The organism is Niallia oryzisoli (assembly GCF_043641075.1).
GTDB lineage: Bacteria > Bacillota > Bacilli > Bacillales > Cytobacillaceae > Bacillus_BD > Bacillus_BD oryzisoli_A.
In genome coordinates this window covers 18,712-76,382 of the sequence record NZ_JBHZRC010000007.1, presented here as the reverse complement: position 1 = coordinate 76,382, position 57,671 = coordinate 18,712, and the positions used below count along the sequence as shown (strand labels likewise).

Here is a 57,671-nt window from a genome sequence, read left to right as displayed (position 1 = left end):
TTGAATTGATTAATTCAAAGCGTGCGGATGTAACCGTTAACGATAATATTTCATTTCTTGATTACAAAAAGAAAAAGCCTGATGCTCCTGTAAAAATTGTTGCGGAGAGAGAAGAGGCAAGTCAAAGCGGTCTCATGTTCCGCAAAGGAAACGATACATTGGTGGAAGCTGTGAATAAAGCATTACAGGACATGATTGATGACGGCACCTATGAAAAAATTTCAAAGAAATGGTTTGGTGAAAATGTACTTAAATAATATCATGATGGATCAAGACCGGACTGCCCGCTTAATTGAAATTGCAAAAAGTTCCCTTCAGCCATTGCTGGAGGGAGCGGTGCTTTATACGATTCCGTTAACCATCATCACGTTTATAGTCGGTATTATTTTAGCTGTCTTAACCGCACTTGCCCGGTTATCTTCCATTAAAGTATTGCAAATGATTGCAAGATTCTATGTATCAGCGATAAGAGGAACGCCTTTACTAGTGCAATTATTTATTATCTTCTACGGGCTTCCGACTATTGGAGTGATTATAGATCCGTTTCCATCAGCAGTCATTGGGTTTTCCTTAAGTGTCGGTGCCTATGCGTCAGAAATCATACGCGCTGCAATTGTATCAATTCCGAAGGGGCAATGGGAAGCAGCCTACTCCATAGGCATGTCTTATACACAGGCATTAAAACGAATTATTCTCCCGCAGGCAACAAGGGTATCCATACCGCCGCTTTCTAATTCCTTTATTAGCTTAGTAAAGGATACCTCGCTGGCAGCAATGATTCTTGTAACAGAAATGTTCAGAAGAGCGCAGGAAATAGCCGCTACGAACTATGAATTTTTATTGTTATACTCCGAGGCAGCCCTCATTTATTGGGTGATTTGTTTTCTGTTATCCATTGTACAGGGAAGACTGGAAAGCCGGTTTGACCGGTATGTAGCAAAGTAATATCGCATTGCTGCTGAGGCATGTTGAATAAGGAGAACATTCATGATTAGGATAAAGAATTTACATAAGAGATTTGGTGAACTGGAGGTCCTAAAGGGCATTGATTTAGAGGTAGAGAAAGGCAAGGTAGTCGTCTTAATTGGACCATCGGGTTCGGGAAAAACAACCTTTCTCAGATGCCTGAATGTCCTGGAAGTCCCAACAGCAGGCATGGTTTCAATTGAGAACCAATCACTAGATTTTTCTCAAACTGTACCGAAGAAACAGGTACCTCTTTTTCGTAGTTTAACCGGTATGGTTTTCCAAAATTATAATTTGTTTCCCCATAAAACAGCACTTGAAAATGTCATGGAAGGTCCGATTACGGTAAAAAAAGAGCCCAAAGATGTCGTGAAAAAAAGAGCAGAAGACCTGCTGTCAAAGGTAGGGCTGGGAGATAAGCTGGATTATTACCCCTTTCAGCTTTCTGGCGGCCAACAGCAGCGTGTAGGGATTGCGCGCGCATTAGCAATGGAGCCAAAGGTCATGTTATTTGATGAACCCACCTCCGCGCTTGACCCCGAGCTCGTCGGAGAAGTGTTAAAAGTCATGAAAGACCTTGCTCGAGAAGGGATGACGATGATTGTGGTTACTCATGAAATGCGATTTGCCAGGGAGGTAGCGGATGAAGTCATTTTTATGGATGGGGGTGTGATTGTAGAACGAAGTGTGCCGAAGGAAATGTTTACGCACCCAAAAGAAGAACGGACCAAGCAATTTTTGAGGATGTTACAGGAGTAGTGGGGGTTCGGATTTTGATTGAAGGACAAAGCATGGAGCTCCGCCGCTCGAAAAGTCCTTCAAAGGGGGTGTGAAGGACAAGAACTAAGCAGCAAAGTCTCGAAATGTCCTTCATAGGGGTTGTGAAGGACAAGAACTAGGAAGCAAAGTCTCGAAATGTCCTTCAAAGGGGTTATGAAGGACAAGAACTAAGCAGCAAAGTCTCGAAATGTCCTTCAAAGGGGTTATGAAGGACAAGAACTAAGCAGCTAACGCTCGAAGTGTCCTTCAAAGGGGTTGTGAAGGACAAGAACTAAGCAGCGAACGCCCGAAATGTCCTTCAAAGAGGTTGTGAAGGACAAGAACTAAGCAGTAAAGTCTCGAAATGTCCTTCAAAGAGGTTGTGAAGGACAAGAACTAAGCAGCGAACGCTCGAAATGTCCTTCATAAAGGTTGTGAAGGACAAGAACTAAGCAGCGAACGCTCGAAATGTCCTTCAAAGGGGTCATGAAGGACAAGAACTAAGCAGCAAACGCTCGAAATGTCCTTCATAGGGGTTGTGAAGGACAAGAACTAAGCAGCGAACGCTCGAAATGTCCTTCAAAGGGGTCATGAAGGACAAAAACTAAGCAGCAAACTCCTGGAATGTCCTTCAAAGGGGTCATGAAGGACAAGAACTAAGCAGCAAACGCTCGAAATGTCCTTCAAAGGGGTTATGAAGGACAAGAACTAAGCAGCAAAGTCTCGAAATGTCCTTCAAAGGGGTTATGAAGGACAAGAACTGAGCAGTAAAGTCTCGAAATGTCCTTCAAAGGGGTTATGAAGGACAAGAACTGAGCAGCTAACGCCCGAAATGTCCTTCAAAGGGGTTGTGAAGGACGAGAACTAAGCAGTGAACGCCCGAAATGTCCTTCATATGTAGCAATTGTATAGTATATTACTTATCAAACCTCTTATCGAAAAAGCGACGTATTTGCGTATAAAGCAGGAGAACCTCCGGAATGAACAAATAAAATGGTGTCGTCCTTTTTAAAGTGACCTTTTCGAATTAAATCAATCAGCCCTGCGGCGGCTTTTCCTGTATAGACAGGATCAAGCAAAATCCCCTCTGTTCTGGCCATCAGCTTCACTGCTTCTACCATTTCAGGTGTGGGTATCGCATACCCGGGCCCGACATATTCATCAAAGCATGTAACGGCATCACGAGTGATTGCATTAGGAAGGCCAAGATGTGCTGCCGTTTCAGTTACAAGCTCATATACCTTTTCCTCCTGTGCTGCTTTGCCCCTGCTAACATTTATCCCGATGACAGGGATTCCGCTCTGATTCCCATAAAATCCGGCAATCAATCCAGTCTGCATGCCACCGCTTCCACTTACACACATCACAGCATCAAAATGTAACTCTTGGTCAAACATTTGCGTTAAAATCTCCTGTGCACAGGCTGCATATCCTGTTGCACCGATGACATTGGAGCCTCCTACAGGAATTAAATAGGAATGCCTTCCTTTCGTTGAAAGCTCTTCAGCGACCATCTGCATTTCTTTCATTAAATCCGACCCATTTGGAACAATTTTAATATGCTCCGCACCTAATAAATGATAGAGAAAATAGTTACCGTTAAAATCAGGCTCTGTACTTTCTTCCACTCCATCTTCTAGCACAAGAATACAGTTCAAATTTTCCTTCACAGCAGCTGCCAAAGTTAAGCGGCAATGGTTGGATTGAATACCACCGCATGTAATAATCGTATCTGCACCCTGCTTCAGTGCATCCGCCATAAGAAACTCTAACTTTCTTGTTTTATTTCCTCCGGCAGTCAGACCAAGCAAATCATCTCTCTTCATATAAATGGAAGGTCCTCCGAGAGCTTTAGAGAAATGCTCTAGCTTCTCGATTGGGGTGTAGGATGTGGTGTATCGCTTTCTAGGAAACTGCGCTAAATTCATGATAAATCTCCTTTCCAGAGAAGAATGCTGTCTACTAAAAATAATATAAGTCCATGATAACAAATGCTCCAGTGCAATCAAAACGATAATCGAATAGGCTGATTCGTTATTTCACCGGCTTTTTTCGGTTTCGTGAAACAAACGAATTATCCGTTATCCAAAATCTCCATGGATAGTCCCTTGCTTCACCGGCATTATCAATTCCAATTCGAGGACCAATTGAGATATCCTCCGGACTTTTTCCGGAGGCGATATATAACGGTGGCAGTGTGAAGGGGTGGCCGTAATCCTCCATTGTGATGCCGAGTGCTTTTGTTAATTTGCCGGGTCCATCCGTAAGATTTTTCAAATTCTCTGTATTACGTCGTTCCTTCATTAGCTCAAGTCCGTGGAAGGGCTCGACTGCACGGATTAGAATGGCTTCAGGCTTTCCGACCGGTCCACTCACGACATTCACAAGGGTATGTGTATGCATGGCATATGTATAGACAAAGCCAGCTTCGCCAAACATAATCTCTGTTCGTTTCGTTCGTCGATTCTCAAAGCTGTGTGCGGCCCTGTCTTCAGGACCCATATAGGCCTCTGTTTCAACAATATAGCCGGCAGCAGTACCTTCAGAGGTTTCTTTTACAAGCAGACATCCAAGTAATTCCTTTGCTAGCACAAGTGTAGGCTTTTTGAAAAATTCAGACGGTAATGGTTCCAACGTTTAACACTCCTGTAAAATTTAGTATTTCTTGATTGTAGCAAAGAGGAAAGTTTTTCTCCACCTGCCGTTTTTGCTATGATGTGGTTAGTGAGCGAATGAGAATAGGAAGTGAGATCAATGAACAAGAAAATTGGATTTATTGGCTGCGGTAAAATGGGTAAGGCAATCATGGCAGGAATGCTGAAGGCTGGTGTTGTTCCACCCGAGAATATGATGGTAAGTACAAGCAAAGAATCAACCCTTTTGGAGGTTGAAAGAGATTATAAAGTAAAAGGAAGTCTATATAACCAAGAGGTAGCAGTATGGGCAGATATCCTGTTTCTAGCTGTTCATCCATCTGCTCATGATAAAATCTTGGCTGAAATAAAAGGGAGTTTGAAAGAAGAGGCTGTGATTATTACAATGGCAGCCGGAATTACGATGGAACAAGTCGAAAGAGGAATCGGTCGGGAGATAAAAGTGGTCCGGACGATGCCGAATACACCGTCATTAGTGGGAGAAGGGATGACGGCAATGAGCATCAACAGTTCTTTAACCGAGGAAGATTTAGTTTTTGTTAAAAGCCTATTAAACAGTTTCGGAAAAACTGAGATTATTGATGAAAGTCTAATGGATGCTGTCCCTGCAATTAGCGGCTCTTCACCGGCATATGCCTATATGTTCATTGAAGCACTGGCAGATGGCGGTGTTCGTGATGGAATTCCTCGAGCGCAGGCCTATCGAATGGCTGCCCAGGCGATACTGGGAGCAGCGAAAATGGTATTAGATACAGGTAAGCATCCAGGTGCATTAAAGGATGACGTATGTACACCAGGCGGTTCCACCATTCGTGCAGTTGCAGCATTGGAGGAAAACCAATTTAGGGCAGCCATTTTAGAAGCGATGAAGGCTTGTACGAATAAGACGAAGGGGATAGGAGAGTAACAAGTAAAAGGACAGAGTACAAAAACTCTGTCCTTTTGAAGATGTAAGGCTGTTATTATAAGATACCTACTACATCAGAGACTTGGAATTTATAGACTTTTTTCGTAATAGGTGATTCATGTTTTGCAGCATCGATTAATTTAACTTCAATCGTCACTTCTTCAGAACCGCTGATAAGCCCCCCAACGACTCCATCTACAACACCGCCAACAACATCAACAATTACTCCGTCAACTACTGTAACTAGAACTCCATCAACAAGTTCAACTACACCACTAACAAGTCCGCCTACCTCTAAGCCAAGAAGATCATCAGTGTTTAATAGTCCACCAGTTGTGTCAGTAACGCCGCCAACAACGCCGCCAAGACCTCCGTCTAACAAACCGCCAGCATCAGCGTTGCCGCCAACAACACTACCAACAACACCGCCTACAGTTTTAGTTACTCCACCTAATAACCCATCTAACAATCCCGCACTTGTTACAGTTTGGTCAGTTGAAGCCGCAGAAACGTTTGTGCTAGCCCCTAGTACCCCAGAAAGATCGCCGACAGTACCACCTAATAAACCGCCTAATAGGTTTTGTAAAGCATTAGTTTTAATTACATGTTCAACATAACCTCGATCGATATCTTGTTGAGTTAATGTAACTGATTTTTCAATTGTATCAGAAGCAGATGACACTTTATATGTTAGAGTATCACCTACTTTAGCTCCACTTACATCTTCAGTTGTAAAAGTGTAGCGAGCTGTTAAATCTGTTTTTAAATCTAATAGGTCTACTACATCGCCAACAACACTTTTACCTACGAAAGAGATACCAGGTGCTGCAGGGGCAATTGTATCTGTAATTTCAAATTCTAAATTTTCAATATGTGTACTTCCAACGATAGATACCTTAGCTTCATATTTTCCCGTTTTTAGAACAGATGTTGTATAAGAAAATTCTAGATTAGAAGGTTTAACATCAATATTTACAAGTTGTTTGTTATCAGCTTTTGAATTAATTTTGATATTAACTAATTCTGTTCCATCTAATTTGAAGTCATTGATGGCTCCATAAACGGTTGCTGTCTGATTTTCATTTACTTTTACTTGTACATTTTTTATAGTTTTATCCTTGTGAACAGCAGCTTGAGCATTTGTCAGTAATGTAATAAAATCTGCTCTTGTAATGGTATCGTTAACTCCAAATGAATTGTTACCGATACCGTTTGTTACTTTAGCGTTATATAAAACAGAAACTGCTTCTTCATAGATTGTACCTTTGATATCACCAAATGGAACATCCTTATAGTTTTTGAATGCGCTGAAATCAAATGTGCGATAGATGGCTAAGGCTACTTGACCACGACTAAGTGGCTCAAAAGGTTTAAAAGTTCCATCGCCGTAACCATTAATAATCTTGTCTCTTGCAATTCCGGAAATTTCTTTATATGATCTATGATTCATTGGAACATCTGAAAAATAAACCTTATCAAGGTTATCTGTGTCAGTTTTTAATACGCGGCTAAAAACAAGTGCGCCATGTTCACGAGTTAATGTAACCCCAGGACGGAAATTCCCATCCTCATAACCTAAAACATAACCTTTGCTTGCTGCTTCCTCAACAGCATTATAAGCATAGTGGTCAGATTTTACATCTGGGAATGTTGCTGCACTGGCTGCAATTGCCTGTGTAAAGATTAATACTGCAGCAAACAATGCAAGGAAGATGATGCGTGAGATGGAACATTTTTTACTCTTTTCCATTTTTTCACTCTCTTTCTGCTTTTTTTTACGGATAGAGTATCTCTTAAAGCTTGAAATTACCTGGTTTAATAAGGGTTCATTCGTGATATCTACCTGTACAATTTGAAGTAAACATATAGAATTAATGTGTTTTATAGCGAAACCAGTATAAGCACATCATCATATTATGATTTACAGCGCTAGCCCAAGTACCAAAAATCCACTTCGAACAATGAGACTGAATTCAAATTTTCCTTTTCTAGAATATTGATATCAGCTCCCTTTTTGTATAGGTAACAATCCCTGTATGAATGGAAATTGTCAAACTATATTACTCCCGTTCTACCTTATTAAGATAGGTAACCTTTACCCGCAACCATATTTTACACTCTTAGATTTAATAAACAAGTTGGAATTATCCATCAATTTCAAATGGTGAAACCTCGTATAATTTTTAGTTAAATATACCCATAAGATATTATTTGGTTATAACTATAAAGAACGATAATGTTCTATATTAAGAAATATATAACATATATATATGTTTAGAATAACGTTTACAAACTTTTACAGAAGGAGAGCTAAGTATATATCCTGTTAATACAGTACAATAGCATTTGTACAAAAATACCGATCGGCACTTTGAAACTAGAAGTTCTGTAGTAGGAAACAATATCCTAAAATCCTTTTAATAATCAATTTGATTATTTCCACCAATTGATGTTCCTGAGGTGTCAAAGGAGGAATTAAGAGGATGATGAGGGAAGATGATATAAAAAGAATACTGTCAAAAAATGTTTCATGTGAAACATTTTTCGACCAATAGTTTCTATTCTCTTGGAATGGACAAAAAATTTTGTCAAAAAAAGAGGGAATCCCCCTCGATAGTAAACAAGTATTAACCTACAAATCAACTCCTGTTTGAATATGCTCAAATCGTCCTACGCTGAATAGTCCCTTAACAGTCAGTTTTAAATCAGGAATGACCGGTAAGGCAAGGAATGACAAGGTTAAAAATGGATTAAACTGCTCACTGGCCCCTAGCTTCTTCAAGGCAATGTTCAGCTCCTGCAGCTCCCTATATACCTCTTGATACGTTCCTTGTGAAATCAATCCTGCAATAGGCAGCACTAGAGAGGCAAGAACTTCACCATCTTTTACAACGACTAACCCACCCTGCATGTTTTTCATTTCTTGAGTGGCAAAGAGAATGTCATGGTCATTCGTCCCGCAAACAATAAGATTGTGTGAATCATGTGAAACAGTGGTCGCAATAGCACCTTCCTTTATTCCTAAACCTTTTACAATTCCAACTCCAACATGTCCTGTCAGCTTATGTCTTTCAATAACGGCAAGTTTCAGCTGATCCTTCTCAATCGAAGGCTGGAAGCATCCAGCTGCATCGACTTCAACATCTTCAACAATATGCTTAGTTAAAAGGCTGTTTGGGATAATTTCGATTATGTTCGCTTTTGTTTGTGCAAGAGGGATAGACAGATTCACTTGGTCCAGGCTATGGAAGAAGACCGTTTGCTTTAATTCCTCAGGTGCATCTGGCGCAGCTTCTGCAAAACCGCTTAATGCTCCATATTCCATCACAGTTTGACCGTCCTTAAACACCTGTGTAATGGTAAGACAATCCAAATCTTCAATGAGTAGAAAATCAGCTTTATAGCCTGGGGCAATCGCTCCTTTATCACTTAGGCCGAAGCATTCTGCAGCATTTATCGTTGCCATCTGAATCGCCGTAATTGGCTCGATGCCTTCTTGGATAGCTAAATGCACGTTATAGTCGATGCTTCCTTCCTCGATCAAATCATCTAAATGCTTATCATCCGTGACGAAAAGGCAGCGCCGTGAATTTCGCTCTGTTACAACGCTAATCAGATTGCGTAAATCCTTTGCAACCGTTCCTTCGCGAATCATGACATACATCCCTTTTTGGATCCGTGCTTTTGCCTCTTCGGCTGTTGTACATTCATGATCTGTCCGTATCCCAGCAGACATATAGATGTTTAGGCTTGATGCTGAGAGTCCTGCTGCATGACCGTCAATTTTTTTTCCGGAATTCGTGGTTTCAATTAGTTTATTAATCATGGATTGCTCACAATCCCGGACAGCCGGATAGTTCATAACCTCAGCTAATCCTAGTACTCTAGGATGTTGAAAAAAAGGTCTTAAATCTTCCATATTCAGTACAGCACCAGCATGCTCAAAAGGGGCAGCTGGTACACAGGATGGCAGCATAAATAGAAAATCGACCGGTAGACCTTCGCTTGAATCAAGCATATACTGTATCCCTTTAACCCCAGAGACATTTGCTATTTCATGGGGATCGTTGATAATGGTCGTAACCCCATGTAAAAGAAGAACCTTTGCAAATTCATGAGGAGTAATCATTGAGGATTCTACATGGACATGACCGTCAATAAATCCAGGGGAGATATAGGAGCCTTTTGCATCAATCGTCTCTTTACCTTTAAATGCCCCAATTCCAGCGAAATGCCCATCAATAATGGCTAAATCTCCTTCAATGATTTCTCCGTTAAATACATCAATGATTTTGCCATTTTTAATTACAAGGTCGGCTAGCTCTTCACCTGCAGCTGCTTTAATTCGCCTTATTAACTTTTCGCTGCCCATTATTATCAACCTCATCTCATAAATAGTAAACAGGTAAGAATGATAAACTAATACTCCACTTTATTATTTGATGCTGTCCAAGCTTGGAAGGGCAGCGCTGCACTTTTTAGTGGGATTTGTTTCATCGGGATTGTACGCTGGTCAGGGGGAAGCTCGATCTGTTCATAGATAAACTGATCATCAAAGCCTGCCCTTGCTGCATCCTCCTTTGTGCAGGCGTAGTAGACAGCCTTTGGCCTTGCCCAAAAGATGGCACCCAGGCACATCGGACACGGCTCACAGCTCGTGTATATCTCACAATCATCAAGCTGGAAAGACTGGAGAAATTGACATGCCTCTCTAATTGCCTGAATTTCTGCGTGTGCAGTGGGATCATTTAACGATGTAACCTGATTTCTCCCAACTCCGATAATCTTTCCATTCTTAACAACTACGGCTCCGAAAGGTCCCCCTGTATTTCCATTGGCATTGTCAAGAGCAGCACCTACAGCCATATTCATATATTTATCCATGCTCTATCACCTCTGATTTTTAAAAAGTCATTTTCATATTATATTTTTCCATTTTCTTATAAATGACATGGAAACAGAATCGCTTTGTAAAGTTTCCTGAAGCTCATTTAAGACTAACAGGTTTAGTAGAGTTTTAATTAAGAGATTGAATGGAGTTATGTGTAAGCAGGGAATGAATAGTGTTTAATAACAACTCGTATAGGAAAAAATGAAAAAAAGTGAAACTTTATGACTGATATAGAGGTATATAACAAATGTAAGTCATTGTATTATCCTTTTAATGGAATATGCATGGTAGAATAGATATAAGTCAGAATTTAATCTTGGTCAGGAGGAATCATAATGAATAATCATGAAATTGATTACAAGCTTTACGGCGATGATATGCAGTTTGTTGAGGTTGAGCTTGATCCGGGTGAAACAGTCATTGCCGAAGCGGGCGGCTTAATGATGATGGAAGACGGAATTCAAATGGAAACGATATTTGGTGATGGCTCAGGTGGAGGCGGAGGAGGCTTCATGGGCAAACTGATCAATGCAGGTAAGCGTGTCATAACAGGTGAAAGCTTGTTTATGACGACTTTTACGAATGAAGGCAGCGGGAAAAGGCATGTATCCTTTGCCTCTCCATATCCAGGTAAAATCATCCCAATGGATCTAAGTGAACTTAGTGGGAAAATTATTTGTCAAAAGGATGCTTTTCTTGCAGCAGCCAAAGGCGTAACTGTCGGTGTTGAATTTCAACGAAAAATTGGCGCAGGGTTCTTTGGCGGTGAAGGATTTATTATGCAAAAGCTTGAAGGAGACGGACTAGCGTTTGTTCATGCAGGTGGGACGATCGTTAAAAAGGATTTAGCGCCAGGAGAGACGCTTCGTGTCGATACAGGATGTTTAGTTGCTATGACACGAGAAGTGGATTATAACATTGAAATGGTAAAAGGAATTAAAACCGCATTATTTGGCGGTGAGGGTTTATTCTTTGCCACGTTAAGAGGGCCTGGCTCTGTTTGGATTCAGTCGCTTCCATTCAGCCGATTGGCCAGCCGTGTGTTTGCTGCTGCACCGCAAAGCGGCGGGCAATCAAAGGGAGAAGGAGGAATCGGTGGTCTTTTTAATATGTTTAATGATTAAATAAAAATAAAAAACCGGGTTGTTTGGTTAGATGCCAACTACCCGGTTTTCTTTATGAAAAATAAAATTATTATTCTTCATCAACAGAATCCTCATCTTCATCATCAACAATTTTGTCTAATATATTAATTGTATCGACTAGATGATTGTTAAAAATCTGTTTAGCTACAGCAAGAAGATCAATAATTAAAGGATCACGTAATGAGTAAATGACACGATTTCCATTTTTGGTTCCAACCACGATGTTTTTTGTTCTTAATACCATCAGCTGTTGGGATACCGTTGACCCTTCACTGCCAATAGCATTTTGGATTTCATTTACACCAAAATCTCCTTCAGTTAACACTTCCAAAATTCTGATTCTTAGCGGGTGGGCTAGGGCCTTAAAGAATTCCGCTTTAAATTGTTGCAAATCTAAATTCAATTTATCCAGCTCCTTAAGAGTTGGACGCTGTATTAAACTTAACGTCCTTTTTATTTAGTTAATAGAAGTATATACCTTTTTGGGCTCAACAACCAACTCTTTTGAACTCGAAAGGCTAATACATTCACTGAAGGCGAAATGTTTACACCCCAGACATTTGCTTGTATCTAGATGATTTAGTGCATAATGGATTGCATCACCTGTATGTTTAAAGAAGTGTTCTTCCCCAATCAGATCATATAATCCTGTTTTCTTTAACATTTCTTCAGGCTGATCATTGAGACCTGAAATTAGTATGGTGCCGTGCTTTGAAAAGTTTTTTACTATGCTTGTAAGATTGGCTTCGCCTGTAATATCAATAAAGGGAACCTTCCCCATTCGTAATAACAGGACAGATGGTTTATGGTTGATCGTATTCAATATCGTTTGTTGAAAGGTTTGAGCAACACCGAAGAACAGAGGTCCCTCTACATTGTAAATGGTAATCTGCGGACAGTCATGTCCATCGTAAACCATTTGTGTTTCAACCTTTTTGCTGGCTTTATTCAGGTTCGGCAGTGCCTTGGCAATGACCTGTGCATCGACCATTCTCTTTGTGAACAAGATAACAGCTAATAAAAGGCCAACCTCAACTGCTGTAGTTAAATCAATGAATACGGTTAGAAGAAACGTAACAACTAAAACAAGCGAATCCGAGGTTTTTGTTTTTAATATATGAGAAAATATATGTCTCTCGCTCATATTCCAAGCCACAACCATTAAGACAGGTGCAAGGCTTGCGAGTGGAATATGTGATGCATAAGGAGCAAATATCATTAGAATTACTAATACGACGATACCATGAATCACTCCAGATAAAGGGGACGCAGCACCGTTTTTAATATTGGTCGCCGTTCTGGCAATCGCACCTGTAGCAGGAATCCCACCAAAAAGCGGTGTAACGATATTGGCAATTCCCTGCCCAATCAGTTCCTTGTTGCTGTTATGGCGTGTGTTTGTCATCCCATCTGCTACAACAGCTGATAGAAGGGACTCTATACCTCCGAGAAGGGCAATCACAAGTGCCGGACCGATTAATTGCTGAATGGTACTAAACTCCACTTTCGGGAAGGTGATGCTTGGCAGCGAGTTGGGTATTTCCCCATAAGCGGTACCGATTGTGGCAACTTGACCAGGATAGAGGAGAACTGCCACAATGGTGGACAAAAGAATACCAATTAAAGGACCTGGTACCTTAGGAAACAGCTTTGGTGTGATAAGCATGGTAATTAAACAAATGACAGCCGTAACGATGCTGTATATATTAACGGTAGATAATTGGTGGAATAGTTCCGCCATATTTTCGATAAAGCTTTCCTTTTTCTCTACTCCTGTTAAGCCTAGGAAACTAGCAATCTGGCCGGTGAAAATGGTGACAGCAATCCCTGCAGTAAAACCAATTGTAACAGGGCGGGGAATGTACTTAATCAGTGAGCCTAATTTAAAGACACCCATAAGAACTAAGATAATGCCTGCCATGATTCCGGCCACCAGAAGATTTTCGTAACCATAGGACATGACAATACCGAAAAGAATAGGGATGAAAGCACCTGTTGGTCCGCCAATTTGAAACTTTGACCCTCCAAAAAGTGAAATCAAAATGCCGGCAATAATTGTTGTGTAGATACCATATTCAGGTTTAACCCCAGAAGCGATGGCAAATGCCATTCCGAGTGGGATAGCAATAATCCCAACAATGATCCCCGAGATCAGGTCCTTTTGCAATGTCTGCCAACTGTATGGTTGAAATCTCTCGTCAAAAAGAAATTTTTGATACATTTTCTTGTGTATCTCCCTTTTTAAATATTTGTATATTTGATTATTCAAAGATACTTGCACCAAATATATGATAATTCCTCTTCAATGTCAAAGGAAATTTACTCCCACTAATACAAATAAATAAAGTTACAGGAATATGACAATTTTAGAATGAAAAGCATGAAAAAGATTAAGAATGGTAAGAGTGAAAAATGCGAATAAAAGTCGAATGATATACAATGTAATAGACACCATTTTGAAAAGAGGTTTTATCATGAAGTATTTCTCCCTCTATAGAATATACACCATCGTTTGGTTGGCAGTGAGAATATTTATTGAACTTGTATCCTTTAAAAAAAGGCATAGTAGAAATTGGAATGAAAAAACTGAGAAACAATGGGAGGCTTTGCTTCGGAGACAAGCAAAACGTTATAAAGAGAAAGCATTGTACTTGGAAGGAGTCATGATTAAACTCGGTCAGTATTTAAGTACCCGTAAGGACATTATGCCTGATATCTATATAAGAGAATTAACTGACTTGCTTGACCAGGTTCCGCCGGTACCATGGGAGAAATCGAAAAAAGTACTCGAGGATGAATGGAATAAGCCATATAGTGAAGTGCTTCACGAAATTAGTGCGCAACCCATTGCATCAGCATCGATTGGTGAAGTGTACCGAGCAACATTGCATTCAGGTGAAGAAGTTGCTGTGAAAATTCAACGTCCAAAAATTGGTGACATTATTTATAGCGATTTTAGAGCGGTAAGGATTGTGCTCTGGTTGGCAAGGCATTTTACCAAATTAGAGAACACGATGGATCTTTCCTTATTTTATCGGGAGTTTGTCAGAACAATTGGTGATGAATTAAATTTCCATCTTGAGCTTGAAAACGGACTATATTTCCAGAAAAAGTATGAGGATTTTGAAGGTCTTGAAATTCCAAGCTATTATCCCGAATATTCAACAAAAAGGGTATTGGTTATGGAGTGGATGGAAGGTAACCGGGTTAACGATTTGGCGTACTTAGAAGAGCATCATATTGACAAATATAAAATTTCAAATGTGTTATTAGAAAGTTTTCTTGATCAGCTGCTTAATGAAGGGAAATTTCATGCGGACCCACATCCCGGTAATATTATGGTAAAAGCGGATGGCACAATTGTATTAATTGATTTCGGTATGATTGGGGTTATTCGGAAAAGGGATGCAATGTATATCCGTGATATAGTGATTGGGGTCATGTTAAAAGACTATAAAAAAGTCGTAGAGGGAATTGAGGGCATGCGATTTCTACTGCCGCATGCCGATAAAGAAGAAATTGAGCGTGTGTTAAGAATGTTGATTGAAACATATAGCGATAACGGTTTAAAGGCAAATGACACAAGGGTTGTAGAGGATATCATGAACGATATTGAAAAATTGGTAAACAATCAGCCGATACAATTACCAAGTGAATACGCCTTTTTAGGACGGGCCATTTCAACCTTTATTGGTATCCTTTACAGCCTGGATCCAGAGATGGACCTATTAGAAATGAGCAAACCAATGCTGAAGAAATGGCTGAAGGATAATTCAGAAGGTGCAAAGGCAACCGTTGTAAATTTCGCGAAGTCTTCTTTAAAACCACTCCTTTCGCTGCCAAATCAGCTTGAGCAGGTATTAGAAGAACCTAGAAAGTATCGTGAATGGAAAAGAACCCATGAAATTGTAAGGATGAAACATGAAATGGTCGTATCGAGGAAGCGAGATGCATTTCTACTTTGTCTGTTAAGCTGCATTCTTGTTTATGTAAGTTACTATTTAGATCAACTGTATTTATTGTATGCAAGCTCCAGTCTGCTGCTTTTTAGTATAGTCTATTATGCTAGAATGCTTATGCAGCATCGAAGACTCATGGAAAAATCTTAAAAGAAATATGGTTTTGAAATACACGAAAAAGGTAAGAAGCTGTTCCAAAGGAATAGCTTCTTACCTTTTTCGTGTATTTTTCTTTTTCACCAAAAATAAGTTAATTACATTAAGTAAATTACTTCCCTTTTTGGAAATTTTCTGTTTTAATAGTGTTAGTAAAAATATCCATATACTAGAATATTTTTCTAGAAATATTAGTTTTTACTAAAGATTGATAGACTATTATCTATTCTAGTAATTAATTGGAAGGGTTTTCTTTATTGATTTAGCTTTTTTATAGGGAGGAGAGAAAATCAGTTAGTAAATTAATTGGAAAAAAATACCTTACTAAATTTGTAACAATTACCTTAGGATAATTATGTTGTTATCGTGTTAATATGATTAATGTGAACTACCAAAAAATAAATTCAGTGACAGTGACTAAAATCACAAAAACAGAAAAAAATTAGTCGATAATATGTTATCTGCATTTATTTGAACGGAAGCTTATAAGCATTGCTTAATGTAAGAAAAATATATTAATACTTTCAAAGAAAGGGGTACTCGTATGAAAATTAAATCGGCTTTATTTATGTTTATTATCACTATTGCCACAATACTTACAGGATGTGAGCCGTTGATGGTCCTGGATCCAAAAGGACCTCAAGCTGAAAGGCAAGCAAGGGATATTATGCTTTCCATCGGCATCATGTCATTTATCGTTATCATTGTTTTCGCTATTTTAATTTATGTGTTGATTAAGTATCGAGCGTCAAAGCAGAGTCCTGACTATGAACCGCCTCACATTGAAGGAAATCCATGGGTGGAAGCAATTTGTGTTGGTGTTCCAATTATAATCGTTGCATACTTCTCATTTGTTTCTGTTCAAAGTAACTACATTGTTGAAGCAACACCGCAAAAATATGAAGACAAAGAACCGTTAGTTATTTATGCATCATCATCAGATTGGAAATGGCATTTCAGCTATCCTGAAGAGGATGTTGAAACAGTTAACTACCTATACATTCCAACTGATCGTCCAGTGGAGTTTAAATTATATTCGTTTGGTCCAATTACAAGCTTCTGGATTCCTCAACTTGGCGGACAAAAATATGCGATGTCAGATATGGTGACGACATTGCACTTAGCTGCTGATGAGCCAGGTGAAATGATGGGCCGTAATGCTAACTTCAGTGGTAAAGGAACTGCTGAGAATATATTCAATGTTACAGCAATGTCTCAAAAGGATTTTGATGATTGGGTAGAGGAAGTACATGAAACAGCAGATCCTATTACAGAGGATGAATTTGATAAATTATTAGAACCAGGTCATTTAGGACAAATGACGTTCACTGGTACACACTTAGATTTCTCTCCAGCACCAGAGCATGACCATGAGTCAACTGAAACAACTGATTCTGAAGAATCACATGAGGGTCATACAGAAGGTATGGATATGAACGGAGAACATTCAGAACACAAGTAATAGCCGTTATAAAGCTTTAAGATAGTTACGTAAGAAATTCACATGAAATAGTTTAATTGAGTAGTATAATTCCCGAAAGGAGTCATAAAAGGATGGAATTCTTTGAACGATTTGCCGTGCCACATCCAAGTCCTGCGATTTATGCATCGATGGTTGCCATTGGTCTTACTGTAATTGCTATTATTGCAGGCTTAACCTATTTTAAAAAATGGGGTTATTTATGGCGTGAGTGGTTAACAACAGTTGACCATAAACGTATCGGTATTATGTATATGCTTTCTGCATTATTGATGCTTTTCCGCGGCGGCGTAGACGCAATTATGATGCGTGCACAATTAGCTACACCGGATAGTAAGCTTCTTGATGCACAGCACTATAATGAGGTTTTCTCAACACATGGTGTTGTAATGATTATGTTCATGGCTATGCCATTCATTTTCGCATTCATGAACTATGTTGTACCACTACAAATTGGTGCACGCGACGTTGCATTTCCGCGATTAAATGCAATCAGCTTCTGGTTATTCTTTATGGGAGCCATGTTATTTAACATTTCCTTCGTTGTTGGTGGATCACCTGACGCAGGCTGGACATCTTATTTCCCACTGGCAGGTAATGATTTCAGTACATCTGTCGGAACAAACTATTATATGATTGCGATTCAGATATCTGGTATTGGTTCCTTGATGACGGGTATTAACATGATTACGACCATCATGAAAATGAGAGCACCTGGCATGACATTAATGAAGATGCCAATGTTTACTTGGTCTACATTGGTTGCAAACTTGATCATCGTCACTGTTTTCCCAGTTATCACAGTAGCACTTGCAATGGGAACGATGGACCGTTTATTTGGAACACACTTCTTTACAACAACAAACGGCGGTATGGATATGCTTTGGGCCAACCTGTTCTGGGTATGGGGACACCCTGAGGTATATATCTTGATCCTTCCTGCCTTCGGTATTTATAGTGAAATCATTTCTACTTTCTCAGGTAGAAACCTATATGGTTATAAGTCAATGGTTGCGTCAATGGTTGTTATTTCGGCTCTTTCCTGTGTTGTATGGGCTCACCACTTCTTCACAATGGGTCAAGGAGCACTTTCAAACAGCTTCTTCTCTATTACAACAATGGCGATTGCTGTTCCAACAGGAGTCAAGATTTTTAACTGGTTATTCACGCTTTGGAAAGGGAAAATTCGTTTTACCGTTCCAATGTTATATTCATTAGGATTTATTCCATTATTTACAATTGGTGGGGTTACAGGGGTTATGCTTGCGATGTCAGCAGCTGACTACCAATACCACAATACAATGTTCTTAGTAGCACACTTCCATAATACAATTATCCCTGGTGTTGTTTACGCAATGCTTGCTGGTTTAACGTATTATTGGCCTAAGATGTTCGGATTCATGTTAAATGAAAGAATTGGGAAATGGACATTCTGGTTGATGTCAATCGGTTTCGTTCTTGCATTCTTCCCAATGTATATTACTGGTTTAGACGGCCAAGCTCGTCGTATGTACACATACTCTGAAGCAACTGGCTTCGGTCCATTGAATATGCTTTCCTTCGTTGGTGCAGGAATTATGGCGATTGCGTTCGCTTTAATCGTGTACAACGTATATTACAGTGTTCGTTATGCTTCAAGAAATATCGGATCAGATCCATGGGATGCACGTACTCTAGAATGGGCTACACATACACCAGTTCCTGAATATAACTTTGCTGTTGAACCACAGGTTCATTCATCTCAGCCGTTCTGGGATGCTAAGAAAAACAAGCATGTTTTATTCCCGAATGAAATAGAGAAAATTCACATGCCTAATAACAGCGGATTACCGTTTATTATGTGTTCTATTTTCTTCGTATGGGGCTTCTCATTTGTATTTGCCATCTGGCCATTATTAATTATTGCAACACTTGGTATCTTCGCTTGCATGGCGTACCGTTCATTCGAAAATGATCATGGACGTTACATCTCTGCAGAGGAGATTCATGAGACGGAAGATAAATTAAGGGGGGCTAACTAATGCATGTAGATCACACGCAACCTCTTGAATACAGTTCGGGACAAGGTAGATTAAATATCTATGGCTTCTGGGTTTTCCTTGGAGCCGAGATTATGCTTTTCGCAACACTTTTCACAGTCTTTTTTGTATTAGAAAACAGAACGGGCAGCGGTCCTAATGGGGCAGAGATTTTTGAAATTGCTCCAGTTTTAGCTGAAACCTTTATCCTTTTAACAAGTAGCTTTGTGATTGGTCTTGGTATCCATGCGATGCGTATCGGTAATAAAAAAGCAATGATGACATTCTTTGCTATTACCTTAGTTCTTGGCTTAGCATTCTTAGGACTTGAGATTGATGAGTTTGTAACGTACATTCACGAAGGTGCTACATTACAAACAAGTGCGTTCACTGCGGCTCTAATGACAACATTAGGAACTCACGGGGCACACGTTACGTTTGGTTTATTCTGGGGTATTTCTATCATCATGCAGGTGAAGAAGCGCGGCTTAACTCCTGAAACAGCGAATAAATCATTTATTTTCTCGCTTTACTGGCACTTCCTAGATGTAGTTTGGATCTTTATCTTCAGCTTCATCTACTTGAAAGGAATGATGTAATAATGAGTGAACTATTTCCACGAAAGCAAATAGTGGGCTTTGTCTTCTCGTTAATTCTCACAGCAGCGGCCCTTGCCGTATATTTCTTGGATCTATCTTTTGCAGCTGGAATGACTGTATTGCTTATTACAGCATTTGTTCAAGCGTTGCTGCAGCTAGTTGTATTCATGCACGCTGGTGAAACAGAGGATAAATGGTCTATCTATGGTAATGTTTACTTTATGATGGCTATTGCTTTAGTAACCATTTTCGGTTCATTACTCATTTTCCTTTGGGATATGTAATAGTACAGAAAGAGGGTGTCGGTATCGGCACTCTCTTTCTTGTATTGCTATCTTTTTAAGTAAACGACTTTACTTGATTTAATTGGATTAATTGGGTTTATTTCAATCCCTTTGAAGGTATTCTCTACCATTTCCTCCGTCGCAATGAAGAACATTCCCATAAGAAAAATAAAAATTGCACCAACAATCGTTCCTACCCCAATCCCGATCACTGAGTTGAAGCCGCTTACAATACCATATAAAAGAATCATCATACCTATAAGTAATGTAGAACTGCCAGTAAATTTTGTTGCATTTAATATTTTCAAACGTGTATTCATCAGAACGACCTCCTTTATATGTTTATATTATTCAAAAAATTCACAAAATTGTCAAACTTTTTTTGAAAATATTTCACAGTTTATAGATTGCCTATTTTCTAAAGATATACCGTACATTTTAAATTTGACACTCCCTGTAAAAACTATAAAAAAATATAATGTTATTTTATAAAAACTTTTTTTAGTTTTGTTATTCATTCTATTAAGACTTCACCTATAATAATATAAGTCTTAGGATAGAAGTTGTGATTCGAGCTATATAAATTAGTTTTTATTATAGAAGAATATTTTTAACTGAAAGGAGCATTGGGATGAAAGATCAAACCATTATTCGTTTTGAAAAAGTAACAAAACAATATGAGAATGCCCCCCCTGTTTTACATAATGTAAGTTTTGAAATTGAAAAAGGGAAGTTCTATACCTTATTAGGACCATCGGGTTGCGGGAAAACGACCATTCTACGATTGATAGCAGGCTTCATTGAACCATCAGCGGGCAACATTTATTTTAATAACCAGGTCATTAACGATGTTCCTGCTAATAAACGCCAGGTTAACACTGTGTTTCAGGATTACGCACTATTTCCACATTTAAACGTATTTGAAAATATTGCGTTTGGTTTACGGATTAAAAAAATGAATAACGCCGAGATTACGAATAAGGTAATGGAAGCTTTACGGTTTGTTAATCTTGCTGGTTTTGAGAATAGAGAAATTAATGAAATGTCAGGTGGACAGCGGCAAAGGGTAGCTATTGCAAGAGCGATCGTTAATGAGCCAAAGATTATTCTTCTTGATGAACCATTGTCAGCCCTTGATTTAAAACTACGTACCGAAATGCAATATGAACTGAGGGAATTACAGCGTCGCCTAGGAATCACCTTCATTTTTGTTACACATGATCAAGAAGAGGCCTTGGCCATGTCGGATGAAATCTTTGTCATTAATAACGGGAAAATTGAGCAAAGCGGCACACCTACTGATATTTATGATGAACCAATTAATCGATTTGTTGCTGATTTTATTGGGGAGTCGAATATTGTTTCGGGGACGATGATACGTGATTGTCTTGTGGAGTTTACAGGGAAACGATTTGAATGTGTCGATAAAGGCTTTAATGATAATGAACCAGTTGAGATCGTGATACGACCGGAGGATTTAGAAATCACAACTCCTATGCAAGGACAGTTCCAGGTTCAGGTGGATTCACAGTTATTTCGCGGCGTTCATTATGAAATTTGCTGTTACGATTATGATGGGAATGAATGGCTCGTCCACTCTACAAAAAAAGCAAATGTCGGTGATAAAATTGGACTTTACTTTGAACCGGAGGCAATTCATGTCATGCGTCTAGGTGAAAGTGAAGAAGACTTTGATAAACGCCTTGAGGCATATGGTGAGAATGAAGATGAATAATCAGCATACACGCAATTTTTATATCATTCCATATGTATTTTGGATTGCTTTATTCGTTGTAGCTCCGATTATCCTTGTACTTTACTATTCCTTTGTTGATATTGAAGGTCATATTACGTTAGATAATTATGTAAAGTTTTTTACGCCGGTCTATTTAAAGATGACTGTAAGCTCATTTTGGTATGCTTTTTTAATAACTGCCTTTTCCTTGTTAATCGGATATCCGACAGCTTATTTTTTAACAAAGACAAAGAATAAACAATTATGGCTTTTATTAATTATTTTGCCATCCTGGATCAATTTACTTTTAAAGGCTTATGCTTTTTTGGGTATTTTTGGAGCCTATGGTGTAACAAACAGCATTCTGGAGATCATTGGGATTGGAGCAAAGCAAATATTGTTCACTGATTTTAGCTTTGTCTTTGTATCGGTTTATATTTTTATCCCCTTTATGATTTTACCGATATTCAATGCGTTGGAAAAGCTGAATCCAACCTTACTTGACGCATCAAGGGATTTAGGGGCATCAAAATGGACAACATTTAGACGTGTTATTTTTCCACTGACACTGGACGGGGTTAAATCGGGCTGCCAGGTTGTGTTTATTCCTGCACTATCGTTATTCATGCTTACTAGATTAATTGCAGGAAATCGCGTAATTACACTTGGAACGGCAATTGAACAGCATTTCCTTGTCACGCAGGATTGGGGAATGGGTTCCACTATAGCGGTCTTTCTGATATTAGCGATGTTTATTATTATGATGGTTACGGGCAGGAAAAGGAGGGGGCAGTAAATGAGGAAATTTACTAAGCTGTCACATCTATACTTATTTATTGTCTTTTTCATTTTATATGCCCCGATCTTTTATTTGATTTTTTATTCGTTTAACAGCGGCGGCACGATGCATGATTTTGAAGGCTTTACCTTAGATTGGTATAAAGAGCTTTTCGGCGATACGAGATTATTGATTATTGTATTAAATACGATTATTATCGCACTGCTATCGGCTGCGATATCAACGATTGTTGGCGTGATTGGTGCGCTTGGGATAGCATATGTGAAGAATAGATACATGCAGAATACACTATTATCTTTAAATAATGTATTGATTGTTAGTCCAGATGTTATCATCGGTGCTTCTTTTTTAATTACGTTTACCTTGCTGGGAATTAAGCTTGGTTTTACGTCCGTTCTATTATCACATATTGCCTTTAGTGTTCCGATTGTCGTCATTATGGTTCTGCCAAAGATACAGGAAATGAGTCCAAGCTTAGTGGATGCAGCGCGGGACCTTGGGGCCAGCCGTTTAGATGTTCTGACTAAGGTGACCATTCCTTATATTACTCCAGGGATCTTTGCTGGTTTCTTTATGGCTCTAACCTATTCGCTCGATGACTTTGCTGTTACGTTTTTTGTGACAGGAAATGGATTTACAACATTATCGGTGGAAATTTATTCAATGGCAAGACGAGGTGTGTCATTAAATATTAACGCATTATCAACTTTATTGTTTCTATTTACGATGTTACTCGTGGTGGGATATTACTTTATTAATAAACATTACGGCCGCATCTCACGAATGGGGGTACGAAAATGAAAAAACTCGTTCGTTTATTCATAGCAGTACTGCTTGTATCCTTTCTGCTGATGTTTCTTGTTGCAAAATTAAATGCGACAGAAGGCTATTCTTCAGATCATACACTGACGGTTTTTAACTGGGGTGACTATATCGATGAGGAGCTAATTGCAAAATTTGAAAAGGAAACAGGCATAAAGGTTATCTATGAAACCTTTGATTCCAATGAAGCGATGCTGACTAAAATTCAGCAGGGCGGGACCTCCTATGATGTGGCTGTTCCTTCCGAATATATGATTGAAAAAATGAGGGAAGAGGATTTATTAATTCCGCTCGATCACTCGAAGCTGAAAAATCTTAAATACATAGATCCTCGCTTTATGGATCTTCCTTTTGATCCCGGAAATCGTTATTCTATTCCATATTTCTGGGGGACCGTTGGTATTGTGTATAATCCTGAAATCCTTGGAGATTTTGAGATTAAAGGATGGAATGATCTATGGAATCCTGTGCTAAAGAACGAAATATTAATGGTTGACGGTGCAAGGGAAGCAATGGGGATTGGCTTAAATAGCCTGCACTATTCCTTAAATGATACAAATAAAGAACATCTCCTTGAGGCAAAGGAAAAGCTTGAAACCTTAACCCCGAATATTAAGGCGATTGTCGGGGATGAAATCAAAATTCTGATGGCGAATGAAGAAGCGGCTATCGGAATTGTCTGGTCGGGTGATGCAGCAGATATAATGTGGGAAAATGAGAAGCTCGATTATGTCGTTCCAGAGGAGGGTTCTAATCTTTGGTTTGATAATATGGTTATCCCAAAAACAGCAAAAAATGTAGAGGGTGCACATCAATTTATTAATTTCATGCTTGATCCAAAAAATGCAGCACAAAATACAGACTATGTCAGCTATTCAACGCCAAATAAAGAGGCCCTAAATTATTTGGATGAAGAGGTTGTAAATGATAAACGCTTTTATCCAGATGAAGAGCTGACGGAAAGACTTGAAGTATACGAAAACCTTGGTAAAAAAATGCTCTCGTATTATAACGAGCTCTATCTTGAATTTAAAATGCATACAAAATAGAACCGGGTGTCAGGCACCACTTATGGACATGATGTACATTTTGTCTTTTTGTGGTGCCTGACACCTTTTTAGGATTAATTAAACTCCTTTTGTGACATCTTAAAAAGAAAAAAGGAGTGCTTTTATGCGAATAACGTTCATGTCTTTTATACTTCTTTTTACAATTTTTACAACTACGATTTATGCGGAAACAAAGGTGCAGCAAAAAGAGCTGGCAATCGTTATTGATGACTTTGGCAATAACATGAAAGGCACAGAGGAGATGCTGAATCTTCCAGTCACGCTTACAGCCGCAATTATGCCGTTTTTATCAACAACAGAACGAGATGCGAAATTAGCACATGAGAAGGGGCATGAAGTAATTGTTCATTTGCCGATGGAGCCAAAGAGTGGAAAAAAGAGCTGGCTTGGTCCGGGAGCCATTACTACGGATATGAGTGATGATGAAATTAGAAAACAAGTGGAAAAAGCGATTGAAGCAGTACCATATGCGGTTGGAATGAATCATCATATGGGTTCAAAGGTAACGGAAGATGAACGGGTTATGAGAATTGTATTAGAGGTTTGTAAGGAGAAGGGCCTTTATTATCTTGATAGTCGAACTAGCAGTAAGAGTGTAGTTGGGAAAATTGCAGATGAATTATCAGTACCTCATTTAGAAAATGATTTGTTCTTCGATCATGTTTATACGGAGCAATATATAAACCAGCAGGCCAACAAACTGATGAAGCAATTAAATGAAGAGGATCAATTGATTGCCATCGGACATGTCGGTATCACAGGTGAGCACGTAGTAGATGTATTAAAAACCTTTATTCCAAAATATAAAGAACAAGCAGAAATTGTACCACTTTCGACACTAATTCCTGAGTTAGATATGATAGATAAACGATTGCCTTAGAAGATAAAAAGAGTTTGGTGATTTTTCTCACTGACTCTTTTTTTTATTAGGGATACCATGGAGGTTGGAATGTTCTTCCATACATTTATTAGTAATAAGTTTTAAATTATAATAATTATAATTTAGTATTGATTTTTAAAGTAAACTTGTTATAATAAGAGTATAGAAAAGGAACAAATGAATGAAATCTAAGGAGGAATTATTTTATGACTATCCAATCTGAATTAAATCAACAAATCGCGAACTGGAGTGTACTTTATACAAAGCTTCACCGTTTCCATTGGTATGTTAAAGGACCTTTATTCTTCACCCTCCATGCAAAATTCGAAGAATTATATAATGAATCAGCTCTTGTGGTAGACCAAGTTGCAGAGCGCCTTTTAGCTATTGGCGGTGAACCAATCGCAACAATGAAGGAATTTCTTGAAACAGCAACAATTGAAGAAACAGCTGGTGAAACAAAAGCAGCAGATATGGTTGCTGCACTCGTAAAAGACTACAAAGAAATCAAAGCAGGGTTAGAAAAATTAGCGGTAATTGCCGAAGAGGGTAATGACACAATCACAAATGATCTTGCTGTAGGATTGATTGAAAGCATTGATACACATGTTTGGATGCTTAATGCTTATTTAGGTGAGTAATAAGGAGTTAAAGAGATCCTCCATCATTTTGATGGAGGATTTTTTCTGTCTAGGCAGGGAAATGAAGGTGTTTTATATTTTGTGGAAGTTGTCTAAAGGACATTTTGGATATGTGGAACCAGAATAATGACTTATAGAAGAGCCTAAAGAACATAATCGTTTAGGCACAAAAAAACACCAGTAAGCATTTGCACTGGTGCTCTTATTTTAAACAAACGTTTGATTAACTGGAGGATGTACTTCTTTCCATTGCCTTAGTATTGGACTCGGTATAATTATTTCCTGAAGAGAACATATAGTTCTTGTGATGATAATGAATGCTATAGACGAGTCCCATTGCAAACATATTCCCCATTAGCGAGCTCCCCCCATAGCTGATAAACGGTAATGGAATTCCTGTAATCGGTAAAACCTGGATTGTCATTCCGATATTTTGGAATACGTGGAAGGTAAGCATACTAATTATTCCTACACAAATGTAGGTATTATACGAATCTACTGTTTCTAATGCTGTTTTCGTTAGATGATAGATTAAGAGAAAGAACAATCCAATCACGATACTTCCACCGAGAAAACCATATTCTTCACCAATCACGCTGAAAATAAAGTCTGTATGGCTTTCTGGAATATACACTTTTCGTTCACCAAAGCCCTTACCGATCAAAAGTCCCGACCCGATCGCTTTTAATGAATTGGAAAGGTGGTATCCAGCTGCATTGTTATTTGGATCAATCCAAGCATAGATTCGATCAAATTGATAGGGTTTAACATTTAGGTATTTTTCCAATATTTCCGGAGCCCAGATCACAAAGTAGAGAATGGTACAAGCAATTGCTGCACCTGATCCATATATGGATAATATGATTTTCCACGAGATGCCGGATATAAAAATCATACCTGTCATAATTGCCAGCATAACAAGTGATGTTCCCAAGTCAGGCTGTAACATGATAAGTCCAACTGGTAAGCCGGTCACTAGCCCGATTTTCACAAGAAGAATAATATCGTTCCTCATTGTTTTATTGAGATATTTCTCCTGATGCTTACAAATGGTTCTGCTTAAGCCCATGATAAGAAAAACTTTCATAAATTCAGATGGCTGAAGCGAGCCGACTGGGGTGATAAACCAACTTTTAGCCCCATTAATTTTAGGAGTGAATTCAGAAACAGGTGCAACTGCTAAAAATAGTAATAATAAAATGCCTGCTCCGTAGATAACCCAAGTAAGTCTATTTAGTTGCTCGCTGTCAAAGTACATGACAAAAGCAATAATAGCTGCTCCTACTCCATACCAAAATATTTGCTGCAGCATGAAATTTGACCCTGAATATTGATCAGAGGACTGACCACTATAAATAGCCACACAACTGACAAGAAAAAACATCAATAATAAAAGTGTTAATGTCCAATCGAACCTCTCTGCAACTTTATTCTTACGTTCCATCATCACACCTAATTTCATCTGTGTTTACCACCTAATCGTAGCAAACAATGATTGCTACAACAATATAATTATACTAATAATTGTGACGTTTTACCTCAATAAAAGATGTCAGGCACCAGAAAAAGACAAATGGTCCTCATTTGTCTTTTTCTGGTGCCTGACACCGAATTAGCTGGAATAATGCTTCTTTGTTACGCGGCATGAATGTTTGTGCAACGTTAAGGATTTTCGCATTTATTAATTGTTGAGCTGTCTCCAGTACCCAAGGCTTTTCAATATGGGCCTTATTGAGGATGTCATCGTGATAAAAAATGGTAACGGGATCACCCTGGTAAAGGATGTCTCCATCATTCATAACAATCATTTCGTCTGCCCACTCGTATGCAAAATGAACATCATGTGTGGAGAGGATAATTGTTTTATTCTCTTTATGGATATCCTCAAGAAGTTTGATGATTTGTTTCGTGTAATAGGCATCCAACCCAGCTGTTGGTTCATCTAATATAAATACATCAGGGTCCATGGCCAATATCCCGGCGATTGAGACTCGTTTTTTCTGGCCTAGACTTAAAAAATGAATTGGACGGTCCTGTAGATTTGTAACGTCAGTTAGCTCCATTGCCCAAGCTGTTTGCTTTTCGACCATCTCCTTAGACCAGCCTAAATTCATAGGACCGAAGGAAATATCTTGTTTCACATTGCCTGAAAACAATTGGGAGTCAGGGTCTTGAAAAACAAGACCTACTTGTTTTCTTAGCTTGAGTAAGGATTTCCGATTGTAACTTACCTTTTCACCGTTAAAGAAAATGGTTCCTGAAGTGGGCTTTAACAGGCCGTTTAGATGTTTTAAAAGCGTGGATTTACCCGCACCGTTTTTTCCCAGCAGGGCAATCTTTTTTCCTTTTTCAATTGAAAGGGTCAGGTTGTGTAATGCCGTTGTTCCATCTGCATATTGGTGTGTCATCTGGTTTATTTCAAAACTATATTCAGCCATTAATCCGTCCCCCCTATATCAAATAAATCATGAATATTACAGCTAAGATAACGGAAATCACAAGCCAGTTGACCGTTGATAGCTTGTAGTCATCGCCTGCATAATGTATTTCATTTATGTATGCCCGTGACTCTAATGCACTTGTTAATTCCTTCGACCTTTTGATAACAGCTATAAATAATGCGGAGATTAATAGACTAATGGAATTTAGCCAAAGCTTTCCGGTCCGATAGCCGAGACGGGAATTTTGGGTTTGATTGATCTGTGAAGCAGTTTCTAAAAGGACAAAAATAAAACGGTATGTAATCTCCATCATTTCAATGAGCAGTCCCGGCAGTTTAAGCTTTCGTAAAATCTGGAGAATATCATAGACAGGTGTTGTCAGGATTAAAAAATATAAACAGCTTATGGAACTGAATGCAGAGAAAAAGAGCTGGACTGCCTTAGTGACATTATACTGGTTAATAAAGAATTTCCAGACTCCAATGGAAACAGACCATAATTGGTTAGGAATTGCCGCCTCGTAGCTTGCTACGGAGATGAGGACCGGTATAATACCTGATACGAGAAAAAGGCTCGGCAGCAACAGTAGTTTAATATAATACATTATTGGAATTTTTGCTCCAAGAATAATAAAACCACTCATAACAGAAAAAGTAGCTATAGAAACAAATGGATCTTTAACGGCTAAAGAAAAGAACAGCAGAGAAAGTGCTAATGATACTTTCTCCACTGGATGGATTTGTTTCAGACGATTGAAATAAGCATACTTATCGATTAACAGCATATCTATTTTTGCCCTTTTTTTTATCCTTTTCTTGATTCCTACCTCTCATATATCCTATGAAATAGCCAATAAACCCTGCACCAATGGACCCCTGTAGGACAAATAACAGGCTTTCTGTTTCCCCGCCTGGGGGCTCCCAAATACTATCAAACCAAGGCTTGTAGCTGGCATTTATTTCATTTATTGCTTCCTGTGCTTCTCCATCAGCGCCGCCGAATTCCGAACCTTTTTGGATAAACAAAGGGATGATGGCAAGAAGGATAACAGTCAAAAAGAGAACAAGATTCTTTTTCATATTAGTTGACCTCCTTTGAAAAAACGCGCAGTGCTTTTAAATCATCTAAATTATGGTTTCTGAGAAAATTAATAACGATCACTGTTAAAAGACCCTCGCTAATGGCAAGTGGAATTTGTGTTAAGGCAAAAATACCAGCAAATTTAGAGAAGGACGCGATAATCCCACCCACCTCAGAAGGGAATGCCAATGCTAGCTGTAAGGATGTCATAAGATATGTACTTAAATTGCCTAGAGCAACAGATAGAAACACTGAGAGTGAAAGTGACCAACCTATTTTTTGGGTTCCTTTATAAACCGCATAGGTGATAATGGGACCGACAACTGCCATAGAAAATGCATTGGCTCCAAGTGTTGTTAGCCCTCCATGTGCTAGGAGTAATGCTTGAAATAATAACACGATCGTACCGATAATGGTCATAGCAAAGGGACCATATAGGATTGTTCCTAAGCCCACACCGGTTGGATGTGAAGAGCTGCCTGTTACAGATGGAATTTTTAAAGCAGAAAGAACAAAAGCAAAGGCTCCTGACAGTCCTAAAATCATTTTTGTTTCAGGGTTTTCTTGAACGGTTTTTTGAATGGATCTGAAGCCTAAAATGAGGAAGGGGGTGGTTACGCCCCACCAAAAGAGAGCCCACTCTATTGGCAAGAATCCCTCCATGATATGCATAGCAGCTGCTTTCTTTGGGACAATGAGCAGCAAAATAATAAAATAAAAGACTTTCCAACTAGAATTTTTCATCGTTCTCCTTCTCCTTTAAAATATATGTTTCAGTAAAAGGAATCCCGCCAATCCCAATTGTATTGAATAAAAAAACATCAAAAAAAATACTTCTTTCTAGGTGAAAGAAGTACGTAATTAACAGATACATCATCATGAATAAATGGATGCTCTCCTGCAATTGCGTCCCTCCTATCCTCGTAGGTAGTTACTGATTAACGCTATATGGCAGGTCTCCTGGCTCTGGATAATCGCTAATTACAACCTTCCCATTGGAAATAACAGTGGTTTAATAAAGTAATTATGCTCCCCATTACAGTGGCGGGACCGCGTCGGAATTTAACCGACTTCCCTTTTAAGCATGTAAATAATGCACCATAAAGCTTATGAAATTTTTAAAATTCGTAACTAGTTTATCATGCAAGGGGTAATTCTTCTAGCAAAATAAAATATGAAAATAGTTATTTACACTTTATCCGAATAATGCCTATTATAGAAAGAGCCAAATTGTAAGTTGTGATTGTGTTAAAAAATTAGGTATTTAAAATTTCTAAAATATGTTATATGCTTAACCCCGTAACAGGCAATACCTCAAAAATTAAATATGAATCATTTAAGAGCCCCAAGTAGATTACAAGGGATAATAGGGAATCCGGTGCAAATCCGGAGCAGCCCCCGCTACTGTAACGCTGATGAAATTGTCAAAAACCACTGGTGCAAACCGGGAAGGGACAAGAGTAAGATGAAGCGAAGCCAGGAGACCTACTCTTAAGTGTCGTACGATGCTTTTCGGAGGGAAAGGTGGAGGCTGTTAAATGTGTAAAGTTTAATTTACTGACTTTTTTTGCAATTAATCAACTTCAAAAACCTTAACTCTATGAGTTAAGGTTTTTTGTTTTTAGGTGCTTTTTTATATAAGGAGGAAAACAATGACAACCTGGAATCTCGAAGGAACAAGGACTCATTTATTTATTTGCAATGGCAGCAGCTGTATGAGAAAAGGCGGAGAAGAAGTGACATTGGCAGTCCGTGATGAAATTGCAAGACTTGATTTAGATAGACAGATTCATACGACTCGAACAAGATGCAACGGCAGATGTCAGGATGCGTGTGTGGTGATTGCTTATCCTGAGGGAAACTGGTATCGGGTCGATTCACCGGAAATAGGTCGTCAAATTGTTCGTGACTTAGAAGGGAATAGCATTGAATCCAATAAGATCTACCATTGGGTAAATGGTGAAATGATGCCGAATTTAGCAGCTTCCCCTCCTGAAGGAATACGAAAAGATTCTGCTGTAAAAAAATAAAGGAGATGCTTGATATGAGGGAAAAGGGAAAATTATTTGTGGTTGGATTCGGGCCGGGGGATTTTAAACATATAACGCAACGTGCCGTGGAAGCGATTCAAGAGAGTGATTTAGTCATTGGCTACAAAACATATGTCGAATTGATTGAACATTTTCTCGGTGAACAAACGGTCGTGAGTACGGGAATGACCGAGGAGGTTTCCCGTGCTCAAGAAGCGGTAAAGCAGGCTGAGAGCGGCAAAAAGGTAGCGGTGATTTCGAGCGGAGATGCCGGTGTCTACGGCATGGCTGGGCTAATTTATGAAGTATTGATTGAAAAAGGCTGGAAGGAAGCAACAGGAGTTGAAGTAGAAATTGTACCTGGAATATCGGCCATTAACTCTTGTGCTTCGCTGCTTGGAGCACCAGTTATGCATGATTCTTGTACGATTAGTCTTAGTGATCATCTAACACCGTGGGAGTTAATTGCAAAAAGGGTTGAAGCTGCGGCACAGGCAGATTTCGTGATTGCCCTCTACAATCCACGCAGCGGGAGGAGAACAAGACAAATTATTGAAACGCAAAAAATATTGCTGCAGTACCGCTCGCCGGAAACTCCAGTAGGGCTCGTAAAAAGTGCATACCGCGACCGTCAATCGATTGTGATTACCAGTTTAGCAGAGATGCTGAACCATGACATCGGCATGCTGACAACTGTCATTATTGGGAACTCTTCAACCTTTTTGTATGACAACCTAATGATTACTCCTCGAGGCTATCAAAGAAAATATACGTTGAATGATGAACAGCAGCCTTTAAAACCGCATCAACGGCTGCAAAAAGAGGCGGAGCCTTGGGCTTTAGATCAAGAAGGCAGTCATACAACAAATGACGGAGCTGTTGGGGTGCTTACGAAAGCACCAGTAAAAAAGCAAACCTCCCTAGACATGGCAAGAAAAGCTTTAGCGATTGTGTCCGGTCAAGAAATAAGCATGCCAGCTCCCATCGTTCAACAAAAAATTGAATCCTTGTTTGAATTAGCGGTCAGCCCGGGTGTTGCCAATAAGGAATTTACATCAAAGCAAATGATTACTCTTGCAGAAGTAGTCGGAGAAAAGGGCAGAATGGAGTACACTCCAAATCACAAAATAGTACTGAAGATTCCAACCTCGGAACCGGAAACTATTACTTCACAGCTGCAGGAGGCAGGGTTTCTTCTTTCTCCTGTTGGGGACGTTTTATCAATCAAAGCCTGTGATTTCTGTGATGGTGAAAAAGCTGAACCGATTCCTTATGCGGATGAACTGCAGCGTATACTTGGCGGCCGCCTAATGCCAAAGGAGCTGAACATTGGTTTTAATGGATGCGGTATGGCTTGTTATCGTGCAGTGATGGAGGATATCGGTATTGTGTTCCGCAAAGGGAAATTTGACTTGTTCTTAGGTGCAAAACCTGTTGGACGGACAGCACATCCAGGTCAGCCAGTAGCGGAAGGTATTGAACCAGAAGCGCTTGTCGGTATTATTACCAATATTGTTGAAGAATATAAAGAGAATGCACATCCAAATGAACGATTGTTTAAGTATTTTAAGCGGGTGAAACAGATTCAAGGATATCCTTATCGGGATATTACACCGGTTATTGAAATAGAGCCGGCACCTTGCGGGGATTAATTTGAAGGAGGAGTCGTACATGAAAGCTGTATTATTTGTAGGCCATGGAAGTAGATTAGAAGCCGGAAATGAAGAGGTTCGTAGATTTGTAGATAGAATGATTCCGACGATGGATAAAGGCCTAATCATTGAAACCTGTTTTCTTGAATTTGCCTCTCCGAACATCATGCAGGGGATTGAGCAGTGTGTAAAAAAGGGAGCGTCTGAAATTACCGTGATTCCAATTATTTTACTGCATGCCGGTCATTCAAAACTCCATATCCCTGCAGAAATTATGGAGGCAGGAAGTAAATATCCGGAAGTACAGTTTACCTATGGTGAAACGATAGGGGTTCATCCTGAAGTGTTTTCCATATTAATCGATCGTTTAGAGGAAATTGGCTTTGACACATCTGTTGAGCATCCAGATACTGCTATTTTATTAATTGGCCGGGGCGGAAGTGACCCGGATGCCAATAGTGATTTTTATAAAATTACACGCCTGCTGTGGGAAAAATTGAATGTTAAATGGGTTGAAAGTGCCTTTATGGGTGTAACAGCGCCGCTGGTTGATGAAGGGATTGAAAGGTGTATTAAGCTTGGCGCAAAAAAAATAGTGATGCTGCCATACTTTCTGTTCACTGGGATTCTAATGGAACGCATGAATGGCATGCTGGCAGGTTACAAGGAAAGGTATTCGAAGCATGAGTTTTCGATTGCTCAATACTTTGGCTATCACGAAAAGCTGCAAACGATTTTAAAGGAACGTGTTAAAGAAGCGGATGAAGGCAGGTCAACAGGAAATCAGGATATAGAAAACTATGCTTTATATGCTGATAAACATGGGCATGCACACCATCATCATCACGATCATCATCACCAACATGATCATGCACATCACCACGTTCACCAGGATGACCAAGATCATGGGCAAGGCCGTGACCAAATAGTGCACTCCGTGGAGGTATCCTAATGATTCTGTTTCTTGCCGGTACAAGCGATGCCAGGGAATTAGCGTTGGAAATACAGAAAGCCGGGCTTCGGGTCCTTGCAACGGTTGTGACAGAATCAGCAGCTAAAAGCCTGGAGGAAGCGGGGGTTCCTGCACAGGTTGGCAGGTTAACTTCAGCCGATATGACAGCATTGATTAAGGAAAAAGGATTTCAGGCAGTTGTAGACGCTAGTCATCCATTTGCAGAAGAAGCTTCAAAAAATGCTTTGCAGGGTGCAAAGGAAGCAGATGTGCCGTATATCCGGTATGAGCGTGAAAGTCAAAGATTCCGGCATCCCAATTTAACAGTGGTATCTGATTATGCTGAAGCAGCAAGGCTTGCGGCAAGGATAAAGGGTGTCATAATGCTCACGACCGGAAGTAAAACACTGGAGGTTTTTGCAAAGGAATTAGTTGGTCTGCCAAATACAAGAATGATCGTAAGAATGCTACCGAGGATTGATAATATGGAGAAATGTGCAGCGCTTGGGGTTGAACAAAAGGACATTGTTGCCATACAGGGTCCTTTTTCAAAGGAATTAAATATAGCACTATATCGACAATACGGGGTCACACTGATGATTACGAAGGAAAGCGGAAAAGTCGGCTCTGTTGATGAGAAGGTAGCGGCCGCCTTAGAGTGCGGAATCGAGACGATTATGATCGCCCGTCCAAAAGTAAATTACTCCACTATGTTTTCAAGCTTCGATCAGATAATTGCCGAATTAAATAAATGTCTGTGTTAGAGGACAGGATTAATTTCCGTTTGCATGTTGATTGAAGTGCCTGGAACGGAAATCAATAAACATGGTTAACAAACCAAAAAATTTAAATTCAGGAGGAATAACAATGGATTTTAAAACAGAATTCAAACCTTTAACAATTGATCCGGACAAGATTTACGACTATAGTTTTTCGATTATAGCAGAAGAAATGGGACCACATGACTTTTCAGAGGACGAATGGAAGATTGTCAGACGGATTATTCATGCTTCAGCTGATTTTGAATTGGGGAGAAGTGTCATTATTCATAAGGATGCCATTCGTGCAGGAGTGGAGGCCATTCGTAAAGGGCGTCATGTTATTGCTGATGTGCAAATGATTGAAAGTGGAACAGGAAAAGCTCGGTTCCAAAAATATGGCGGTGATGTGCATTGCTATATTTCTGACGAGGATGTTTCCATTGAAGCAAAACGGTTGAATCAAACAAGAGCCATCATTTCGATGCAGAAGGCAGTTAGTGAAAATGAAGGCGGTATATATGCAATTGGCAACGCGCCTACAGCACTTTTAGAGCTGATTCGCCTGATTAAGGAAGGAATCGCTAAGCCTGATTTAATCATTGGGATGCCGGTCGGCTTTGTTTCTGCCGCTGAGTCCAAAGAGGAATTAGCGAAAATAACTGAAGTTCCATTTATCACAAATGTTGGCCGGAAAGGCGGAAGCACTGTTACTGTTGCAGCGTTAAATGCGATTTCTCTTTTAGCGGATCAGAAATAATCATGGAAAAAAAGGACCCATCTCAAATGCGTCAAGGCTATACAACAGGTGCCTGTTCTACTGCTGCAACAAAGGCTGCTTTAATTGCCTTAATAACAGGTGAAGCACAAGAGGAAGCGACCATTCACTTACCTGTTGGACGTGACGCAACTTTTACAATGGAAAATTGTGAGATAGGTGACAATACTGTTAGCGTGGAGACGATAAAGGATGCTGGTGATGATCCGGATGCAACTCATAAGGCACGGATTGTGTCTACCGTCAGCTGGACGGATTCATCGGGCATTATCCTAGATGGGGGGATTGGTGTCGGCAGAGTAACGAAACCGGGTCTGCCAGTTCCTGTCGGTGAAGCAGCGATTAACCCTGTTCCCCGGAAAATGCTGATGACGGTTATTCAAGAGACATTACAAGAATTCGAGATTGATAGAGGTGTGAAGGTCATCATTTCCGTACCAGACGGGGAAGAAATTGCAAAAAAAACATTAAATGGACGCCTTGGAATTATTGGTGGGATTTCAATACTTGGAACAAGAGGAATTGTTGTTCCTTTTTCCAGTTCAGCTTATATGGCAAGCATCGTTGAAGCTATCAGCGTCGCAAAGGCATGCGGCTGTGACCATCTCGTCTTAACGACAGGCGGGCGCAGTGAAAAATATGCTATGCAGCAGTTTCCTGAATTACCTGAGGAAGCATTTATTGAGATGGGCGACTTTGTCGGCTTTTCCTTAAAGCAATGCAAAAAACAGGGAATAGAAAAGGTTTCGCTCGTCGGCATGATGGGGAAGTTTTCGAAGCTTGCTCAAGGAGCCATGATGGTCCATTCCAAAGGCTCATCTGTTGATTTTGATTTTCTTGCTGAAATTGCCAGATGTGCAGGTGCACCAGAAGAACTCATTATTGAAATCACACGGGCCAATACTGCATCGCAAGTCGGTGAGATGATGGCTGAGGCGAACCATCATGAATTTTTCAATAAACTATGTGAAGCCTGCTGTCAACAATCATTCAAGCATATCAAGGGTGGGGTCAAGATAGAAACAACCATTTATACACTTAAAGGACAATTACTAGGAAGGGCTGTTGGAATTGACTCAAATGGTGAAGTTAATTGGAATCGGGGATAACGGAAAAGAAAGCCTGCTGCCACAGTACATTCAATGGATTGAAGAAAGTGAAGTACTTGTTGGCGGTGAAAGAGTGTTATCATATTTTCCCGACTATCAGGGAGAAAAGGTTGTCATAAAAGGCGGTATACAGGCAATAGCAGAGAAGCTGCAAAAGGAAACCCGTCCAACTGTTGTACTGGCTTCAGGTGATCCGTTGTTTTTCGGAATTGGAAGCTATCTTGCTAAAAAAATAAATATTGAAGTATATCCCTATGTGAGCTCCATTCAGCTAGCTTTTGCCAAAATGGGAGAGAGCTGGCAGGATGCTTTTGTTGTCAGTGTCCATGGACGAAGCATGAAAGGCTTGGCACAGCGGATTGATGGGAAAAGAAAAATAGCGTTGCTTACAGATACCGAAAACAACCCAAGTCGAATTGCTGACTATCTCCTTTCCTTCGGGATGACGGAATATCGTGCGTTTGTTGCCGAAAATCTAGAAGGGGAAGGCGAGAAAACAGGCTGGTACGAACTAGAGGAAATGCGTCAGCATGAGTTTTCACCATTAAATGTGGTGATTTTGAAAAGGATTGCTGAAGGACCAAGCTGGCCGCTTGGGATTGAGGATGAAGAATTCTCACAGCGTAAACCTGATAAGGGCTTGATTACTAAAAAGGAAATCAGGGTGTTAAGTCTTTATGCATTGAAGCTGCAAAAGGATAGCACGATTTGGGATATAGGAACCTGTACCGGCTCGATAGCCATTGAAGCGGCAAGACTGGCTCCGGAGGGTCAGGTTTTTGCGATTGAAAAAAATGAGCCTGATTTAGAAAACTGCTTTCAGAATCAACGAAAGTTTCGTGCGGATATCACAGCCATCCATGGAAAAGCACCTGATGGTCTAGAAAGCTTCCCTGACCCTGATGCTATTTTTATCGGCGGAACCGGCGGAGAAATGGTCGATTTAATTAAAGTCTGCGGTAAGCGTCTAAAAAAGGGCGGACGTATTGTTCTTAATGCGGCAACGATTGAAAATCTATACAGGGCGAATGAGGCCTTTGCGCAAGCAGGCTATCAAACTTCTATAATGCATGCCCAAATCTCAAGAAGCAAACCGATATTGGGGATGAATCGCTTTGTCCCGCTCAATCCAATCTATATCATTACAGCTGAACGAAAGGAAGAGGCAAATGAGTAATCTTGGTACATTATATGGTCTTGGCGTCGGTCCGGGAGATCCAGAATTAATTACAGTGAAAGCGTTCCGCGTTATTCAAGAGTCACCTGTTATTGCTTATCCGAGAAAACGAAAGGGAAGCAAGAGCTACGCTCATCGGATTGTTGAAGTATATATTCGTCCTGAAGAAAAGGAAATGCTGGGACTTGTTTTTCCGATGACAAAGGATCAAACGATTCTTGATCGTGAGTGGAATCTTATGGTCGATGAGGTATGGCAGAGATTAAAAGAAGGCAAAGATGTAGCGTTTGTAACGGAAGGGGACCCGCTTTTATACAGTACCTTTATACATATGATGAAATTAATGAAGGAATTGCACCCAGAGGTTGAAATTAAGTCAGTACCGGGTATTTCATCCTTTAACGGCTCCGCCTCAAGACTGGGGATAGCACTAGCAGATGGGGATGACCAGGTCGCCATAGTCCCTGCCCGAGACGATTACGCTGCAATGAAAAAAGCAATTGAAGAACATGATGCAGTCGTGTTTATTAAGGTTGCGAAAGTTATGGATCTAATGATTACTGTTTTAAAAGATTTAAATCTATTAGATAGAGCATCGGTTGTTACAAAGGTTACGTCGGAGGAAGAAGTGATTTGGAAGGTCAGCGAGCTGGGGGATGTTGAGCTTGAATATTTAACATTGATGGTGGTGAGAAAGTGAAAATCTATATTGTCGGAGCGGGACCGGGCGATCCGGATTTGATTACAGTCAAAGGATTGAACATTCTGCAAAAGGCTGATGTCATATTATATACGGATTCATTAGTAAATGAGGAACTGATAGCAAAGGCGAAGCCAGAAGCAGAGGTGCTGAAGACAGCTGGAATGAACTTAGAGGAAATTGTTACGGTGATGGTCGAACGGGTAAAGGCAGGTAAAATGGTTGCACGCATCCATACTGGGGATCCTTCCATGTACGGAGCGATTATGGAACAAATGGCATTGTTGAAGAAGGAAGGGATCGGCTGTGAAGTCATACCAGGTGTCAGTTCGGTATTTGCTTCTGCTGCTGCCATTGGCGCTGAGCTGACGATTCCAGACTTAACACAAACGCTTATTTTAACGAGAGCAGAAGGCAGAACGCCAGTACCTGAATTTGAAAAATTACGTGATTTGGCAAGCCACCATTGTACGATAGCCTTGTTTTTAAGTGCGACATTAACAAAGAAAATCGTCAAAGAGCTGCAGGCTGCCGGCTGGAAGGATGAAACACCGGTTGCTGTCATTCAACGGGCATCGTGGCCGGATCAAAAAATTATCCGGACAACATTGGCTAATCTTGATGAAGATATGAGAGCTAACGGAATTCGGAAGCATGCCATGATTTTGGCTGGCTGGGCGTTGGACCCAAACATCCATGAAAGGGATGAGTACCGTTCCAAGTTGTATGATGCAAGCTTTACGCACGGATTCCGCAAAGGTGTGAAACCATGATGATTGAATTGAAGGAGGGAGAACTTGCACCCATTATTCAAAATAATCCCTATGCACTAGTAGCGATTACGAAGCATGGCGTCGAGTTATCCCGCCGTTTACATAAATTATTTTCCCAAACGGACTTGTACTATATGAGCAAGTTCGAAAAAGGCGATGAGGAAGCAAAGGGTATTCAGCTGTTCTCAGGAAGTGTCCGGATACTTTTGCCGACACTTTTTCAACAATATAAAGGCATTATTATGATTATCTCTCTAGGTGCAGTGGTGCGAATGATTGCCCCAATTTTAAAGGATAAGAAAACAGATCCTGCTGTTGTTGTCATTGATGACCGGGGTGAAAATGTCATCAGTGTCCTATCAGGTCATTTAGGAGGCGCGAATGAATTAACCCGTCAAGTCGCAGCAGCCCTTGAGGCAAGACCGATTATTACAACGGCATCGGATGTGCAAAAAACCATTCCGGTCGATTTGTTTGGTGCACACTTTGGCTGGATATGGGATTCCCCTGATAAGTTAACTCCGGTCAGTGCATCAGTTGTAAACGAAGAGCATGTGGCGGTTGTTCAAGAATCGGGTGAGCCTAATTGGTGGCTATACGATATACCTATTCCAAAGAATATTGTACGCTATCCTTCTATTAAAGAAGCAATCCAGGCTAAACCGAATGCTGCTTTAATTGTGACGCACCGGTTGCTTCAGCAAGATGAGGAAATCATTCTAGAAAACGGAATCGTTTTTCGTCCAAAGTCGGTTGTTATTGGGATGGGCTGTAACCGTGGAACAAGTCCCGAGGAAATCGAGAGTGTGATTCAGGATACACTTCTGGAACTTACTATTTCAATTAAAAGTGTAAAGGCAATTTGTACGATTGATTTGAAAAAGGATGAAGCCGGGCTACTTGAAGTGGTGGAAAAATATGGCTGGGATTTTATCTGTTATTCACCGGGAGAGCTTAATATGGCAGTAATTGAGGCTCCCTCTAAGACGGTATATAAGTACACAGGTGCCTATGGAGTCAGTGAACCGGCTGTTCGACTCTATACAGGAGCTGAGAAGCTTGCGCTCGTTAAGAAAAAATCAGGTAATGTGACAATATCAGTTGGCATCATTCCTTTTCCAAAGGAGGGCCGCTTGTGAGCCAAAGAAGATTAGTTATTGCCGGGACCGGAAGTGGGGTCGGCAAAACAACGATTACGATTGGTATAATGGCAGCTTTGAAGCAGAAAGGCTATACGGTGCAAGGCTTTAAGTGTGGTCCTGATTATATAGACCCTTCTTATCATACTGCCGTTACTGGGAGAATCTCACGGAATCTGGACAGCTGGATGTTTGAACATCAACTGGTGCGCGATATCGCTGCATATGCAGGTAAAGGTGCTGACATTAGTATTATTGAAGGTGTAATGGGTTTCTTTGATGGAAAAAGTCCTTTAAAGAATAAAGGTTCAACAGCTGAAATCAGCATAATTACAGATAGTCCGGTGCTGCTTATTGTCAATTGTGCCAGCATGGCTCGCAGTGCGGCAGCCATTGTAAAAGGATTTCAAGCATTGGACAGTGGACCAAATATTGTCGGGGTCATTGCGAATCAAGTTGGCAGTGCAGGGCATTTTGAAATTGTAAAAGCGGCCATCGAGCAGGAGTGCCATGTACCGGTCATCGGGTATTTAAAGCGGGAACAGGGGATTGATATTCCTAGCCGCCATTTAGGCTTAGTGCCTGCTATTGAAAGAGGAGAGTTACGTCCTTTTTTTGAGAGGTTAGCAGACCTAATCTCTGAAACAATTGATGTCGAACGGCTATATGTGTTAGCTGAAACAACAGAATTAACGAATCAATCTACTAATCTTTTTGAGCAGCATAAGAAGCAAGAGGTTACAATTGCGGTTGCTAAGGATGCTGCCTTCAATTTTTACTATCAGGAAAATCTTGAACTGCTTGAAGCATATGGGGCAAAGCTGGTTTATTTTTCTCCTTTAAATAATGAGGAGGTACCTGCCGTGGCAAGCGGATTGTATCTTGGTGGCGGCTTCCCGGAGGAGTTTGCGGCGGACCTTGGAGGAAATGAGGTTTCCAAGGCTTCTATACTTAAGGCAGTCTTGGGCGGCATCCCAACATTGGCGGAATGCGGCGGATTTATGTATTTAACCGAGGCAATCGTTCTTACATCTGGTGCGCAGCATCCTATGGTAGGTATTATCCCGGGGAAGGTGCGGATGCAGCAAAAGCTTGCAGCTTTAGGCTATCGGGAAATAACCGGCAGAAAAGATAACTTCCTAATTGGTGAGAATCAGCAGGCAAAGGGGCATGAATTTCATTATTCAATATTTGAAGAGGAAGAAGAACTTCCATTTGCGTATGAAACAAAAGGTCGATTTGGACCAAAGAAGGAAGGATTCTTGCAGGGCAGCCTTGTTGCCGGCTATACTCACTTTCATTTTGCTTCAAATCCAGAGCTTGCCGAGCGTTGGGTAAAGAAATGCGTCAACTATAAGCAAAAGGCAGAGAGAATTTTTTAAAAGGGGAATTGCGAATGAAACCAGGAAAAGTCTATTTAGTCGGAGCAGGACCGGGTGACCCAAAGCTGTTAACAGTATATGGACTTGAATGCATACAAAAGGCGGATGTGATCGCCTATGACAGGCTTGTGAATCCGAAGCTGTTAGAATATGCAAAGCCTGAAGCAGAGTTGATCTATTGCGGAAAATCACCGGGGAAGCACCAATTGATTCAAGAAGAAATCCATACCCTTTTAGTGGACAAGTCATTGGATGGGAAAATGGTAACCCGTTTAAAAGGCGGGGATCCTTGTGTGTTCGGCCGCGTTGGGGAGGAAGCAGAGATTCTTCGTGAACATGGGATTGAATATGAAATTGTTCCCGGCGTTACAGCAGGTATTGCAGCGCCTGCTTATGCAGGTATACCTGTGACACATCGTGAGTATGCCTCCAGCTTTGCAATTGTAACTGGGCATGGCAGCGATCTTAGGGGAAAGGATTATTTGAATTGGCCGGCACTTGCCCAAGGAATTGATACAATTGCTTTTTACATGGGTGTAAGCAATCTAGACTATATTTGTAAGCAATTAATCACCCACGGACGATATGTAAAAACGCCGGTCGCCATTATTGAATGGGGCACAACGGAAAAGCAAAGAACAATCACCGGGGATCTTGAAAACATTCAAGATAAGGTGAAGGCAGAGCAAATTCAAAACCCTGCTATGGTCTTGGTAGGTGAAGTGGTTCAACTGCGTGAGAAGATAAAGTGGTATGAAAAAATGATAGAGGTCGAACGTGTAACTGGATAATAGGAGAGGTGGAGTAAGTGGATCGTAAAGGTTTATTTCTCATCTATACTGGTGAGGGAAAAGGAAAGACAACTGCGTCTCTTGGTGTTACGCTCAGAGCTGTCGGTAGAGGTTTAAATGTAAGGTACTTACAATTTATTAAATCCAAAGAACGAACATATGGGGAAGCGTTAGCTTTGAAAAAATTAGGTGTAGAGATGGAGCAGCTGGGTGTAGGGTTTACTTGGACCAAAACCCCTGAGGAACACCGTGCTGCACTCAAGCAGGCATGGGAAATAGCGAAAGGGGCTTTGAATGATAAGGATATCGATTTACTTGTATTGGATGAATTGAACAATGCCCTATCCATTGCCAAGTTTCCAATTGACGATGTCCTACCGATGCAGGAAGTGATAGAGGCTATTCAAAATCGCCCCTCACATATGCATCTTGTCGTAACAGGCAGACAGGCAGGAAAGGAACTAATGGAGCTCGCTGACCTTGTCTCAACCATTGAAGCCACAAAACATTACTATGAAAGAGGGATTCCAGCAGTAAAAGGTTTGGAATTTTGATCGGTGTCAGGCACCAGAAAAAGACAAATGCGAATCATTTGTCCTTTTCTGGTGCCTGACACCTTTAGTTTGTCTAGCTCCAGGCGATATCGGCTCGTCTTATGCTTGTCGCCGATAGGCGGGGGCCTTCCGCTTTTCGTTTTTTACAATAAATAGCTCATGAATGCTGTTGCGATTCCAAAGTAAATAATTAATGAAAAGATATCATTTAACGTAGTGATTAGTGGTCCGGATGCAACTGCAGGGTCAATTTTTATCCGATATAGAAAAATAGGGATAATCGTCCCAGCTAGTGTGCCAATAATTAAGGTTAACAGGAGAGATGCGCCCACAACGACGCCAAGCATTGGATTGCCAAGCCAGACATAGGCGATAATGGAAATTAATATGCCGCAGGTTACGCCAATAATCATGCCGACGCCGCATTCCCGCATGATTAAATTGAGTATTGATTTCTTATCAAGATCATTGACAGCAAGACCGCGAACAACGACAGCAAGTGACTGTGTCCCAGTATTACCGGTCATACCTGAAATCATAGGCATAAAGTAGGTCAGTGCTACAACCTGATGTAGGGTATTTTCATATCCACTGATGATGCTTCCTGAAATAAGACCAATAAACAAAAGTAAGATAAGCCATGGAAGCCGGCGATAGGCTGCAATAATAGCCTTTGTATCAAAGTCAATCGCTTTACCTGAGGCAGAAAGCTTTTCGATGTCTTCATTCGCTTCTCTGATGAAAACGTCGATGATATCGTCTACGGTGACAATCCCCATTAAGACATTTTCTTCGTTTACAACAGGAATAGCAAGAAAGTCATAGCGTTCAATGATGCGGGCAACTTCCTCCTGGTCCATTGTATCGGACACGGAGATAACACGTGCATACATAATGTTGCTAATTCTTTCATTGGCATCAGCAATCAGTAAGTCCCGGTAGGATACAACGCCAACGAGCTTACGAAGGTTATCCACTACATACAAATAATTAATGGTTTCGGCAAAATCCGCAAAGGACTTTAATTTATCGACTGCATCCCTTACCGTATAATAATCACGAATCCAAACAAATCGGTTTGTCATTAAACGGCCGGCTGTTTCAGGAGGATAATTCATGATATTCTGAACAATCTTAGATTCCTCTATTTTCATACCAGCAAGCAAAGAGGCCATTTTCTCAGGGGATAAATCATCTAAGAGTGATGCTAAGTCATCATTATCCATTTCATCGAGAACCTGGCTTTTTCTCTCAATCCCCAGCTTATTCAGAACTTTAAATTGTTCATCACTATCTAATTCCTGGATTAAATCGGCTAGAAGGTCGATTTTTAAATGTACCAAAAAACGGGTTCGATGCTTTTCCGGTAGGTCGGCATAGATTTGAGCTATATCATAGGGCTGCAATTCATCTAGAATAGCATCCAACTCTTTTTGTTTATTTTCTTTTAAGGCTTTAATAATATAAAGTGTGATTTGGTCTTCAGTCATATTTTGAATCAAATGTCTCACTCTCCTTCCACCGGAAAAGTTCTTTATTTAGTCATGCATGATTATTATAATGAAAAAATTCTATGATTTGAAATGAAACTTTCGAAAACATTGTGCAAAATGGTTAATTCCTTAAGGGATAATACTATATGATATGCATGTCTAAGGTAAAGGGCGAATAGGTCTTTGCAGGAAATCTACTGTTTTTATGGTGTATCGTGAAACGGACATCTGATAAAAATAGTGGAGTACCATTAGTAGTCTTGTCCATTTTTAGAACATACATTTTCTTCATTGCTCAATACTGTATAAAAAAGTATAGTTCATAAGGGTGAGTCAAACTTACGACACACGCCAAAAATGATTAACACAAAATAAACGAGCTTTTATTAAAGATAATGTCCTTATTATCTGCTATGATAGTAGTAACTAGATATTGGCATTTATTAGGGTCTGACAGTGAGGATATTTTAATACGTGTTCGGGGGTTTCATCGTTGAAGAGGAATGATATAAGGGATGTTATTTACATCCATTTAAATGAAAAAAATCAGTATGTACTTTCGTATGGAATTGAATTTCGCGAGTTCCTGCTGTCTTTACACGAGTCTATTAATCATTTACTCCTTCTTAAGCATCGGTTTGATGATGGAGATTTTAATATGCATACAATGCTTGATTACGTTCCAAAGAAAAGACTGATGAAGCTAATTGATGAGGACGTATACGGTTATGGGGATTTTTGCTGGATTGACTTTGAAGAAATGGAAGGATTAGATGAGATTCCCGGCCAGGTTCTGGCGGAGCTGCTCTATTTAGGTCATGTGAAAGAACCGTTAAGGCCGCCATTTTATAGTTATTTAGGTAATTCCTATGCCTATTTAGCACATGATGATGGCTGGTTTAATAAAACCTATTACCGGGATTTAAATCATTTTTACTTTCTCCTCAGTCAATTAATACCAACGAAGCTTGAAACGATAAAGCCAGAGAAAAATTTATTAGGATTGAAAAAGAAGAAAAACTATCCTTCTGTTGACGAGCATCTTTTATTATCAATAAAAAAGTTTATGAGTGAAGGCTTGGTTTTGTCGATTAAGGATGTTATGCAAAATCGATTTCGCATTGAGATGCCGATGTGGGTGATTGGTGACTTCTCAAACATGGATGATATGTACGAAGAATACGAAAAAAATAGTAAAAGACCATGTGATGCAAAGCTTATTTTTGATAAAAAAACACGTGAATGGAAAATGCGTTCAAGCTAATAGAGTGATTCTGGAAGCACTGCTAATCAATGGAAAAAATTATACTACCATTGTTTTCTTTCTGATGATATACTTTAAATAGTGTAAATTACATATTATAGAAAAAGGTGTCTTTTTAAAAACAAGACTTAAATGGGAAGTTGGTGTACAATCCAACGCGGTCCCGCCACTGTAATTGGGAGTGACCTGCACATATCCACTGTACGTTGTACGGGAAGGAGCAGGAAGCGATGATCATAAGCCAGGAGACCTGCCTTTTCTAAAACACCAAAAAAACCTACGAGGATAGGGGGTGTATGGAAAATGGCTATCCTTACCTTTTATATAGTCAATCCAGCATCTCCTCGGCTTTGGAGATGCTTTTTTGTTGTGTTGGATCTAATTCAATGTATATGTAAGACTACAGGATTGACAATAAAGGGAGGACTAAAAATTGAAGAAGATTTACGGATTATTACTTGCAATGCTTCTATGCATAGCCGTTGTAGCAGGCTGCGCGGGAGCAGACGAGAAAGAAACAACGAAAAACGAACAGGATCAAAAGACAGAGCAGCAGACAAAATCTGGTGAAGAAAAGAAAGCGAATGTCTTTCCAGTAACGATAAAAGACGCCGCAGACAATGAAGTGAAGATTGAAGCAAAGCCAGAAAGAATTGTTTCACTGATTCCGAGTAATACAGAAATATCCTTTGCATTAGGTTTGGGCGATGAGATTGTCGGAGTGAATGATTATGACAACTATCCAGAAGAAGCGTTACAAAAAGAGAAAATCGGTGATATGAATTTTAATGTTGAGAAAATCATTTCATTAAAGCCGGATCTTGTTTTGGCACATGGCGGCTCATCGATGGGAAGCTCTGTTGAAGGATTACAGCAGCTACGTGATGCAGGTATTACAGTACTTGTAGTTAATGATGCAACAAGCTTTGATGCTGTATATGATGCTATCAATATGATTGGGCAGGCAACAGGAACTTCAGAAAAGGCTGACGAAATTGTAGCCGATATGAAAACAAGAATTGAAGCAATAAAGGAAAAAGCAGCAACAATTAAAGAGGAAGATAAGAAAAAAGTTTATTTTGAAATTGCACCTGCTCCTGATATCTTTTCAGCAGGAAAAAATACATTTATGGATGAAATGCTTACAATCATTAACGCTGAAAATGTAGTCACAGAAGAAGAATGGCCAAAGGTTGACCAAGAAGCAATCATTGCCAGCAATCCGGATGTCATTATTACAACGTATGGATTCTATGTAGAGGATGCTGCTGAACAGGTATTAAGTCGAGAAGGATGGCAGGATATTAACGCTATCAAAACGAAACAGGTAGTCGATGTTAACTCCGATGAAGTAACACGTTCAGGGCCTCGCCTTGTTAAAGGAGTAGAGGAAGTTGCAAAAGCGGTATACCCAGACGTTTTCAAATAATAAAATAGTTGCTTATTTGCTGTCAGTCGTTTTATTAATTACGGCGATGCTATTTGCTATTTCAATAGGTACAGTTTCTGTACCTATTTTCGATATCGTGAGAATGATTGGTTCAGGTCTGTTCGGATTTTCAATGGAGCAGGTTGATCCCATGTATTCGAATATTGTTCTTAATATCAGATTACCAAGAGTGATTCTTGCAGGTTTAGTTGGAGCATCTTTAGCCATTGCAGGAGCCGCCTTTCAAGGATTATTACGCAATCCGCTTGCCGATCCATATACACTGGGGGTTTCCTCCGGTGCTTCGGTCGGTGCCGTTCTGACCATCTTTTTAAATCTTTCCATTCCATTTCTTGGTGAGTTTACATTACCCTTTTTAAGTATTATTTGTTCATTTTTAACGATGATTATCGTCCTTTTCTTTTCACAAAAAATTGACCGCTCGATGAAGGTAGAAACAATTATTTTGACAGGAGTTATTTTTAGTTCTTTTCTAAGTGCGTTTATTTCCCTCATGATTGCCTTAACCGGCGAAGAGCTTCGCCAAATCATCGGCTGGCTGTTAGGCAGTGTGTCGATGAGAGGCTGGGATTATATCCAAATCATCCTTCCGTTTTTTATCATTGGGTCCTTGCTTGTTTTAGTCAATGCAAATGAATTGAATGCGATGTCATTTGGAGAGGAACGTGCACAGCATTTAGGAGTTAATGTGCAAAGACGGAAGCTGCTTGTCTTAACTGCAGGCTCCATTTTGACAGGTGCAGCAGTTGCTGTCTCTGGGACAATTGGCTTTGTTGGATTGGTTATCCCTCATTTAACCAGACTGCTTTGGGGACCTGATCATAAGCATTTATTGCCACTTTCGATTCTAACAGGCAGCAGCTTCCTCATTTTAGCTGATCTTGTGGCAAGAACGATTATCACACCAACAGAACTTCCAATTGGGGTGATTACTTCTTTAATAGGTGCTCCGGTGTTTGCGATTATATTGGTTGGCAGTAAGAGAAAGGAAAGGAAACGATGAGGATGCTAGAGATTGAACAACTATATGGCGGCTATGATCATGACACTGTCCTTAAAAATGTTTCGTTTCAAGTACGTAAAGGTGAGCTGTTTGGGATTCTAGGACCAAACGGCAGCGGAAAAACCACGATGCTCAAGATGATAAGCGGCATTTTACCCTATAAACAGGGAAATATTTATCTGAAAGGGCAGCCGTTAAAAAACTACTCAACGAAGCAGCTGGCAAAGGTTATAGCCGTACTTTCACAGCATACATCTGAAGCCTTTTCTTACACAGTTAAAGAGACGGTTTCGCTTGGAAGGTATGCGCATCAAAGAGGCTTTTTTAACGAATGGAGTAAGGAAGACGAGGTCATTGTTCAAGAGGTCATGAATTGGACGGGTGTTGCTTCCTTACAAGAGCAGCCCATTCAGCTGTTATCAGGCGGAGAGAGGCAGCGGGTTTTCCTTGCGCAGGCACTGGCACAGGAGCCGGAAATCCTTCTTTTGGATGAGCCGACAAATCATTTGGATTTGTCTTATCAGAAGGAACTGTTAGACCTATTGAAAAAGTGGACGCGGGAAAAGGAATTAACGGTTGTCTCTATTTTTCATGATTTAAATTTGGCGGGGTTGTATTGTGACCGTCTCCTGCTGATGGAAAACGGCGAAGTGAATCGTTATGATATACCAAATGAAGTGTTGAAACAGGAAATAATTGAGAATGTTTATAAGACACAAATAAGAAAACACTCTCATCCAAAGGTTCCTGCCCCACAAATGGTTCTTCTGCCTGAATCCTACTATCAGGCGCGAAATGAAGTAAAGATTACGAAAGAAAATATAGCAGTAAATCATGATTATATCGTCTTAAAGGCTCCATTGTCTTTACGTACCATGTCCTCAGGTGTTACAGGTTCAGGTATGGGCTGGCATCATACCTTTGTAAACAGACACGTGGATAAGAATTACAATAGCAGCGATCCGCGGGAGGAATTGGGTGAATTTTTAAAGGCGAATGGCCTTGAACCATCTGATACCGTTGGGATGATGACGGCTGTTTATACAGAGGATGTGGTGTATCGTCTCTATGAGGAAGATGAATTTTCCGTACTGGTGGTTGTAACGGCTGGAGTTGGCAATGCAGTAGATGTTTCCAAAAGCAATGAGCAAAGCTATTGCTTAACACCTGGAACCATTAATACCTGGCTGTTTATTAACGGAGAATTAACCGACGAGGCATTTATCCATTCGATTGTGACGGCAACTGAAGCAAAGGTTAAGGTCTTACATGATAGGAATATTAAAGACGCACGTACAGGAACGATTGCTACAGGAACGTCGACAGACAGCATATTAATTGCTGCGACCCAAAAGGGAAAGCTCCTCGAGTATGCAGGCAGCATTACACCGCTTGGCAAACTGATTGGCAAGGGAGTTTACGAATGTACAGAGGAAGCGATTAGGAAGAGCAAAGAAAGAAGAGAGAGAATCTATGATAGTTGAACATGCATTATCGATCACGTTAGCTATTATCATTGATCGGATAGTCGGAGACCCTCCTTCATGGCCGCATCCTGTTAAATGGTTTGGCAGGCTGATTTCCACTCTTGATAAGCGGCTTAATCATGGAAGGGGAAGGAAATGTAAGGGGGCAGGTATGCTCCTTATTGTTATGCTGGTTGTATTTGTTTCTGCATTATTTATCAGTATCGCAGCCTATACATTACATCCATTGGCTGGGATTGTAGTTGAAGGGATTTTAATTGCTTCCACGATTGCACAAAAAAGTCTGAAGGATGCTGCCCTCGAGGTCTATTATCCACTGCAAAAAGAAAATCTAAACGAAGCGCGACTAAAGCTTTCCTATATTGTCGGCCGAGATACGGAGAATTTACAAGAATCGGAAATTGTCCGCGGAACGGTAGAAACAGTTGCAGAGAATACTAGCGACGGGGTAACGGCTCCAATGTTTTGGGCCCTGGTCGGTGGTGCACCATTGGCGCTCTTATACCGTGCCATTAACACCTGTGATTCGATGGTGGGTTATAAAAATGAAAAATACCAAGATTTTGGCTGGGCTTCCGCAAGAATGGACGACGTAGCTAACTGGATTCCAAGCAGGTTGACAGGCTTCATTATGCTTCTAGCTAACCGTCCGCTTAAAACAAAGCGGAAGAGTGCCTGGCACATCCTGTTCCGCGATGCAAAAAAACACCCAAGTCCAAACAGCGGCTGGTGTGAAGCGGCAGCAGCAGCAATTTTAGGTGTCCAGCTGGGTGGAATCAATACATATAAAGGAATTATTTCAAATCGTGCATTAATGGGTGACCCGCTTTTTCGATTAGAAAGCAAGGATATTATCTTAATGAATCGTATTTTATCACAAACAGTCTTTTTATTTTTAATCATTTTATGGCTTGGAGGTGTGTTCATTGACATGGCCGTCACATGGTTCTAACCCTCAATATTTGTACGAAGCTGCCGGGCTGACGCTTCCGGAGTGCCTCATTGACTTTAGTGCTAATATTAACCCGCTTGGACCGCCAGCAGTGCTACAAAAGCACTGGGGAGATTTGTTTCATGGAATTGGAACATATCCCGACCCACATACTGCCTCATTAAAGGTGAAAATAGCGAACCGGGAAGGGATTGGACCAGAGAGGATTCTTATCGGGAATGGCGGTGCTGAAATCATAAGTCTACTAGGCAGACTGATAGCAGAAAAGAAAGTGTTGATTGTGGAGCCGGCTTTTTCTGAATACGAAAAGGCATGCCAGGTCAACAACTGCGATGTTTCTTATTATCAGCTGTCTGATGGATGGGAGATCCATCTTCATGATTTAATTGGGAAACTGCAAGGAATGGACGCTGTTTTTCTGTGTAATCCGAATAATCCTACCGGTATGTATTATGGAACAGATATCATTTTGCCGCTTCTAAAAGCGTGTAAACGTGAAAATTGTCTCCTGATTGTAGATGAAGCGTTTTATGATTTTACCGCGGAATATGAACCGCTTGTTCCGTACTTAAAGGAATTTCCTCAGTTAATCCTAATGAGATCCTTGACAAAAATATTTGCTATTCCGGGAATACGCTTAGGCTATCTAATGGCTGACCGAAGCTTGGTTGAAAAGCTGTCAGCTTACCAGCCTCACTGGAGTGTCAATAGTGTTGCAATCCAGGCGGGTGAGTGGTGTTTAGAGGATGAGGAACATATCAGTAAAATGATTCAATTTATACAATCGGAGCGGGATGTGCTTCTTAGATTTTATCAAGAGCAGCATTTTGAGGTCTCCAACTCAGCAATTAACTTTTATCTGCTACGGGATCCTCAGTTAAATGATCAATACCCGCTCTTTGAATTTTTGCTGAAGCAGGGAATCGTTCCAAGACATACCTTTAACTTTCCAGGTCTTGAAGGCCGGTGGCTGCGGTTTGCCATCAGAACATCCGTTGAAAATAGGAAGCTAATGGAGGCGATGAAGGCGTGGCGCAGGCTGAATCCATCGTTTTTATAACCGGCGGAGTACGGAGCGGGAAAAGCAGTTTTGCTGAAAGGCTGACTGCTGATATATGGAGGCAGTCTAACGCTGGCCAGCTCCATTATATTGCAGCAATGCAGGCATCGGATGCTGAAATGAAGAAACGAATTCTCAAGCATCAGGAGGGACGCAGCCAAAGTGGGCTGGAGTGGATAACATGGGAAAAGCCGGTTTCAATTGGAGAATTAGCTGATTCCTTTCAAGAGCAGGATGTTGTGCTGCTCGATTGTTTAACAACCTGGCTCAATAATGAGTTATTTTTTGAAAAAAGCGAGTGGCAGGAGGAATTCTTTCTAGCCCATCTATTCGAAGAAATGTGGAATGGAATTCGTTTGATTGCTCAAAGGGCACGGACACTTGTCATTGTGAGTAATGAGGTGCTGCATGAACCGATTGCTTCAAATGAACTGGTTTTTCAATACAGCCGTCTGCTTGGGAAATTACATCAACAGATTGTCGTCTCTGCATCAAAAGCTTTTTTGGTCGAGTCAGGGACACCTGTTGAAATGAAAGGAGTGGGTAAATGAAGGGCTTCATGATTCAAGGAACTGGTTCTGATGTGGGAAAAAGTTTGATTGTGACTGCTTTTTGTAGAATGCTTGTGAATGAAGGGATAAAGGTTGCTCCATATAAATCACAGAATATGTCTAATAACTCCTATGTAACGGCAGATGGATCGGAAATTGGTCGTGCCCAGGGGATACAAGCAGAAGCCGCTAAAACAGAAGCCTCTGTTTGGATGAATCCCATTCTGCTAAAGCCGCAGTCTGACCGAAATTCAGAGGTGGTTCTGCTGGGGAAGGCACTTAAAACACTGTCTGGAAAAGGCTACCGTGAAACCTTTTACGAAAAAGGAATTGAGGTCATTCATCAATCCATCAAGGAACTTTCGAAGCAATATGAATTTCTCGTGATGGAGGGAGCAGGCAGCCCGGTTGAAATGAATTTAAAAGACCGCGAGCTTGTTAATATGAAGGTGGCTGAAATTGCAGATGTCCCTGTATTTCTTACAGCAGATATTGACCGGGGTGGTGTTTTCGCCAGCATTATTGGAACGCTTGAACTATTTTCAAACGAGGAACGAAACAGAGTAAAAGGCATTTTTATCAATAAATTCCGCGGTGATTTTAATTTATTTAAAGATGGCGTGACGTTTCTTGAAGAAAGGACAGGCATTCCCGTCTTGGGTGTGCTCCCCTTTATAAGCAATCATATGATTGATCGTGAGGATTCCTTATCGATTAATGAATTTCGCAGTTTGAAAAAATCAGGAGAATTGGAGATTGCTGTTATTCAGCTTCCATATGCATCAAATATTAGTGACATTGAACCGTTTTTACATGAGGAAGATGTTGCTTTGCGCTTTGTCCGTGATGCCTCGGAGTTTGGGAGGCCGGATGCTGTTATCATTCCCGGAACGAAAAGTACCATTCGTGATCTTCAGCATTTGCGACATTCCGGGATAGCAGATAAGATTATCAGCTTTGCGCAAAATGGAGGCTTTGTGACAGGGATTTGCGGCGGTTATCAAATGCTTGGGAAAACACTGATTGATGTTGAGGGCACTGATACAGGGGAAGCAGGGTTTGAAGAGGGCGGTTTGGGCCTTATTGATGCGGTGACTCATTTTCAAAAAGAAAAGAAGACCATTCGCGTGGAGGGAACCTGCCATCCGCAAACAGGAATTGGAATGGAGCCGATTGAAGGCTACGAGATTCATTTAGGTGATACGGCTATTCCTGATTTAGTGAAAAGTCCTTTGTTTCTTTTCGATTCTAAGTGGGAAGAAGGCTATTATGGTAACGACGGTCGTATCATCGGTACATACTTACATCATCTTTTTCATAATGATGGCTGGCGTACTATTTGGCTCAATCGTATTCGCGACAGCATTGATATACCACGGAAGCCCAAGGTGGATGTTGGAAGTTTAAAAGAGGAGCGGTATGAACGGCTGGCGGAAGAGATGGGGAAATATATTGACTACAATCGAGTAAAAAAAATCATTTTAGATTGGGAACGTGAGCATGAAAATCATTAAAGGATTCATTATGGCGGTTCAATTTTTTACGAGCATTCCCATTCCTTACGAAGTGCCAATGGATCGTGTCCATATTGAAAAGGCAATTAAAACCTTTCCTATCCTAGGTTTGTTACAGGGTATTTTCTATGCTTTTGTTATGTTTGCCATTTCTGCGTGGACGCCGTTGTCCCCGCTTGCTGCTGCTTTCTTTGTTTGGCTTTCAATGATTGTCATTACGGGAGGTCTGCATCTGGATGGCTGGATGGATGCAAGTGATGCTTACTTTTCCTATCGTGATCAAGCAAGAAGGCTGGAAATCATGAAGGATTCAAGGGTAGGAGCATTTGGTGTCCTTTCTGTTTTAGTCCTTTTGAGTGCAAAGTTTTTGTTTATTTACGAGATTGCTGAGCGGCTCTATGAAGGCTCCTATGCTCTTATTGCCTTCATTCCTTTTTTAAGTAAAAGTGTAATGGGCATTCTGTTAATTAATGTGAAAGCCGCAAAAGAGGAAGGGCTTGGAACGTTGTTTAAAAATGCTGCCTCCAAATATACTCTCTGGAATTATCCTATATATGTCCTTCTTTTGTTTGGTATGTTCGTAGCGGTTTGGCCTGAAGTGCTTAGCGGGGCCTTCTTGCTATTGCTGGCAGGGCTTGTGTTTCTTATGGTGGCGGCGAGAAAAGCAGTCAAATGGTTTGGTGGAATTACAGGTGATGTATTAGGTGCATCAGTGGAAGGAGTGGAAATTGTTTTATGGATGACGCTGTGGTTGTGGCATTATTTCGTCACGGTTTAACGGAGGAAAATAAACGACAGGCCTATATTGGTTGGACGGATTCCCCAATATGTGACGATGTTAGAGAAGTGTTGGCGGCTCGGTGTTTTAAGCCATCACCATATGAAATGATTGTGACAAGTGATTTAAAGCGCTGCTTACAGACGGCAAACGTTTTATTTCCTGATCAAGAACCGATTTCATTCCCTGAACTTCGGGAGCTTCATTTTGGCAGCTGGGAAGGGAAAACATACGCCGAGCTCTCAGGTGATTCTGATTACGAGGAATGGCTCAACGACCAATATGAAAAGGTCCCGCCGTATGGCGAAAGCTATTCAGTTTTTGGTGACAGGATTGAAAAGGGCTGGCAAAAGGTTCTAACCATGATGGAGAAGGACAATATCCACCGGATGGCCATTGTGACACATGGGGGTGTCATTCGTTATTTATTATCAAAGCTTCACGAAGAGCGCGATTTTTGGGAGTGGAAGGTTCCTCATGGAAACGGGTTCGAGCTGGTATGGTCAAGTGTGGAGGCTTTCAGGAGGGGAGAACGATGCACTTTGTTACGGGCGGTGCGTTTAACGGAAAATCAAAATGGGTAAAAGCATATAATCAAATAAATGAAGAAAACAGCCGTTGGATGTCCGCCTATGGTCAGGGGGAGTTACCCGGCAGCTTTGATTCAGTTGGCAAGGACATGATTATTCTTGAAGGAATTGAGCTATGGGTCAAGGAGCTGTTGAATCATTTGGATGAGAGCGCAGTCCGAGAAAAATGGCAGAAGCTTTTGCAGCAATGGAGGCTATGGGAAACTAGTAAGCCTGGAAGATTGGTGGTTTTAATAGGTTCAGATATAACAAAAGGAATTGTCCCTGCTTCATTGAAGGAACGAATTTGGCGTGATGTAACAGGAAGGGTTTTTCAGGATACGGCTGCAGCTTCCGAACGGGTCGATCTTATCTGGTACGGAATCAATCAAAAACTAAAATAGCCGGAAAGGAAGTTTTAAGATGAAATTATATACAAGAACAGGTGACAAAGGACAAACAAGTATTATCGGAGGCAGAGTCGATAAGGATGATGTAAGGGTTGAAGCCTATGGAACAGTCGATGAAGTTAACAGCTTTGTTGGTCAGGCAGTCACACAGCTTGATGCGGAATTATTTAAAGATATAAGGGATGATTTAGAAAAAATTCAGCACGAGCTTTTTGACTGCGGCGGGGATTTGGCGAATGTGACAAAAAAACGCGAATCGAAATTGACGGCTGAATCCATTACCTATTTAGAGGAAAGAATCGATGAGTTAATCAAGGAAGCTCCTGAGCTTGAACGCTTTATTTTACCAGGGGGTTCTCCAGCTGCTGCGACACTTCATATCGCACGTACCGTAACAAGAAGAGCGGAACGATTGGTTGTTAGTCTTTTAAAAGAGGATAATGTCTTTCATCGTCAGCTGCAATTTCTAAACAGGCTGTCAGATTACTTCTTTGCTGTCGCACGCGTGGTAAACGCCCGTCTGAATGTGAAGGACGTGGAATATGTCCGCAGCGCACCGGTATTCCGCGGTGGAAAAAGAAGCGAGGCAGCTGAAAATGAACATAAGGAAGATTAGTGTAATCAGCTTATTTATTGCTTTGGCGGTGGTTGGCGCTTCGATTAAAATTCCAGCGATTGTCGCTAGTGTTGCATTGGATATGGTGCCCGCTTTAACAGCGGGTGCCATATTAGGAGGAATACCTGGGGCGCTTGTTGCTTTTTTCGGTCATCTTATTTCTGCATTAATTGGGGGCATGCCGTTAGGGCCGTTTCATTTCTTAATTGCTGTAGAAATGGCACTGCTCGTTTGGCTGTTTGCGCTCATTTATAGTAAGGGAAAAAGAGTCCTTGCTAGTATTCTATTTGTAATCGGAAATACGTTTGTTTCTCCTTTACCGTTTTTATTTATCATGGGTGCAGGCTTCTACATCGGAATGGTCCCGTCCTTATTAATTGGAGCTGTGCTAAATACCGTACTAGCCTTACTGCTGACACCTCGTTTGGTGAGCGTGCTTTTTCATAAGGAAGCGCTAAAATGAAAAGGGATATTACGATTATACCCTTGAGTGAAAAAGATTCACTTGTCATTGCTTCTGATAACAGCGGAGGCATTGGTTTAAAGGAACATGACCTGGTCAGGACACCCTATGAGATTGTTTCATATTTCAGTCTTCGAGTGGCTGCGATGGAATGTATCGCAGCAGGCGGGGTGCCTTTTTCTGTTATGATTCATAATTTTTGCAGTGAGGACTCATGGCAGGCGATTGTTGCAGGTGCCGAACGTGGATTGAATGAACTGGGTCTGAAATCTAATGTACAGATTTCAGGGAGTACAGAAAGTAATTTTCAACTGCTGCAATCGGCCCTTGGAATCATTGTGATGGGAAAAAGGGAACGGTCATTTGCCGAGGCGAAGTTTTCTTTGGATAAAATGAAGATTGCGGTCATTGGGTCACCGTTAGTGGGGGAAGAAGTTTTAGAGCGGGGCAGTGAGGTATTGCCTCTTTCCTTGTTTAAGGAACTGAGTCTGCTGGAAGATGTGATTCTGTTGCCTGTCGGATCAAAGGGAGTCTTTCACGAATTGAAGGTGATGACCGGTGATGAAGGGCTGTCTTTGGAATCCGTCAGCTGTGATGTGGATTTGGTGAAAACTTCCGGACCGTCGACTTGTATTTTAGCTGCTTTCCCAGCTGTGCTCGAGCCTGTTGTGAAGGAAATGACAGCGAGGCTTTATCATTCAGTGGAGATAGAGGTAGAATAAAAGGGGTAATGGACAAAAAGTGAAGTAAGTACTCCGGTAATGTCTTATAGAAGGGCTCTAAAGGACAAAGCGAAGGCAACGAGCTCCGGAACTGTCTTATAGAAGGGTTCCGAAGGACAAAAGGAAGGTTAAAGGCTCCGGAACTGTCCTTCATAAAGGTTCTGAAGGACAAAAGGAAGGCTAAAGGCTCCGGAACTGTCCTTCATAAAGGTTCTGAAGGACAAAAGGAAGGCTAAAGGCTCCGGAACTGTCCTTCAT

58 protein-coding genes and 3 riboswitches (1 of these 61 running past the window's edge) are annotated in these 57,671 nt (G+C 40.6%); of the genes, 43 read left to right on the top strand and 15 right to left on the bottom strand.

Translation table 11 applies throughout. The features are described 5' to 3' along the window. The 3 genes in view from ACHUFV_RS18440 to ACHUFV_RS18430 are tightly spaced (at most 42 nt apart) and all read left to right on the top strand, a layout consistent with a single transcriptional unit that may run on beyond the window. Nucleotides 1-257: the 3' end of an amino acid ABC transporter substrate-binding protein gene (locus tag ACHUFV_RS18440; protein WP_394236711.1), read on the top strand. 586 nt of this gene lie to the left of the window's left edge; only the last 257 of its 843 coding nucleotides appear in the window; its start codon lies beyond the left edge, outside the window; its stop codon occupies nt 255-257. Then, the gene (locus tag ACHUFV_RS18435) at nt 244-945 is read left to right on the top strand and encodes an amino acid ABC transporter permease (protein WP_394236709.1); all 702 of its coding nucleotides are present in this window, start codon (nt 244-246) and stop codon (nt 943-945) included. Before ACHUFV_RS18440 ends, ACHUFV_RS18435 begins: the two co-directional genes overlap by 14 nt. Nucleotides 946-987: 42 nt before the next feature. After that, complete coding sequence (locus ACHUFV_RS18430) at nt 988-1,725, top strand: amino acid ABC transporter ATP-binding protein (RefSeq protein ID WP_394236707.1); 738 nt, start codon at nt 988-990, stop codon at nt 1,723-1,725. 932 nt (nt 1,726-2,657) lie between these two features. Here ACHUFV_RS18430 and cuyA read toward each other — a convergent pair. Both cuyA and ACHUFV_RS18420 read right to left on the bottom strand, forming a co-directional pair. After that, complete coding sequence (gene cuyA / locus ACHUFV_RS18425; RefSeq protein ID WP_394236705.1) at nt 2,658-3,653, bottom strand: D-cysteate sulfo-lyase; 996 nt, start codon at nt 3,651-3,653, stop codon at nt 2,658-2,660. Nucleotides 3,654-3,759: 106 nt separating this feature from the next. Beyond that, nucleotides 3,760-4,359 carry a DNA-3-methyladenine glycosylase gene (locus tag ACHUFV_RS18420; protein WP_394236703.1) on the bottom strand — a complete coding sequence of 200 codons (600 nt, stop codon included), beginning with the start codon at nt 4,357-4,359 and terminating at the stop codon, nt 3,760-3,762. A gap of 120 nt (nt 4,360-4,479) precedes the next feature. Between ACHUFV_RS18420 and proC the strand changes: the two genes are divergently transcribed. Further along, nucleotides 4,480-5,286: a pyrroline-5-carboxylate reductase gene (gene proC / locus ACHUFV_RS18415; RefSeq protein ID WP_394236701.1), complete on the top strand. Its 807-nt coding sequence runs from the start codon at nt 4,480-4,482 to the stop codon at nt 5,284-5,286. A 55-nt stretch (nt 5,287-5,341) separates the two neighbouring features. On the opposite strand, the gene ACHUFV_RS18410 is transcribed toward proC, so the two are convergent. From ACHUFV_RS18410 to ACHUFV_RS18400, 3 genes are all read right to left on the bottom strand, one after another. Next, nucleotides 5,342-7,036: an S-layer homology domain-containing protein gene (locus ACHUFV_RS18410; protein WP_394236699.1), complete on the bottom strand. Its 1,695-nt coding sequence runs from the start codon at nt 7,034-7,036 to the stop codon at nt 5,342-5,344. An 882-nt stretch (nt 7,037-7,918) separates the two neighbouring features. After that, nucleotides 7,919-9,658, bottom strand: a complete 1,740-nt coding sequence (ade, locus tag ACHUFV_RS18405) for an adenine deaminase (RefSeq protein WP_394236698.1) — start codon at nt 9,656-9,658, stop codon at nt 7,919-7,921. 47 nt (nt 9,659-9,705) lie between these two features. Next, nucleotides 9,706-10,170 (bottom strand): nucleoside deaminase, encoded by a 465-nt coding sequence (locus tag ACHUFV_RS18400; RefSeq protein WP_394236696.1) that lies wholly within the window; start codon nt 10,168-10,170, stop codon nt 9,706-9,708. Nucleotides 10,171-10,512: 342 nt separating this feature from the next. On the opposite strand from ACHUFV_RS18400, the gene ACHUFV_RS18395 reads away from it, so the two are divergent. Further along, on the top strand, nt 10,513-11,301 hold the full coding sequence (locus ACHUFV_RS18395; RefSeq protein WP_394236695.1) for a TIGR00266 family protein: 789 nt from the start codon (nt 10,513-10,515) through the stop codon (nt 11,299-11,301). Nucleotides 11,302-11,371: 70 nt separating this feature from the next. Here the strand turns inward: ACHUFV_RS18395 and ACHUFV_RS18390 are convergent, their stop codons facing one another. Together ACHUFV_RS18390 and ACHUFV_RS18385 are read right to left on the bottom strand one after the other, a co-directional pair. Continuing rightward, nucleotides 11,372-11,725, bottom strand: coding sequence for an ArsR/SmtB family transcription factor (locus ACHUFV_RS18390; RefSeq protein WP_394236693.1), 354 nt, complete (start codon nt 11,723-11,725; stop codon nt 11,372-11,374). 54 nt (nt 11,726-11,779) lie between these two features. Next, nucleotides 11,780-13,543: a SulP family inorganic anion transporter gene (locus ACHUFV_RS18385; protein WP_394236691.1), complete on the bottom strand. Its 1,764-nt coding sequence runs from the start codon at nt 13,541-13,543 to the stop codon at nt 11,780-11,782. Between the two features lie 253 nt (nt 13,544-13,796). On the opposite strand from ACHUFV_RS18385, the gene ACHUFV_RS18380 reads away from it, so the two are divergent. The 5 genes from ACHUFV_RS18380 (at nt 13,797) to qoxD (ending at nt 19,818) form a co-directional block, all read left to right on the top strand. Continuing rightward, a complete protein-coding gene (locus tag ACHUFV_RS18380) occupies nt 13,797-15,431 on the top strand; it encodes an ABC1 kinase family protein (protein ID WP_394236689.1) in 1,635 nt (544 codons plus the stop codon). 550 nt (nt 15,432-15,981) lie between these two features. Continuing rightward, nucleotides 15,982-16,899: a cytochrome aa3 quinol oxidase subunit II gene (qoxA, locus tag ACHUFV_RS18375; protein WP_394236687.1), complete on the top strand. Its 918-nt coding sequence runs from the start codon at nt 15,982-15,984 to the stop codon at nt 16,897-16,899. A gap of 92 nt (nt 16,900-16,991) precedes the next feature. Continuing rightward, nucleotides 16,992-18,938: a cytochrome aa3 quinol oxidase subunit I gene (qoxB, locus tag ACHUFV_RS18370; RefSeq protein ID WP_394236685.1), complete on the top strand. Its 1,947-nt coding sequence runs from the start codon at nt 16,992-16,994 to the stop codon at nt 18,936-18,938. Next, on the top strand, nt 18,938-19,534 hold the full coding sequence (gene qoxC, locus ACHUFV_RS18365; RefSeq protein WP_394236683.1) for a cytochrome aa3 quinol oxidase subunit III: 597 nt from the start codon (nt 18,938-18,940) through the stop codon (nt 19,532-19,534). Before qoxB ends, qoxC begins: the two co-directional genes overlap by 1 nt. 2 nt (nt 19,535-19,536) lie before the next feature. Further along, nucleotides 19,537-19,818, top strand: coding sequence for a cytochrome aa3 quinol oxidase subunit IV (gene qoxD, locus ACHUFV_RS18360; protein ID WP_394236681.1), 282 nt, complete (start codon nt 19,537-19,539; stop codon nt 19,816-19,818). Nucleotides 19,819-19,865: 47 nt separating this feature from the next. Here qoxD and ACHUFV_RS18355 read toward each other — a convergent pair whose 3' ends face one another. Beyond that, a complete protein-coding gene (locus ACHUFV_RS18355; RefSeq protein ID WP_394236680.1) occupies nt 19,866-20,138 on the bottom strand; it encodes a hypothetical protein in 273 nt (90 codons plus the stop codon). 311 nt (nt 20,139-20,449) lie between these two features. On the opposite strand from ACHUFV_RS18355, the gene ACHUFV_RS18350 reads away from it, so the two are divergent. The 6 genes from ACHUFV_RS18350 (at nt 20,450) to ACHUFV_RS18325 (ending at nt 25,765) form a co-directional block, all read left to right on the top strand. Next, nucleotides 20,450-21,553 (top strand): ABC transporter ATP-binding protein, encoded by a 1,104-nt coding sequence (locus tag ACHUFV_RS18350; RefSeq protein WP_394236678.1) that lies wholly within the window; start codon nt 20,450-20,452, stop codon nt 21,551-21,553. Then, complete coding sequence (locus tag ACHUFV_RS18345; protein WP_394236908.1) at nt 21,546-22,349, top strand: ABC transporter permease; 804 nt, start codon at nt 21,546-21,548, stop codon at nt 22,347-22,349. The genes ACHUFV_RS18350 and ACHUFV_RS18345 overlap by 8 nt, the downstream gene beginning before the upstream one ends. Then, on the top strand, nt 22,350-23,153 hold the full coding sequence (locus tag ACHUFV_RS18340; protein ID WP_394236676.1) for an ABC transporter permease: 804 nt from the start codon (nt 22,350-22,352) through the stop codon (nt 23,151-23,153). Beyond that, the gene (locus ACHUFV_RS18335; protein WP_394236674.1) at nt 23,150-24,223 is read left to right on the top strand and encodes an ABC transporter substrate-binding protein; all 1,074 of its coding nucleotides are present in this window, start codon (nt 23,150-23,152) and stop codon (nt 24,221-24,223) included. The genes ACHUFV_RS18340 and ACHUFV_RS18335 overlap by 4 nt, the downstream gene beginning before the upstream one ends. A 124-nt stretch (nt 24,224-24,347) precedes the next feature. Further along, nucleotides 24,348-25,124, top strand: a complete 777-nt coding sequence (locus ACHUFV_RS18330; protein ID WP_394236672.1) for a divergent polysaccharide deacetylase family protein — start codon at nt 24,348-24,350, stop codon at nt 25,122-25,124. 206 nt (nt 25,125-25,330) lie between these two features. Further along, entirely contained in the window at nt 25,331-25,765 is a 435-nt protein-coding gene (locus ACHUFV_RS18325) for a Dps family protein (RefSeq protein ID WP_394236670.1), read from the top strand. A 223-nt stretch (nt 25,766-25,988) separates the two neighbouring features. Here ACHUFV_RS18325 and ACHUFV_RS18320 read toward each other — a convergent pair whose 3' ends face one another. The 6 genes from ACHUFV_RS18320 to ACHUFV_RS18295 form a co-directional block, all read right to left on the bottom strand. After that, entirely contained in the window at nt 25,989-27,209 is a 1,221-nt protein-coding gene (locus ACHUFV_RS18320) for an FtsW/RodA/SpoVE family cell cycle protein (protein WP_394236906.1), read from the bottom strand. 136 nt (nt 27,210-27,345) lie between these two features. Continuing rightward, on the bottom strand, nt 27,346-28,203 hold the full coding sequence (locus ACHUFV_RS18315; RefSeq protein WP_394236668.1) for an energy-coupling factor ABC transporter ATP-binding protein: 858 nt from the start codon (nt 28,201-28,203) through the stop codon (nt 27,346-27,348). A 13-nt stretch (nt 28,204-28,216) separates the two neighbouring features. After that, complete coding sequence (cbiQ, locus tag ACHUFV_RS18310; RefSeq protein WP_394236666.1) at nt 28,217-28,990, bottom strand: cobalt ECF transporter T component CbiQ; 774 nt, start codon at nt 28,988-28,990, stop codon at nt 28,217-28,219. Further along, nucleotides 28,974-29,285, bottom strand: a complete 312-nt coding sequence (locus tag ACHUFV_RS18305; RefSeq protein WP_394236664.1) for an energy-coupling factor ABC transporter substrate-binding protein — start codon at nt 29,283-29,285, stop codon at nt 28,974-28,976. Before ACHUFV_RS18305 ends, cbiQ begins: the two co-directional genes overlap by 17 nt. Before the next feature lies 1 nt (nt 29,286). Continuing rightward, nucleotides 29,287-30,030, bottom strand: coding sequence for an energy-coupling factor ABC transporter permease (locus ACHUFV_RS18300; protein WP_394236663.1), 744 nt, complete (start codon nt 30,028-30,030; stop codon nt 29,287-29,289). Continuing rightward, on the bottom strand, nt 30,017-30,190 hold the full coding sequence (locus ACHUFV_RS18295) for a hypothetical protein (protein WP_394236661.1): 174 nt from the start codon (nt 30,188-30,190) through the stop codon (nt 30,017-30,019). The genes ACHUFV_RS18300 and ACHUFV_RS18295 overlap by 14 nt, the downstream gene beginning before the upstream one ends. Before the next feature lie 29 nt (nt 30,191-30,219). Further along, nucleotides 30,220-30,404, bottom strand: a riboswitch (cobalamin riboswitch). Nucleotides 30,405-30,609: 205 nt separating this feature from the next. Beyond that, a riboswitch (cobalamin riboswitch) is annotated at nt 30,610-30,793 on the top strand. A gap of 145 nt (nt 30,794-30,938) precedes the next feature. Here ACHUFV_RS18295 and ACHUFV_RS18290 point away from each other — a divergent pair. From ACHUFV_RS18290 to ACHUFV_RS18230, 13 genes are all read left to right on the top strand, one after another. Further along, on the top strand, nt 30,939-31,316 hold the full coding sequence (locus ACHUFV_RS18290) for a (2Fe-2S) ferredoxin domain-containing protein (RefSeq protein ID WP_394236659.1): 378 nt from the start codon (nt 30,939-30,941) through the stop codon (nt 31,314-31,316). Nucleotides 31,317-31,330: 14 nt separating this feature from the next. Next, nucleotides 31,331-32,968 carry a precorrin-3B C(17)-methyltransferase gene (gene cobJ, locus ACHUFV_RS18285; protein WP_394236657.1) on the top strand — a complete coding sequence of 546 codons (1,638 nt, stop codon included), beginning with the start codon at nt 31,331-31,333 and terminating at the stop codon, nt 32,966-32,968. A gap of 19 nt (nt 32,969-32,987) precedes the next feature. Next, the gene (locus tag ACHUFV_RS18280; protein ID WP_394236656.1) at nt 32,988-33,920 is read left to right on the top strand and encodes a sirohydrochlorin chelatase; all 933 of its coding nucleotides are present in this window, start codon (nt 32,988-32,990) and stop codon (nt 33,918-33,920) included. Then, the gene (gene cobK, locus ACHUFV_RS18275; RefSeq protein WP_394236654.1) at nt 33,920-34,684 is read left to right on the top strand and encodes a precorrin-6A reductase; all 765 of its coding nucleotides are present in this window, start codon (nt 33,920-33,922) and stop codon (nt 34,682-34,684) included. The genes ACHUFV_RS18280 and cobK overlap by 1 nt, the downstream gene beginning before the upstream one ends. Before the next feature lie 103 nt (nt 34,685-34,787). Next, entirely contained in the window at nt 34,788-35,438 is a 651-nt protein-coding gene (locus ACHUFV_RS18270; protein ID WP_394236652.1) for a precorrin-8X methylmutase, read from the top strand. 2 nt (nt 35,439-35,440) lie between these two features. Further along, nucleotides 35,441-36,565 (top strand): cobalt-precorrin-5B (C(1))-methyltransferase, encoded by a 1,125-nt coding sequence (locus tag ACHUFV_RS18265; RefSeq protein WP_394236650.1) that lies wholly within the window; start codon nt 35,441-35,443, stop codon nt 36,563-36,565. Next, complete coding sequence (gene cbiE / locus ACHUFV_RS18260) at nt 36,537-37,742, top strand: precorrin-6y C5,15-methyltransferase (decarboxylating) subunit CbiE (RefSeq protein WP_394236648.1); 1,206 nt, start codon at nt 36,537-36,539, stop codon at nt 37,740-37,742. The genes ACHUFV_RS18265 and cbiE overlap by 29 nt, the downstream gene beginning before the upstream one ends. Beyond that, entirely contained in the window at nt 37,735-38,442 is a 708-nt protein-coding gene (gene cobI / locus ACHUFV_RS18255; protein WP_394236647.1) for a precorrin-2 C(20)-methyltransferase, read from the top strand. Before cbiE ends, cobI begins: the two co-directional genes overlap by 8 nt. Further along, entirely contained in the window at nt 38,439-39,215 is a 777-nt protein-coding gene (gene cobM / locus ACHUFV_RS18250) for a precorrin-4 C(11)-methyltransferase (protein ID WP_394236645.1), read from the top strand. The genes cobI and cobM overlap by 4 nt, the downstream gene beginning before the upstream one ends. Beyond that, complete coding sequence (locus ACHUFV_RS18245) at nt 39,215-40,354, top strand: cobalt-precorrin 5A hydrolase (protein ID WP_394236643.1); 1,140 nt, start codon at nt 39,215-39,217, stop codon at nt 40,352-40,354. Before cobM ends, ACHUFV_RS18245 begins: the two co-directional genes overlap by 1 nt. After that, complete coding sequence (locus tag ACHUFV_RS18240; protein WP_394236641.1) at nt 40,351-41,736, top strand: cobyrinate a,c-diamide synthase; 1,386 nt, start codon at nt 40,351-40,353, stop codon at nt 41,734-41,736. The genes ACHUFV_RS18245 and ACHUFV_RS18240 overlap by 4 nt, the downstream gene beginning before the upstream one ends. Nucleotides 41,737-41,750: 14 nt before the next feature. Continuing rightward, nucleotides 41,751-42,527, top strand: coding sequence for a uroporphyrinogen-III C-methyltransferase (gene cobA / locus ACHUFV_RS18235; RefSeq protein WP_394236639.1), 777 nt, complete (start codon nt 41,751-41,753; stop codon nt 42,525-42,527). A gap of 17 nt (nt 42,528-42,544) precedes the next feature. Beyond that, the gene (locus ACHUFV_RS18230; RefSeq protein ID WP_394236637.1) at nt 42,545-43,081 is read left to right on the top strand and encodes a cob(I)yrinic acid a,c-diamide adenosyltransferase; all 537 of its coding nucleotides are present in this window, start codon (nt 42,545-42,547) and stop codon (nt 43,079-43,081) included. A 143-nt stretch (nt 43,082-43,224) separates the two neighbouring features. On the opposite strand, the gene mgtE is transcribed toward ACHUFV_RS18230, so the two are convergent. Further along, nucleotides 43,225-44,583 (bottom strand): magnesium transporter, encoded by a 1,359-nt coding sequence (mgtE, locus tag ACHUFV_RS18225; protein WP_394236635.1) that lies wholly within the window; start codon nt 44,581-44,583, stop codon nt 43,225-43,227. A gap of 484 nt (nt 44,584-45,067) precedes the next feature. Between mgtE and ACHUFV_RS18220 the strand changes: the two genes are divergently transcribed. From ACHUFV_RS18220 to ACHUFV_RS18155, 14 genes are all read left to right on the top strand, one after another. After that, complete coding sequence (locus ACHUFV_RS18220) at nt 45,068-45,838, top strand: hypothetical protein (RefSeq protein ID WP_394236634.1); 771 nt, start codon at nt 45,068-45,070, stop codon at nt 45,836-45,838. An 88-nt stretch (nt 45,839-45,926) separates the two neighbouring features. Then, nucleotides 45,927-46,110, top strand: a riboswitch (cobalamin riboswitch). Between the two features lie 161 nt (nt 46,111-46,271). Then, nucleotides 46,272-47,267 carry an ABC transporter substrate-binding protein gene (locus tag ACHUFV_RS18215; RefSeq protein WP_394236632.1) on the top strand — a complete coding sequence of 332 codons (996 nt, stop codon included), beginning with the start codon at nt 46,272-46,274 and terminating at the stop codon, nt 47,265-47,267. Continuing rightward, on the top strand, nt 47,233-48,291 hold the full coding sequence (locus ACHUFV_RS18210) for a FecCD family ABC transporter permease (protein WP_394236630.1): 1,059 nt from the start codon (nt 47,233-47,235) through the stop codon (nt 48,289-48,291). The genes ACHUFV_RS18215 and ACHUFV_RS18210 overlap by 35 nt, the downstream gene beginning before the upstream one ends. Nucleotides 48,292-48,293: 2 nt before the next feature. Beyond that, the gene (locus ACHUFV_RS18205; RefSeq protein ID WP_394236904.1) at nt 48,294-49,775 is read left to right on the top strand and encodes an adenosylcobinamide amidohydrolase; all 1,482 of its coding nucleotides are present in this window, start codon (nt 48,294-48,296) and stop codon (nt 49,773-49,775) included. Continuing rightward, on the top strand, nt 49,765-50,730 hold the full coding sequence (gene cbiB / locus ACHUFV_RS18200; protein ID WP_394236628.1) for an adenosylcobinamide-phosphate synthase CbiB: 966 nt from the start codon (nt 49,765-49,767) through the stop codon (nt 50,728-50,730). The genes ACHUFV_RS18205 and cbiB overlap by 11 nt, the downstream gene beginning before the upstream one ends. Further along, nucleotides 50,705-51,790 (top strand): threonine-phosphate decarboxylase CobD, encoded by a 1,086-nt coding sequence (gene cobD / locus ACHUFV_RS18195; protein ID WP_394236627.1) that lies wholly within the window; start codon nt 50,705-50,707, stop codon nt 51,788-51,790. Before cbiB ends, cobD begins: the two co-directional genes overlap by 26 nt. Further along, entirely contained in the window at nt 51,760-52,341 is a 582-nt protein-coding gene (locus ACHUFV_RS18190) for a bifunctional adenosylcobinamide kinase/adenosylcobinamide-phosphate guanylyltransferase (RefSeq protein WP_394236625.1), read from the top strand. The genes cobD and ACHUFV_RS18190 overlap by 31 nt, the downstream gene beginning before the upstream one ends. Beyond that, entirely contained in the window at nt 52,338-53,855 is a 1,518-nt protein-coding gene (locus ACHUFV_RS18185; protein WP_394236623.1) for a cobyric acid synthase, read from the top strand. Before ACHUFV_RS18190 ends, ACHUFV_RS18185 begins: the two co-directional genes overlap by 4 nt. Continuing rightward, nucleotides 53,842-54,633 carry an adenosylcobinamide-GDP ribazoletransferase gene (gene cobS / locus ACHUFV_RS18180; RefSeq protein ID WP_394236621.1) on the top strand — a complete coding sequence of 264 codons (792 nt, stop codon included), beginning with the start codon at nt 53,842-53,844 and terminating at the stop codon, nt 54,631-54,633. The genes ACHUFV_RS18185 and cobS overlap by 14 nt, the downstream gene beginning before the upstream one ends. Then, nucleotides 54,603-55,217, top strand: coding sequence for a histidine phosphatase family protein (locus ACHUFV_RS18175; protein WP_394236619.1), 615 nt, complete (start codon nt 54,603-54,605; stop codon nt 55,215-55,217). Before cobS ends, ACHUFV_RS18175 begins: the two co-directional genes overlap by 31 nt. Continuing rightward, nucleotides 55,169-55,606: a bifunctional adenosylcobinamide kinase/adenosylcobinamide-phosphate guanylyltransferase gene (locus ACHUFV_RS18170; RefSeq protein WP_394236617.1), complete on the top strand. Its 438-nt coding sequence runs from the start codon at nt 55,169-55,171 to the stop codon at nt 55,604-55,606. The genes ACHUFV_RS18175 and ACHUFV_RS18170 overlap by 49 nt, the downstream gene beginning before the upstream one ends. Before the next feature lie 19 nt (nt 55,607-55,625). Continuing rightward, nucleotides 55,626-56,228, top strand: coding sequence for a cob(I)yrinic acid a,c-diamide adenosyltransferase (locus tag ACHUFV_RS18165; RefSeq protein ID WP_394236615.1), 603 nt, complete (start codon nt 55,626-55,628; stop codon nt 56,226-56,228). Next, on the top strand, nt 56,209-56,691 hold the full coding sequence (locus tag ACHUFV_RS18160) for an ECF transporter S component (RefSeq protein ID WP_394236613.1): 483 nt from the start codon (nt 56,209-56,211) through the stop codon (nt 56,689-56,691). The genes ACHUFV_RS18165 and ACHUFV_RS18160 overlap by 20 nt, the downstream gene beginning before the upstream one ends. Then, entirely contained in the window at nt 56,688-57,413 is a 726-nt protein-coding gene (locus ACHUFV_RS18155; protein WP_394236611.1) for an ATP-binding protein, read from the top strand. Before ACHUFV_RS18160 ends, ACHUFV_RS18155 begins: the two co-directional genes overlap by 4 nt. The last annotated feature ends 258 nt before the right edge of the window (nt 57,414-57,671 follow it).

Coding starts and splice junctions, on each gene's coding strand:
- ACHUFV_RS18155 (WP_394236611.1), top strand. CDS start 56,688: ATGAAAAGGGATATTACGATTATACCCTTGAGTGAAAAAGATTCACTT.
- cobJ (WP_394236657.1), top strand. CDS start 31,331: ATGAGGGAAAAGGGAAAATTATTTGTGGTTGGATTCGGGCCGGGGGAT.
- proC (WP_394236701.1), top strand. CDS start 4,480: ATGAACAAGAAAATTGGATTTATTGGCTGCGGTAAAATGGGTAAGGCA.
- ACHUFV_RS18435 (WP_394236709.1), top strand. CDS start 244: ATGTACTTAAATAATATCATGATGGATCAAGACCGGACTGCCCGCTTA.
- qoxA (WP_394236687.1), top strand. CDS start 15,982: ATGAAAATTAAATCGGCTTTATTTATGTTTATTATCACTATTGCCACA.
- ACHUFV_RS18165 (WP_394236615.1), top strand. CDS start 55,626: ATGAAATTATATACAAGAACAGGTGACAAAGGACAAACAAGTATTATC.
- ACHUFV_RS18355 (WP_394236680.1), bottom strand. CDS start 20,138: ATGAATACACGTTTGAAAATATTAAATGCAACAAAATTTACTGGCAGT.
- ACHUFV_RS18305 (WP_394236664.1), bottom strand. CDS start 29,285: ATGAAAAAGAATCTTGTTCTCTTTTTGACTGTTATCCTTCTTGCCATC.
- ACHUFV_RS18320 (WP_394236906.1), bottom strand. CDS start 27,209: ATGGAACGTAAGAATAAAGTTGCAGAGAGGTTCGATTGGACATTAACA.
- cobI (WP_394236647.1), top strand. CDS start 37,735: ATGAGTAATCTTGGTACATTATATGGTCTTGGCGTCGGTCCGGGAGAT.
- cbiB (WP_394236628.1), top strand. CDS start 49,765: ATGATAGTTGAACATGCATTATCGATCACGTTAGCTATTATCATTGAT.
- ACHUFV_RS18325 (WP_394236670.1), top strand. CDS start 25,331: ATGACTATCCAATCTGAATTAAATCAACAAATCGCGAACTGGAGTGTA.
- ACHUFV_RS18385 (WP_394236691.1), bottom strand. CDS start 13,543: ATGTATCAAAAATTTCTTTTTGACGAGAGATTTCAACCATACAGTTGG.
- ACHUFV_RS18170 (WP_394236617.1), top strand. CDS start 55,169: ATGCACTTTGTTACGGGCGGTGCGTTTAACGGAAAATCAAAATGGGTA.
- qoxD (WP_394236681.1), top strand. CDS start 19,537: ATGAGTGAACTATTTCCACGAAAGCAAATAGTGGGCTTTGTCTTCTCG.
- ACHUFV_RS18345 (WP_394236908.1), top strand. CDS start 21,546: ATGAATAATCAGCATACACGCAATTTTTATATCATTCCATATGTATTT.
- cobA (WP_394236639.1), top strand. CDS start 41,751: ATGAAACCAGGAAAAGTCTATTTAGTCGGAGCAGGACCGGGTGACCCA.
- ACHUFV_RS18430 (WP_394236707.1), top strand. CDS start 988: ATGATTAGGATAAAGAATTTACATAAGAGATTTGGTGAACTGGAGGTC.
- qoxC (WP_394236683.1), top strand. CDS start 18,938: ATGCATGTAGATCACACGCAACCTCTTGAATACAGTTCGGGACAAGGT.
- ACHUFV_RS18160 (WP_394236613.1), top strand. CDS start 56,209: ATGAACATAAGGAAGATTAGTGTAATCAGCTTATTTATTGCTTTGGCG.
- ACHUFV_RS18395 (WP_394236695.1), top strand. CDS start 10,513: ATGAATAATCATGAAATTGATTACAAGCTTTACGGCGATGATATGCAG.
- ACHUFV_RS18270 (WP_394236652.1), top strand. CDS start 34,788: ATGGATTTTAAAACAGAATTCAAACCTTTAACAATTGATCCGGACAAG.
- ACHUFV_RS18205 (WP_394236904.1), top strand. CDS start 48,294: ATGCTAGAGATTGAACAACTATATGGCGGCTATGATCATGACACTGTC.
- ade (WP_394236698.1), bottom strand. CDS start 9,658: ATGGGCAGCGAAAAGTTAATAAGGCGAATTAAAGCAGCTGCAGGTGAA.
- ACHUFV_RS18300 (WP_394236663.1), bottom strand. CDS start 30,030: ATGAAAAATTCTAGTTGGAAAGTCTTTTATTTTATTATTTTGCTGCTC.
- cbiQ (WP_394236666.1), bottom strand. CDS start 28,990: ATGCTGTTAATCGATAAGTATGCTTATTTCAATCGTCTGAAACAAATC.
- cobS (WP_394236621.1), top strand. CDS start 53,842: ATGAAAATCATTAAAGGATTCATTATGGCGGTTCAATTTTTTACGAGC.
- ACHUFV_RS18400 (WP_394236696.1), bottom strand. CDS start 10,170: ATGGATAAATATATGAATATGGCTGTAGGTGCTGCTCTTGACAATGCC.
- ACHUFV_RS18280 (WP_394236656.1), top strand. CDS start 32,988: ATGAAAGCTGTATTATTTGTAGGCCATGGAAGTAGATTAGAAGCCGGA.
- cuyA (WP_394236705.1), bottom strand. CDS start 3,653: ATGAATTTAGCGCAGTTTCCTAGAAAGCGATACACCACATCCTACACC.
- ACHUFV_RS18265 (WP_394236650.1), top strand. CDS start 35,441: ATGGAAAAAAAGGACCCATCTCAAATGCGTCAAGGCTATACAACAGGT.
- ACHUFV_RS18380 (WP_394236689.1), top strand. CDS start 13,797: ATGAAGTATTTCTCCCTCTATAGAATATACACCATCGTTTGGTTGGCA.
- ACHUFV_RS18350 (WP_394236678.1), top strand. CDS start 20,450: ATGAAAGATCAAACCATTATTCGTTTTGAAAAAGTAACAAAACAATAT.
- ACHUFV_RS18185 (WP_394236623.1), top strand. CDS start 52,338: ATGAAGGGCTTCATGATTCAAGGAACTGGTTCTGATGTGGGAAAAAGT.
- ACHUFV_RS18340 (WP_394236676.1), top strand. CDS start 22,350: ATGAGGAAATTTACTAAGCTGTCACATCTATACTTATTTATTGTCTTT.
- ACHUFV_RS18335 (WP_394236674.1), top strand. CDS start 23,150: ATGAAAAAACTCGTTCGTTTATTCATAGCAGTACTGCTTGTATCCTTT.
- ACHUFV_RS18410 (WP_394236699.1), bottom strand. CDS start 7,036: ATGGAAAAGAGTAAAAAATGTTCCATCTCACGCATCATCTTCCTTGCA.
- ACHUFV_RS18245 (WP_394236643.1), top strand. CDS start 39,215: ATGATTGAATTGAAGGAGGGAGAACTTGCACCCATTATTCAAAATAAT.
- cbiE (WP_394236648.1), top strand. CDS start 36,537: ATGGTGAAGTTAATTGGAATCGGGGATAACGGAAAAGAAAGCCTGCTG.
- ACHUFV_RS18290 (WP_394236659.1), top strand. CDS start 30,939: ATGACAACCTGGAATCTCGAAGGAACAAGGACTCATTTATTTATTTGC.
- ACHUFV_RS18330 (WP_394236672.1), top strand. CDS start 24,348: ATGCGAATAACGTTCATGTCTTTTATACTTCTTTTTACAATTTTTACA.
- cobK (WP_394236654.1), top strand. CDS start 33,920: ATGATTCTGTTTCTTGCCGGTACAAGCGATGCCAGGGAATTAGCGTTG.
- qoxB (WP_394236685.1), top strand. CDS start 16,992: ATGGAATTCTTTGAACGATTTGCCGTGCCACATCCAAGTCCTGCGATT.
- ACHUFV_RS18315 (WP_394236668.1), bottom strand. CDS start 28,203: ATGGCTGAATATAGTTTTGAAATAAACCAGATGACACACCAATATGCA.